Raw genomic sequence first — 55,859 nt, 5'->3', positions numbered from 1 at the left:
AGGGCAAGACGCTGCCCTTCGACAGTGGCGACGTGGAGGACCAGAACGCGCTGATCTTCACCGAGAGTTTCAAAGGGAAGAAGCGAACCGTGGTCAAGATGAAGATCCGGCCGGACACGGACCGCCGCATCGACGAGGTGCTGCGCAGGTATGTGCAGACGGCGGTCGGGGAAAAGGGACAACCGCTAGTCGAAGATAGCTTCTTTCCGACGATTCTGGACGCCGTCAAAAACGTCAATTTCCACGTGGGCGACGGCAAGTACAACCGGACCAAGATCGACAAGGCACTGCGCCTGCGCAAGAAACTGGAGACCCTGCAAAAGAACACCGACCCCAAGGTCAAGGAGATGGCGGACCATTATCTGAAATGGGTCAAGGAGATCGAAGAGTCCGTCGACTGGGACCGGGCCACCAACGGCGTATTCGAGCAGTACCTGCCCAAGCTCGACGCGCAGAAACCCAAGGAGAAACCGCCGTTCAAGGTGGAACGCGGCAAGGTGACCCACACCAAGCGCAGGATCGGTTCCGGCACCATTACCGTCGAGGCCGACGACATCGACAACCGGACGCTGTTCAATCAAAACTCCCGCATGCAGGACGGGCACCAGTACACCGTCACCTTCGAGGACGGCACCCGGGTCCGCTATCGCCCCTGGTCCGACACCAACCTCTATGCCCAGCGCGGCGAGCTGGAAATGATCATGGAAGGCGACGCCACCCCCGGACGGGTCGAGGCGATGCTGGAAAAGCTCGAACAGCTTGGGATCGACACCCGGGTGGCCACGGCGGAAAACGCCGAGCAGATGTATCTTGAAAAGCTCGCGTACATCCGCAAGAGCGACAAAAGCGCCGATTTCAAGCGGCTGCAAAAATCCCTCGATGACCGCAACGCCACCACCACCGAGCGGGTCCAGGCTCTGCGCGGCTATTGGCAAAAGGAACTGGGCGTCCAGGACATCACCCAGCTTTCCGGATACAACCCGCTGGGCGAATACCAGGCGGGCTTTCTGGACCGCGACGCCAAGGGCGGATACCGGCACCAGTTCCGGTTCGACATCACCGAGGAGGACCTGGAAAAACAGATGAAGGGCTATTCGCTGGTCCACGATCTGACCAACGGCGAGAGCATGTCCGGCTTCATCGACTTGATCATGGAGAACAACGGAGCCATGGTCAGCACGGTCGAGAAGATGCGCATGGGCGTGGCTCCGGGCGGAATGTCCCCGGTGGCTGACATGCAGACCGGCGGCGCGAGCTATTTCTTCACCCGGATCAAGAAGCAACCGGCCAGCGACGCCTCACCGGCCCTCTATTTCAAGAAACAGATGCTGCGGCGCATGGACGCTATCAGTTATGACCATGACGCCTACGGCAAGGTGATTGACGACTACGTGCAGCGCAACAGGGGGGCCAGCATCGACGACTGGAAGCGGTTCTCGCAGCGCCATGGCAACGAAACCATCTTCAAATACTCGGTGACGCTGCTGGACAACATCGAGTTCATCGTGGCCAGAAGCGACAACGAACGTCGGGAGATCATCCAGAGTTTCACCCGGCGCGGCATCAAGAAACTGCCCGACGGGCGCAAGGTGGAGGACATTGTCCATACCCCGCAAAGCTGGAGCAAACGCAAACAATGACCATAAAGGACTTTATCGAACAGGAGAAACGACGGCTGCAGGAAGCGCTGCACTGGTTCAACAACCGGGGCAGTCGCATGACGGTCAGAGAATCCGGGGATCTCTTTCTGGATACCCTGGTGGACAGCTTCACCGTCACCCGGATCGCACCCCATTTCGACACCGCTGGCAACCATCTGCGCACCGATTTCTGGCTGTTGTGGAAGGCACTCGGTTACGACGAGGGTTTTCAGCACGCCCACACCATCAAAGTGGTCGATGTCCGGGTCGAAGACACCCTGATGGCCGAACATGACGGCAAGGAGGCCGAAGGCTGGCTGATTGTCGAACTGACCGACGATCTGGGCCGGATTCACCATGTCGAAATGATGGAGCCGGTCTCGGAGCCAGAGCTCGCGGCGGACTGGCAACGCTGGACCGCCTACCGCCGGAAAAACGCCGAAAGATTCCACCGGATCGACGCCCAGCTTCTGGCCGAGCATCTCCGAATCGCGGAGGACTGGTCATGAAACTGCGCTATATGATCGACTCTATAGTCGCCGACCGGGAGGCCACCGTCCCGGAATACGTGCCCGTGGGCGTCTGGGTTCAGGGGCCGGGTCCCGGTCTGGATGTGGAGATGTACTACCTCGACCGGGGGCCGAACGGGCTTGCCGACCGCAAGGACGAGGCCGCCTGGGTGGTCAACCGTCTGGTCGAGGCCGAGGCCACCTCGCTTCCGGCGAATTTTCTCGAATATCACCGGCTGTCCCGCTCCCCCTATGACGGGGTCTTTTCCGAGATCACCGAGAGCGACGAATACCCCTCCCTCGACGCCTGCGGCAAGGCCGTTCTGGCCCGGCTGAACCCCACCCGCTGAAATTCTCCGTCACCCTCCGACACATCAACGACGCTTCCGGTAAGTAACCGCTGAACGCTCCCCGCAGGTCGCGGAGAGCACAGCAAACTGACCGGAGACGTTGATGGAACTGTTCGCCACAGACATGGAAAGGCTGGCGTTTCTACTGGAGGCCGATGCGGCGCTGACTCTCGATCCCGATGCGCTCGGGACCGAGGCCGCCGAACAGTCCGCTCCTGAAGAGCTCTCTCCCGAGAAGCGCCCCAAGTACATCACCAACTACATCGGCAGTAAGCAGAAGCTCGTCGACTGGATCTGGAAGCATACCCCGGAAGGCGTTGGCACCGTGCTCGACGCCTTTTCGGGGTCTGCGGTCGTGGCCTACATGTACAAGACCAAGGGCCTCCAGGTCATCGCCAACGACCGGCTCCGCTACTGCCACCACGCCGCCAAGGCGATCATCGAGAACAACTCGGTTCGCCTGAGCGAGGACGAGATCGAGGCGCTCCTGGCCGACAACGCCAAGGCGGGCAGCTTCGTTCAGGACAACTTCAAGGGCATTTTCTTCGCCAAGGGCGTCCATGCGCTGATCGACACCATCCGCGCCAACTGCGACAAGCTCTCCGGCTTCAAGAAAGACATCGCCCTGTTCGGCCTCGGCAAGACCTGCATGAGCGGCAAGGGCGGCTTCGGCCACTTCTCGTCGTCCACCGACTATGGCCGCCGCCAGGACACCCCAGACGAATTCAAGGATCGTCTGCGCAAGAACCTGCAGCGCATCAACGCCCTGGTCTTCGACAACGACAAGGAGAACAAGGCCCACCGGCAGGACATCAACGACCTGCTGCCGAAAGCCAAGGCGGATCTGGCCTACTTCGATCCGCCCTACGCCACCGAGTTTTCGACTACCAACTACGAGCGGGCCTACCACTTCGTGGAAGGGCTCATGACCTATTGGGAAGGGCTCGAAATCAAGGCCGACACCAAGGTCAAGTATTACGAGACCGACCACAAGACCGTCACCAAGGCCAACGCCAGCGAGTTCTTCCAGACCTTTCTCGGCAATGCCAAGCACATTCCGCACTGGCTGATTTCCTACCGCGATCACGCCTATCCCAACGAGCAGGAGATGAAGCGGATCATCGGCTCCTTCGGCAAACAGAGCCGGATGAAGTCCAAGGATCACCACTACGCCATCACCTCCAAGCACGGCGAGGCTTCCAACGCCAAAGAACGTCTGTTCGTCTGCGCTCCCGGGGCCAAGGCCAGCGCCGAGCGGGAGGAGAAACCCGTTCCGATGGCCGCCGCCGCGAACTTCCACACAAGCATTCCAGTGGACATCCGGCTGGGCGATGGTGAACGCCTCGCGACCGAGGCCATGGATGTCGGTTCGGCGGGCGACCCCCAGTTCAGCTTCGTTCTCTGCCGCACCGGGACCAACAAGAACGGCGACCACTTCACCGCCGAGGAGTTGTCCGGTCGGCACATGACGGCCGTGAACAAGAAGGTCGATCTGCAGCATTCGCAGGAGTTCAACGACATCGTCGGTGGCATCGTCGCCGCCGACTACCTGGAGGACGACAACGGCGGCCGCGTGGAATGCGTCGGCGAGCTGTACGTCCACGACACCCCGGCCGCCCGGCTGGCCTACAAGCTGATGAAGCGCGGGATCATCTCCCAGGTTTCCATGGAGTGCGACTACCAGGAAGGCGAATGCTCGGTCTGCCACAAGCGCTTCCAGAACAAGGCCGACTACTGCACCCACCTGCGCAAATTCAAGGGCCGTGATGTGGGCGGCCAACCCGTTTTCGAGATTCTGCACGGCGTCACTTTCACCGGACTGGGACTGCTCGACCGCAAGGGCGCGGACGAGAACGCCAGGATTCTGCAGGTGGCGTCCCTTCAAAGCCAGCCCGACCAATCCCAACCAGAAGGAGATTCCACGATGGAAGACAAAACCAAACCCACCGATGACCAGGCCGTCGAAGCGGCCAAGAAGAAACCGGCCCAGCAGGAAGGCGATCCTGCCCGCGTTACCGACCTGGAAAAGGAAAACCGGCAGCTCAAGGCCCAGGTCGCCGAGCTGCAGAAACGCGTCCAGGAACTGGAAGCCGAACAAAAGGCGGCCGCCTGCCGCTCCCGGGCCAAGAAGCTGCTCACCCGTCTGGAGAAGCAGGGGCTCTCCTTCGCTTCCGAGGAGGACCGGGAAGCCGAACTGAAACGCCTGGCCGAACTGTCCGACGAAGCCTTCGCCGCCACCGAGGCTGCTTACGAACGCCTGCCCAAATCGGCAAAAGCGGACAAGGAAGAGAAACCCGCCGACAGCGACCAGGGCGGCAAGCCCGCCGCCAAGGCATCGACGGAAACCCCGCTACGCAGCGACGCCGGTGTCCGGCCCCACGATGTGGACGACCGCAAGGTGTCACTCGAGGACCGCCTGCGCGACGGGTTCATGGCCGCTTACCGCAACCGTGTCGGCGAGGACTCTCCCGAACACTCGCAAATCAACGCATAAGGAGGAAACACCATGTCATTCATCAATCCGTGTCACCGGGGCCTCGCCTATGGCGATGGCCACATCCAGGGCGACGGCCAGCTCGGCCAGGTAGTCCGCGTGGTCGGCGATGACCTGTTCGCCGTCAACACAGATCCCGAACTTCGCTCGTTCGGCATTCTGATCAAGGACTACGCCGGAGGTGAAATGCCGGGCATTTACTGCGGCGGCGGGATCTACGAAACGGATGTTTTCGAGGGAACGATCAATCCCGGAGACAACCTCAAGGTCTCCGCCACCGGAAAACTCGAAGGCGGCAACATCGCCAACAGGCAGCTTGTTATCGCCCAGGCAATTTCCGTACAGAGCGGCGTCCTCAAATTCCGCCTGCTTGTCTAACCCAAGGAGCCAACGCACATGAAAACCAATCAGTTGAAGATCCACTCCCAGGAGTACATGGAAACCATGGCGCGGCTCATGAGCGAGGCTCTCGAGTCGCCCGAAGGCATGCGGGCGCTTGCCGCCGCCATCGCCGCGCCCATCGAACAAGAGATCAAGCGCAAGGAGATCTCCTCGCTGCTGCTCACCAAGCACACGCTGCCCAAGGGCGAACGTCCGGTTTACCAGAAGAAACCGACCGTCAAGGCCCACTGGATCAGCAAGGACGGCGACGCCCAGGAGCAGGAGGTGGGCAAGGACGAGGTCGAGTTCCCCACCAACCGCATCCACTCCAACCCGATGGTGGACGTTTCCGTCCTCAAAAACGGCAACATCGGCACGCTGATGGACATTCAGACCAGCGCCGCCGACGCCATCCGCAAGGAGATGGACCGCCGCACCATCTCGGTGCTCTCCTCGGCCATCCCGGCGGCCAACACCATCGAGGTCACCGGCGACCTGCTCACCGAGGATGCACTGAACGAGGCCATCTCGATCATCGAGGACCTGGAGCTGTCGGTGAAGTACATCGTCATGCGTGGCCGCCGTTTCAACGATATGCGCGGCTGGAACCTCGATCCCCAGACCAAGCTCGAGCTGCGCCAGAAGGGTGTCATCAAGAACTACGGCACCGGCGGCATTCTGCTCACCGCCTCCATGCCGCTGGACGAGATCATCATCGTCCCGGATGAAGAGGTCGGAAAGATGCCGGTGCGCGAAAACCTGAAGACGGAGTCCATCGATCAGAAGACCCGCTTCAAGACCGGCTGGCTGGTGTGGTCCGAAATCGGCCAGGGCATTACCCGCCCCGACATCATGGCCAAGGTCAAACTGGTTCCGTAATCCGGGAGGTGACGTGAGATGAATCGAATCAAGAACATCCGTCCCGGCGTTCTGGTGATCCCCGACGCCGGGCTGAAACTCAAGCCTGGCCAGGTGGTCGAGGTGGAACGCCTCACCAAGCAGATCCAGGCGGCTCTCAAAAACGGCCGCCTGGCCATGGCCGACAAACCGAAACAGGAACCGCTCGCCCCTCCAGAGCCCGACCAGGACGCGGAACCGGTGGACCTGAGCAAACTCTCCGCCACCGACGCCATCTCCAGGGTCAACGAGGAAGCCAATCCGGAAACCCTCAAAGGCTACATGGATACCGAGAAACGGCGCACGGTGATCGACGCGCTCAAGAGCCGTCTGGAGGGCCTGCAAGGTGCTGCTGAGTGACCTGATCGCCGACCTGCGGCTCGACCTGTCCGATCCGGGCGCATCTCTCTTCGAGGACCAGACTCTGGAGAGATGCGTCCGGAAGGCCGTTTTCCGGGTCGGCCGTGACCTTGACCAATCGCTGACGATCACGGCCGGAGAGATTACCCCCGATCCCACCGGCGAGGTCCGCGAGCTTCTGGTGATCATGGCGCAGATCCACGCCTGCCAGGTCATGCGTTCGGCCACCGCCAACGCCTTCTCCTTTTCCAGCGGCGACAAGCGGGTGGATAAAACCGGCCAGCCCGGCCACTGGGCCAAGCTCGAGGGCGATCTGCTCGCCGACTACCGCCAGCGGCTCACCGAGCTGCGTCCGGCCACCCAGCTCGATCAGGAAGCCTACATCCTGACCCCGAGCGGCCTTGCGCCGGTCATCTACGAACAAGGAAGCGAGCTTGAGCTGTGACCCTGCTTAGTGGTCCCGAGAAAGCTGCGGCCGCCGGGGACGTGAGAGAGCTGATCCTGGCAAGCTCACAGGAAGCCGCGTTGCTGCGTGCCGTACCGGGTGAGCGGTTGTATGGATCGGACGACGCATCCTTCGCCGAGTTGAAGACCTTTCCGCTCGAGTTCATCGAAACGCCTCCTGAGGACCTCGCCAACAAAATCGACGCTACGGCCTGCGGGCTCCCCGGTCTGGACGTGAGACCGGAAGACAGGGTGAAAAGCGGCGCGGACGTCTTCCGGGTTCAGACCGTGGTGGAGGAACGCCTTTTCGGGGTCGTGACCCACAAGGTACTGAAACTGGTTCGCCACCATGGGAGTTAAACGTTTCGAGGGACTTGCCACTATCCACGATCTACTTTTTAACAATCTGTTGTCTGCACTGGTTTGAGCAGTCATTTAGATTTCCCCGCATGCCGACCCCCATGCCAACCTTTTTCATAAACCGTGCCTGTATTAGGCTATTCAGCCCCTGAAAAGTTTTCCATTGTAGCGATTGCTACGGCACTCCCCGATTCCCTTTGTTATTTTAAATTGGAAGGTGAATTTGGTGACCTTACTGTAATTTGGAGCTGGAAGCTCTAAATGATTCTTTCGACGAAATCAATAGGATGAGAGCTGGATTAATTGCAATTTCTCCCCAAAAGCCGTCAATCAATCATGCAGTAAAACGTAAATTAGGGCTTAAGTACGAGGTGTTCAGTGATGTCGGGCTTACCCTCTCCGAATCTCTCGGTTTGGTTTTCGAGTTACCTCTTCGTCTGCAAAAAGTCTACGCCGCTTTGGGAGTGGACCTTCAACGAGCCAATGCAGACGGACTATGGCGGCTTCCCATGCCGGCACGGCTGATTGTTGATCGAAGTCGGCGTATTCTCGATGCAGAGGTGAATGTGGACTACCTGATACGGCCTGAACCGTCAGAAACCATCAAAAAGCTTGAGTTGATTATAATTCGTAATCGATAGGTTGAATCGATTATTGAACATGATTCCATTTTAATAAAGGAGTCCCGATTATGAGAACACAAATTATAGGTATATCTGGAAGCCCGATCCAAAATAGCAATACGGATCGATTGATCCAAGCGGTATTGAAGGCAACTGGCCTCAGTGCAGAATTTATAAAATTAAGTAAGACACGTATCGGCCCATGCATAGCTTGTTTGGGTTGCAAAAAGGATAATATCTGCAAAGTTGAGGACGATTTCCCGGCAATTGCAGAGAAGGTGCTCAACGCGGGAGCACTCGTAGTCGGTGGATACAGCCCCTATGGCGGCGTGGATGGTTTTACGAAAGCTTTTCTGGAACGTCTCTTCTCCCTTCGTCATCAAAATGGTCTTAACAGAGGAAAACTGGCTGTTGTTGTCGCTACGGGGATAGGACGTGGAGCGCCCGGTCTTAATGAGGCGGCCGATCAAATCTCTCATGCGCTTAAACTTGAAGGGATGGAGGTATTGGGCCAATTGAAAGCGGTTGGCAATCCCGAATGTATGGTATGCGGTTATGGTGAGACATGCCCCATGAGCGCTCTTCCTTGGATATTCGGTGAGGACACGACCGTGACATCCGAGAAATTCAGCAACGTTGAAAACCAAACAGAAACATGGCAGCAGGCACATGATCTCGGACGTGTAATCGCTGACCGTCTGCGTGGACAACTGGCAATGTAACAGTGGAGTGTGACCACACCCACGGAAAGGAGGTGAAACACGATAAAGACAAAGGACTTATTGCTGGCCGAATTATAGGCGTTTTCGTGTTTTAAAAACATATTATGACACAGGAGGTAATCATGGCGTCAAGTATTTCCAAAGAATTGCAGGAATTTGTAAAGGGCAAGCTGGGTTGGGTAGCCACCGCTAATCAGGAGGGCATGCCCAATGTCACTCCCAAAGGCACTATTCAGGTGCTGGACGAAAACACGATTATTTTTGCCGATCTCTTTTCTCTCAAAACCAGGGACAATCTCAGGAACAATCCAAAGGTCGCAGTAACCCTTGTAGACCATGAAAAATTCATTGGGTATCAATTCAAGGGAAAAGCGGAGCTTATCGACAGCGGTCCAATTTACGAGAAGGTAAGAGAGGAACTGAAGAAGGCGCCAAAACCGCTCCCCGAGCCCAAATACGTGGCAAAGATCACAGTTGAAGAGATTTATGATCAGTCTCCTGGTCCCAACGCAGGAAACAAAATAGGATAACGCTCTGATTATAGTCACTAATTGGTCATGTGGAAAGCATTATGTGACATGCTTTCCGAGTCCGGAGGGTGGCCTGGGGGCGGTATATCTCCTGTCTCCAGGTCCACCGCCATTTTCTGGAGTCTATAAACGCGGAAGGAGTCGATTCCCATGAAAAGTGACTTTCACGATTCCCTCGTGGTCGTATGGAGTTCACAAGACCCAGACGTCGCCCTGAACATGGTATTTATGTATTGTAAAAATTCTATGATCAAAGGGTGGTGGGGCACTGTCAAAATGATAGTTTGGGGACCATCTGCGAAGCTACTTTCAGAGGACCTCAAACTGCAGACCGAACTCGTCGAAATGAAGAAGGTTGGTGTTGAAACGTTGGCGTGTAAGGCCTGCGCTGACAGGTATGGAGTATCTGAAAAACTCGAAGAACTCGGGTGCCAGGTTATTTATATGGGAGAACCCTTAACACGACATCTCAAGGAAGGATTCATGGTTTTGACTTTTTAATTTGTAAAGTGCCGTGACCAATAATTGTACAGAGAAGGTAGGAGCGCAATACAAATAAGTACCAACAGTTTCAACCTAAAGGATGTGGTCTATGAAAGCGGACAAGGTTTTAATAGCATGTGGGATTTTCAAGGATGAGATCAATTTCCTATTGGAAAGAAAGCGTGGTTTGGCAGGCTTTAAAGTGATATGGCTTGACGCCGGACTTCATTCCGATCTTAAATTGCTTGAAAGTGAGCTATCATCTGCTATCGATATTGCCAAAAATATTGGAAAGGTGGATGTCAAGATATTGTACGGTAATGGGTGCCTTCCACAAATTAAGTCCATAGCCGACAGTAAGGGCGTGCATATTATACCTACAAAAAACTGTTTGTCAGCCTTCCTCGGAGAAGAGAAATCAATAGAATTGGAACAAAATAACACGATGCTTATGACACCTACATGGGTGAGAGTTTGGCCTGCAAATATGAAACGATTCTTCGGATGGAATGAGGTGGATTTTCGTATGAATCTTGGAAGATATGAACGGATTCTTGTGCTGGATTCCGGAGTTAATTCCTTGACAGAGGATGAAATACTCGAATTTTTCGACTTGGTACAGGTCCCCATTGAATTCATGAACTTGAACTTGGATCATTTTGATAATATGTTAAATAGGTTGCTGGAATGAAACTAACCTACAAATGGCAGGGTTCCTTCGGCTATCTGAAATGGACTATTTTTGCCACGACAGCCCAGGGAATTAGAAAATTGCTGGAAGGAGTCAGTTCCTATGAGTTGCCTATGTGAAAAGCTAAAACCAAAGGGTAGTGAATGGTCGCAAATATGCATCGGGCAGCTTTGGGTTTTTGATGGACTGCGCCAGGCGGAAGTGGAAGCGGTCGTTCGAGAGGCGTTGCGTCAAAAATATCAAGCAGGCCAATCAGTTTTTATGCAAGGCGATACAGCGAAACAGATTTCGTTGATCAAAGCCGGTCGCGTAAAATTGAGCAAACTCTTAGAGGATGGTACGGAATTAACTCTGGATATAAGGAAGCCTGGCGATTTTTTGGGGGAGTATATATTTAACGATGATTTCAACTATCCTGTGAGTGCGTGGAGTATGGAGGAGACATTGGTGTGCAGCTTTACAAAAGATCGTTTTGAAAAATTGGTTCTTGAATATCCCAATATCGGTCTCCAGGTCATTAAGAACTTGAGTGGTCGTATCGCTCAGTTAACTGATCGGGTCGGGGCCATGTCCCAAACTCACTTGGAAGAAAGACTTTACAGTGTCCTGCTCAATGTCGCCCGGGAGCATGGCGAGAAAAAAGAAGAGGGTTATGTTATTCAGTTTCCGTTAACGCATGAAGATTTGGGTTTTCTGATCGGAGCGCATCGCGTCAGTATTACTCGTGTAATGAAACGGCTAAAAGACTCTGGGAAGATCCTCCAAGCAGGTCGTAAGCTTGTACTGCCACTGGAAGCTGTGACATGATGTTTATGCCCGCAACCGTTTTTGCCTTGGCTGAAATCCAAAAGAAATTCTTTTGAAAATGAGAAAGATTTATGGGAGTTAAGCGCTTCGGAGATTGGGACAAAGCGAAGGCGAAGCTGGTCGCTAATCCCGGAGCCCGGGTCGCCCTGGCGATCCGTCAGGCGACCATCAAGAACGCCCTATTCCTCGTCCGCGAGATCAAACGCGGTATCCGCTCCCAGGCACCGGGCGGCAAGGCGTTCGTCAAGCTGGCCGAGAGAACCATCACGCGCAAGGGCTCCAGCAAGGTCCTGATCGACACCGGCTTTCTGGTCAATTCCATCACTCAGCGCCTCCTCACCGACCGGGCTTTCGTGGGGCTACTGCGCGGCACGGTCAACAAGGACGGCGACGACCTAGTGAACATCGGCGCGGTAATGGAATACGGAGCCACCATCCAGCACTCCAACGGCGCGGTGATCGTCATCCCGCCCCGACCCTTCCTGCACCCCACCATGGAAAAGTACCGCGAGCAGATCATCGAGAACTATCGCAAGGCGATCCGCTCAAGTATGTCACTCTGATATCTTCTTGCTTACCTTGAGCATACTGATAACAACTTCCGCAATTTCTTCGGGAAGAATAAACCAGGTAGGCAAGCCTCGGGATTGAGGATTTCCAATTCCCGGGAATCTTTGATCTTCAGAACCACCATTCCAGCGCAGCATAACGGCTTCTGCGCCACCCCATTCCATTTCAGCCAATGCCCAACTTTTTCCTCACCGTCATAAATGACCTTCAAATTTGACACCAAGCTCTTAGGGGACACGACAAGGTCTGGTTTTACGTAACACATTTTGGACTCCCTTGGTTGCTTTGTTCATACTCCCTTTATTCGTATGTATGTACGACAAGAAGAAAGTCAAAAATTCACATTTTTGGTTCTCTTTCTACCTCTCCGACACATCGTCAGCGCTTCCGGTAAGTAACCAGGCAGAAAACGGAGGCGTCCCTTGAGCACTATACAGACCGTCACAGAAACCCTGATCCGCCTGGCCAAGCAGGTCATCCACCCGGACACCGTGCTGGTGTTCCCGGATGACCTGTTCGAGGTCCAGCGCACCCCCAGCGTCATCCTCCAGGGGCCGAAGCTGACGGAAGACCGTTTCCGCCGCAGCCAGAGCCGCCTGTTCGAGAAGAACGTCTTGGAGCTGAGTTTCGAGGAGTGCCGGTTTCCCCGTCTCTATCACCTCGATTTCGACCTGGTGGTGACCGTGGACCGGGAGTCCGAACTGCTCGGTTTTCACGAATCGGTGTCGCGGTTCCTCCAGCTTTACCCGGAGATCGCCATCGCAGACCAGGGCAGCTTGAACCTCACCGAACTGGTTCCTCTGGGCGGTCTGGCCCGGGTGAACCTCTCCAATCTCCGGCAGAGCTCCGGACGCATCCGCATCGAATCCTGCCCGGTGTACGACGGCGACCTGCGCGACGGTCGGCTGATCCGGGACCGGACCTTCCAGTTTCACGGCGACGTGACAGAGCAACGAACCATTCAACCGTAAAGGAGAACAACCGTGATCGAGATCAGAAACCTGCAGTTCCAACCCCTGACGTTCAACCTCTCCGGCCAGGGAACCCTTCACCTCGGGCCGCGAGAACGCAAGAGCATCGCCCGCAAGGACCTCTCCGCCGAGATCAAGACCGCCGGAAAACGCGGCCTGGTGCGCATCACCGACCTGACCGGCGGCGTGGAACCGGAACCGGAAAAGCCCACGGCAACCGATGACGCCGCAGCCGATGAGGCCAAGACCACCAGCAAGCGGAGGAAATAACCATGCCGACCTATCTATCGCCCGGGATTTACACCCGGGAAACGGACTTCAGTTTCTATGTGAAGCAGATCTCGACCTCGTCGGCTGCCATGGTCGGAGTGGCCGAGAAAGGCCCGATCAACAAGCCCGTGCTGGTGACGAGTTGGGAGCAGTTCATCAACCGTTTCGGCTCCTATATCAACGAAAGCTATCTGGCCTACGCCGCACGGGCGTTTTTCGACAACGGCGGCTCGGTCCTCTACGTCACCCGCATCGCCCATCTCACCGACTCCACCGACCGGGACACCCTGACGGCGCTCAAATCTTCCATCGTGCTGCAGAACCGGGAGGCGACGCCTGCCGACGCCCTGCGGATCGAGGCCGTGAACGAAGGCGTCTGGGGGGACCGGCTCTCCGTCTCCATTGAGGACGGCTCCCTCGACCCGGCCAACCATTTCAACCTGGTGGTCCGGCATAAAGGCGATGTGGTCGAGGTGTTCAAGGATCTGAGCATGGACGAAACGCTGCCCAACCATGTGGAGCTGGCGATCAACGAACGTTCGGATTTCATCCTGGTCCAGGATCTGGCCGCAGCAATGGGAACGCCCGGCGACCGTCCGGCATTGGGCGTGTTCACGCTCAGCGGCGGCGACAACGGGCTGACCGATCTGGCCGATGCCGATTTCATCGGCGATCCCTCGCAGCATACCGGCTTCTATGGCTTTGACGAGATCGACGCCCTGAACCTGCTGATGGTTCCCGGCGTCACGACGGTGCCGGTCATCAACGCCGGAATCGCTTATGCCGAGGGGCGCAAGGATCTGCTGTTCATCGCCGACACACCCATGTATCTGGAGCCGCTCGAAGCGGTCGACTTCCGCAAGGGGCAAGGGATGTACAGCCACGCGGCATTCAACTCCTCCTACGCGGCGCTCTACTACCCCTGGCTGGAGATCAGCGATCCGGTCAACTCGCGCAGAAAGCTGGTGCCGCCCTGCGGCGCGGTGGCGGGCTGCATCGCCCGCAGCGACCAGAAGACCAACGTCTGGAACGCGCCCGCCGGTATCGACCGTGGCCGCATCTTCAACACGCTCTCCCTGGCCTACAAGACCAGCCGTGGCGAGCGCGATGTGCTCTATCCGGAAGGGGTCAACGTCATCGCCGTGTTCCCCGACACCGGCATCAACATCTGGGGCCAGAAAACGCTGCAGAGCCAGCCCTCGGCCGTGGACCGTATCAACGTCCGCCGTCTGATGATGTTCATGGAGGAAGCCATCTCGGAATCCTCCCGCTTCGTGGTGTTCGAGCCGAACCATCCCCAGACCTGGCGTGCCCTCGGCCGCCTGATCAACCCCTTCCTGCAGGACATCAAGGACAAGGGTGGCCTCTACGACTTCGCATTCCAGTGCGACGAGGAGACCAATACCCCGGCGGTCATCGACCGCAACGAAATGGTGGCCCGCGTGTTCGTCAAGCCGACCAAGACGGCGGAGTTCATCGAGCTGAACTTCATCCTGACCAGCACCGGCGCGGACTTCAAAGAAATCATTTAACGGGAGAACACGGCTATGAGAAGCGGAAACATGCCCAAGAGCCTTTACCAGAACTGGCAGTTCGCCATCGAGGTAAACGGCTTCGACGTGGCCCTGTTCCACAAGGGACAGGAGCCCAAAACCGAATTCGAGGAAGTGGCCTTTGCCCCGGCCGGTTCGATGTTCGACCAGAAGGTGGCGGGGCGGGTCAAGTTCGAGGACATCACCCTCGAGAAAGGCACCCTGCAGGACGGCTCCGACGAGGCGGCCCGCGAATGGATCAAGAAACAGGTGGACGTGAACGCTGTTACCGGCGGCCTTCCGGCCGACTACATGCGCGACATCGACGTTGTCCGCTACGACCGCACCGGCAACGAGACCCGCCGCTGGACCCTGCACGGGGCCTGGGTGAAGGCGCTCGAATACGACGAGCTCGAGGGCGGCAACACCGAAAACACCATCGAGAAGCTCACCATCTGCTTTCAATACTGGACCTAAACCGGAGGATCGACCATGTACAGCTTTGAACTGCCAAGCGGCACTGAACTCGAGCTTCGGGAAATGACCGGGGCCGAGGAAGAACTGCTCACCAACCAGCGCCTGATCCGTTCCGGAGAGGCGATCAACCAGGTGCTCCGCAACTGTTTCGTCCGGCTGGGCGAGAAGACCGATCCCGATCTCGCCGAGGTGATGAACCTGCTCTCGGGTGACCGGCTGTTCGCCCTGGTCCGCCTGCGCCAGATTTCCCTCGGCGACGAGGTGGAGCTGGAGCTGAGCTGCCCGAACAGCTCCTGCCGCATGACCAACTTTGTGACCATCAATCTCAAGGATCTCAAGGTCACCCCCTACGGCGAGGAGCGGGAGTTCGCCTTCAAGCTGCCCGGCTCGAAGAAAACCGTGCGCTTCGGATATCTCGATGGCCACAAGGAAAAGCGTCTGGCCAGCCTGCGTGAGCCCAACATCACCTCGGCCATGCTCATCCGCGTCCTCGACATCGACGGCAAGGCTCCCACCAAGAAGAGCCTGGCGGAAATGTCGATGCGCGACCGCAACGCGCTGCGGCAGGAGATGTCGCGGGTCGACGCGGGAATCGACACCTCGGTCGAGACCGAATGCGATGGCTGCGGCACCAAGATCCGCACCCGCCTGGAGGCCGAACCGGCTTTTTTGTTCCCCGGAGTTCGCTTGTAAGCGACGCATTCTTTCTCGCTTACGGCGGACTACATTGGGGCTGGTCGGAAACCCGCTCGCTGCCGCTCAGGGTCCGGCGTCAGTTCGTCGAGGCCCTCGAGCGGCAACTTGATTTTGAACGTGAGCAAACGGAACGGCGATAGATGAACGGCGATCTCGGACTGGGCATAGTGGTATCGATGAAGGATGCGTTCTCGCAGAACGCGCAGCGCATCCGTGGCTCCATGATGGACCTCGATTCCACCGTGGCGGATGCCAGCGAGCGGATGACCCGCAACCTGGACCGCATCCAGCAAGGGACCATGATGCTGGGGGCGGGACTGGCCCTGATGGCAGTACCCGCCGCCCTGGTCGCCTCCACCGCCGCGACCCAGAAAGCCCTGGGCGAGCTGGCGTCCCTCGGCGTGCAGGACCTCCGGGCTATCGAGGACGCCGCCGAATCCTTCACCAACCAATGGTCCGGTGCCGACAAGGCCGCCTTCATCACGGCCACCTACGATGTTAAATCGGCCCTGTCCAACCTCAGCGACGAGGCGGTGGGCGTCTTCACCACCATGGCCGCCATGACCGCCAAGGCGACCAAGGCCACCACCCAGGAGATGGTCGGCACCTTCACCACGGCCTACGGGATCTTCAAGCCCATCATGGCCGACATGAACGACATGGAATGGGCGACCGCCTTTTCCGGAGCCATGGCACAGACCGTGGCCTCGTTCAAGACCAACGGCACCCAGATGGCCGACGCCATCAAGAACATCGGCGCGGTAGCGGCCGCGAGCAACATTCCGCTGAACGAGCAGCTCGCCGTGCTCGGCCAGCTCCAGACCACCATGCCCGGGTCCGAGGCGGGCACGCTGTACAAGGCGTTCATCATGAAGGCGGCCGAGGCCGGTGACGAGCTGGGTCTGTCCTTCACCGACACCAGCGGCCGTCTCAAGGGCGTGGTTCCCATCCTGCAGGAGATCAAGCGCCAGTTCCCCGACCTCTCCAACGCCGCCGCCCAGGTGAAGCTGAAGAAGGCCTTCGGCTCCGACGAGGCGGTCAAGTTTCTGCTGCAGATGTCGGCGGGCATGGAGAGCCTCGAAGGCAATATCCAGTCGGTGGGCCGGGCCATGAAGACCGGCACGGCGGTCACCGAACAGATGGCCGACGCCATGAACCAGGACATCGGAGCCCGGTTTCTGCTCCTGCGCCAGCAGGTGGCCAACCTCAGCGAAATTCTGGGGCGCACTCTGCTGCCGGTGGTTACACCGGTGATCAACGGCGTATCCCGCTTCATTCTGTTCCTGCAACGCATGGCCAAATCGATGCCGGGCGTGACCCGGGTGGTCCTGGGACTGTCCATGGCCCTCGGCACCATTCTGGTCGTGGCCGGAGCCGTCACCGCCGCCGTGGGCATGGTGGGACTCATGCTTCCAGCCATCAAGGCCGGGTTCGTGGCCATCAGCGCCGCGCTCGCCGGGGTGGGTTCGGCGGTCGCGACCTATTTTTTGCCCGTCACCGCGATCATCGCGGGCGTGATCTTGTCGGTATATCTGCTCAAACGCGCCTGGGAAACCAACTTCGGCGGCATTCAGGAAATCATCACCAGGGCCTGGAACAAGGTCTCGCTGGTCTTCCAGGGGATCAGAGAGCTGGTGGGTTCGCTCAGCGGCGGCGTCGGGCAGATGTCGGCCGAACTGGCCCAGAAGCTCGAATCCGCCGGGCTGTTGGGCTTCGTGGTCACTGTTTTCAAGGCCTATTACCGGGTTCGTGAGGCCATGGCCGGATTGTGGGGCGCGTTCTCCCATGCCTTTGACCGCATCCGCGCCATCCTCGAACCGACCGTCCGCACCCTGATGAGTGCCTATGCGGCGCTGGCCAGCGCAGTCTTTTCGGTGGTGGAGATCTTCGGCGTGGCCGCCAGTGCCACCGATGGGTCGTCCTGGCGCACCTTCGGCACGGTTATCGGCACCGTCGCCGGTGTGCTTCTGCAGGGGCTGGCGTTCGCCCTGAAGATCGTGGCCTGGAACCTGTCGCTCATCGTGCGAGCCCTGGCGGTGGTGGTGCGCAGCGTGGTCTGGGTCGGCAAGGCCATCGTCGGGTCACTGGTCGGAGCGATCAAGTTCATCTACAAGTTCCTGTTGTCCGTGCGCATGATCGGCGAGGCCTTCGTGGCCGCCGGGAAGATCGTCTATGCGGTCTGGCAGGTGCTGACCGGCGACATCTCCCTGCTGGACGGGCTAAAGGCCATCGGCGGCGCGGTCTACGATTTTCTTGCCACCCCGTTCCGCTGGGCGCGGGATGTGGTGGTCGGTGTCTGGAATTTCATTTCCGGGATATTCACCTCCATCGGACGCCTGGTGGCCGACGCCGCCGGACAGATCGGCCAGGCGATTCTGAATCTGCCGATCATCAGCACCCTGCGTGAGCTGTTTGCCACCGTGCGCTCCTTCTTCGCCGGGGACACCACCTTCTTCGAGGCGGGCAAGAAGCTGCTCATCACCTTGGGCGAAGGGATCTGGTCGGCGGTGACCTATCCCTTCACCATGCTCAAAAACGCTCTGGGCAAGCTGCGCAATCTGCTGCCGTTCTCCGATGCCCGCGAGGGACCACTCGCCAGCCTGACCGCTTCCGGCTCCGCGCTGCTCAAGACCCTCGCCGACGGCATGAGCCTTACCCAGTCGCTGCCCGCGAAAGTGTTTGGCTTCGCCGCTCGCGGGATTCTCTCGGCCGCTGCGGGAGCCTGGCAGCAGATCAAATCGGCGGGCGGAAACCTCATGGACGTCGCCTCGGCTCCCTTCCGGATGGCTGGAAAACTCTGGGATGGGCTGGCCACCGGGGCTCAATCCGTCGCGGCCAAGGCCGGTGCCATCTTCGGCGGTCTCAAACAATCCCTGTTTGGCGACACGCCTGAGCTGGCAATCACGCCGCCCAAGGTCAATGCCTGGGATGCGCTGGCCACGGGAGCCGTCACTGTCCGCGACCGGATCGTTGCCACGCTATCGGCCGTGCCCGGCGCTGTCGGTCGAATCTTTACCAACGCCGGTGCCGAGGGGCAAACCCTCTGGCAGAGGCTTTCCAGCGGCGCGAGCGCGGGCATTCAGGCGATCAAGGATAGAAGCGCTGGGATCGCCAACGGTTTGCTCTCCTCCGCTCGCGCCATGCTGGGAGTCCAGACCCCGATTCCGCAGGTGGCCGAGCAGAAGCAACCGCTCGGAGTTGCGCAGCCCGCCGAATCGATTGGGCAACGCATCATCGAAAGCGTTCTGAGTCTCGTGCCTCGTCTGGACGAGCGCTTGGTGCCCAAGGCCCTGAGCGCCATGCTGATGCTCCAGCCGGTCATGGCTACGGCCGCGCCGCCTCCGCAACCGATGAACGGCACCGTGCAGACCGTCGCTGCCGCTGTCGAGCCGGTAAGTAAGAGCTATATCCAGCCGTTTGCAGTGGAACCGGTTCCGGAAACCGGCGATGCCTCTCTGGCTCCGGCCGGGATCGAGCGGCCCAAGACAACCGCGCCGACTCCGATAGCGAAGCCCCTGCAATCGGGACTGCTCGAGACGGTGCCTTCCGAACGGTTGATCGCTCCGGTCCGCACCGCTCCCGCGACACCCCTGCGGGGAGAGGAAGCCGGTCCGGGTCTGCGCGAACTGCTGGAATCGCTGCTCTCGCGCCTCGATGGCCTGGCCGACCGCCCGGTGGAACTGAGCGTGACCACCAACATCGATGGCCGGAAGGTGGCCGAGGCCGTCTACAAGGATCTTCGGGAGCGGAAGATCAGAAACTACGAAACCCTGTGAGAGGACCGATGAAACGCATCTTTGTCTGCAGCCCGTTCGCGGGCGACATAGCCCGAAACGTCAGGGTCGCCGAGGCGCTTTGCCGTCGAGTCATGAGAAGCGGTCACGCGCCGTTCGCGCCGCATCTGCTGTATCCGACCTTCACCGACGACAGCGTTCCCGAGCAGCGGGAGACGGGCATCGCCTGCGGCCTGGCCTACATGGAATGTTGCGACGAGGTGTGGGCGTTCACCGGCAACGGCATTTCCAGCGGCATGCGGCTGGAACTCGACCGGGCCGGACAACTGGGCAAGCCGATCCTCGAGATCGCCGAGGTGTAAGCAATGGCCTGGGATCAACAGCCCATCAAGGGATATCTGGTGGACGCCGACACGGGGGAGCGGCTCGAATTCCAGTACAACCCCAACTCCATCAGCGACGAGAAGTCGACCGACTACGCGACGATCAAGATCCCCGGTATGAGCCACCCGCGCTACCAGTACGTCGCCGGGGAACCGCGCCGGATCGCCTTCAAGGTCGAGCTGTTCAAGGGGCCGGTGAAGCAGAAGGTCGACTGGCTCCGCTCGCTGCAATATCCGGAACACGCCGGAACCATGCTCAAGAACGCGCCGCACCGCGTGCTGCTTATCTTCGGCGATCTCTACCCGGGCGTGACCTGCATCGTCCGGCAGGTGAAGGCGCGGTTCTTCGGCCTGTTCGACCGGGACAACCTGCTACCGCAACGGGCCGAGGTGGACATCGTCCTCGAAGAATACGTGGACCGTTCCATCAACTGGTCGGAGGTGCGCTCATGATCGGCCGCGATTCCCGATACGCCCGCTGCGTTCTCTACCGGGACAGCGACGGCACCTCCCTCGGCATGCGCCAGCGCATCGACACCACCCCCAGACACGACGACCGCCTGCACACCGTGGTCGAGGGCGACCGCCTGGATCTGCTCGCGCACCGTTATCTGGGTGACGCCAGGCTCTGGTGGATCATCTGCGACTACAACGACCTCTTTTTCCCGTTGGCGCTCGAGCCGGGTCTGGCGCTGCGCATTCCCTCCCGCGAACACGTCCAAATGCGCCTGCTCGACTGAAGCGTCCGACACCTCGCCATGCCTTCCGGTAAGTAAGCAGGGAACTGCGAACCGCCGGAGAGACGCATGGATCTGGATACCTTCAAACCGACATTTCTGATTCAGATCGAGGGGCAAGACCTCTCGAAGGACATCACCCAGGAGATCACCTCGTTCGTCTTCACCGACAACGAGGAGGAGTTGGATGTCCTCGAGCTGTCGGTGACCGACCGCAACCTGCAGTTCGTCGACGATCCGCTGTTCCAGGAAGGCAACGAGATCGTGGCCCGCTTCGGCTACGTGGGAAACCTCTCCCCGCGCAAGAAGGCGGTTATCAAGGACATCGATTACGATTTTCCGGAAAACGGTGATCCGACCATCCGCATCAAGGCCTACGACAAGGGCTTCAAACTGGCGGGCAAGGAGAACCAGAAGGTCTGGCAGAAACCCGCTCCCGGCATCCTCTATTCGGAAATCGCCGAACAAGTCGCCGCAGCCAACGGCCTCACGCCGGTGGTCACGGCCACCAAGGGGACCCATCTCCGCGTCACCCAGAGCAACATCTCGGACGCCCAGTTCCTCAAGGAGCTGGCGGAAAAGGCCCGCGACCGCGATGGCGAGGGCGTGAGCGGCTATGTCTTCTACATCCAGGACGACGAACTCCATTTCCATCCCCGCGAGCTCGACCAGACGCCGCTTCTGACCCTCGAATACTTCACCGACACCAAGGGCCTGCTGCGCTCGTTCCGCCCCAGCACCCAATCCCAGGGAGCCAAGGGCGCGGGTGTCGAGACCAAGACGGTCGGCATCGACCCGCGCAAGAAGGACGTGGTCGAGCACAAGGCCAACAACGCCACCACCCCCGAGCGGACGGCCCTGGGCAAGCAGACCTATCTGGTCGACGGCAACACCGGCGAAGGCAGCTTCAAGGAACAGGAGACGGGGCAGATCGTGCCCAGCTTCGACCGTTCCGAAGGCTTTCACGAAGAGCCGCGCCAGGAGCCCGCCCAGGACAGCGCCGAAGGTAAGTTCCGCGAGGCCGAGCTGCGCCAGGTCGAGGCGGACGCCGCCACCATCGGCATTCCCCAGCTACGCGCCAAGAAGAACGTCGAGATCAAGGGCGTGGGGCGGAAGTTTTCCGGCATCTACTACTGCCACTCGGTGCGCCACAGCATCAGCGGCGCAGGCTATCTCTGCGAACTCAAACTCAAGAAGAACGCCCTCGGCAAGGGCGCGGGCGACAAGTCCGCCGAGTCCCAGGGCAAACCCAACGACAAGGAGGCCCCGCCCACGCCGCAAAACGAGCCGCCAGCCATGGTGACCATCGACGCGGACTCCGGCGCGGTCACACAAGGAGGCGGCAATGGGTGATCTCAGCAAGAATTTCAACCGTTCGGAATTCGCCTGCAAGGGCAAGAACTGCTGCGGCCATTCGGCTGCGGTCCATCCCGACCTGGCCGACGCCCTGCAGGCGTTGCGTGACCGCATCGGCAAACCGCTGTCCATCACCAGCGGCTTCCGCTGCAACCGGCACAACAAGGCGGTGGGCGGCGCGGAGCAGAGTTTCCACACGCTGGGCATGGCGGCCGACGTGAGCTGTCCCGCAGGCGTTTCGCCCGAGGAACTGGCGGTCATCGCCGAGGAGATTCCACTCTTCCGCGAGGGCGGCATCGGCGTCTACGCCTCCTGGGTTCATCTCGACGTGCGCCAGTCGGGCAAGGCGAGGTGGCGGTCATGAGCGCCGAAGCCAAGACCCTGTTTTCTGGCACCGCGCTGGGTCTCTCCGGACCGCTTCGGGTGGAGATCCTGCCCAATGGAATGACCGCGAGGCTGACCCAGCCGTTCCGTGTCCGCACCGGCGCTGGCCGTATCATCGAAGTGCCCGCCGGGTTCGAGACCGACTTCGCCTCGGTGCCGCGCCTGTTCTGGCGCGTGGTGCCGCCCTGGGGCCGATATTCCCCGGCGGCCGTCGTTCACGACTACCTCTACCACACCGGCAAGGTCTCGCGGCTTGCGGCCGACCGCCTCTTTCTCGAACTGATGGCGGCCCTGGGCGTGCCTCTGTGGAAACGCCAGGTCATGTATTGGGCGGTTCGCTTTGGCGGCTGGCTGGCCTGGGACGCCAGTCGAAAGCGGGAGACGGAGCATGCTTGAAACCCGCGACCGTCAATCCGAGGAGCGCTACCGCAACCGCTGGTACGGCAAGTACCGGGCCTTCGTGCGTGACAACAACGACCCCGAACGCCTCGGCCGGGTCCGGCTGGAAATCCCCGCCGTGCTCGGTAGCGGGCGGGAGAACTGGTCCGAATGGGCCGCTCCCTGTTTCCCCTACGGAGGCAACGACGACACCGGCATGTTCCTGGTCCCCGAGGAAGGGGCCTCGGTCTGGGCCGAGTTCGAGGGCGGCGTCGTCCAGTATCCGATCTGGACCGGGGTCTGGCTGGCCAAGAGCAATCCCGGCGAACAACCCGAGGAATCCAAGCGCACCTGCGCGAATGCCTTCTGCCATGACTGTGAGGACAAGGTCGAGCATCAGGCCAACCGGCACGACGATCTCGAACACAAGAAGTACCACGGCCATCCGCCGTATTACTGCCCGCGCCTGAAGGTCCTGCTCAAGACCGAAACCGGCCATACCATCCTGGCCGATGATCGCGACGGCGACGAGCTGCTGCGCATCATCGACCGTGCCGGACAGATCCTCACCATGGAAGGGAAGGTGAAGCCGGAGATGCAGAGCGGCAACGCCCTGCGCCGAGGCACGAAGGACGCCGAGAAAGGCGACCAGCTCGACATCGCCTCGCAGATCGTCGGCTCCCGCGCCCGCATCCAGCTCACCGACCTCTGCCGCCAGCAGGTGATCCTCGAAGCCTGGCAGGACAAGGAGAAGGTCCACATCCTCTCGTGCGACAAGGGCCGCTCCCGCTGGCAGAAGATCCTCATCGATACCACCAAGGGTCGGGAGAAGGTTCACATCTGGGGACTCAACGGCACCCAGGAAATCCTCGTCGATTCCACCGCCGCCGCCGAACAGATCCGGCTGACCGACAAGGCCGGTCAGGTGGTGCGCATGAACGCCGCGCCCGGCCAGGAGAGCATCAGCGCCACCGACAAGTCCGGCAGCCTCGTGTTCATGGATGGGGTGGCCGGAAACATCATCATTCGCTCGACGAACACCGTCTTGATCAACACATGAAGGAAGCATTGCATGGGAGAAAGAACAACAACGCCCTCCGGACTTTCGGCCAGCGAGGAATTGCTGGCCCGGACCTTCGATCATTGGCGGGAGGAATTCCGCAGCATCCTCGAAAGTCACCGCCGGGAAATCCAGGACCGACTCGAGAAGATCGAGCGTGAAATCGAGAAGAAATCGGACAAGGAAAACGTCGAGGTGCTGGTCCGCTCGATCTACTCCGATCTGCACCGGCACGCCGAGGAGATCGACCGGCTGCATGCCCGGGTCGGCTCCAAGATGGGGACCGAGACCATGTGGAAGATCGTCGGCCTGGTGTTGACCATCGGCAGCACCATCGGCGGACTTATCGGCTTTCTGATCCATCTGTTGCTGAAGGTGAACCCATGAGCTCCCAGGCGCGACTCGGCGACATCAGCAGTCACGGCGGCGTCATCATCACCGGGGCAAGCCGGACGCTGGACAACGGCATGCCGGTCGCCCGCATGGGGGATCTGCACGTCTGTCCCATCCCGGGGCATGGCGTGACGCCCATCGTGACCGGCAGCTTCGACACCATCACCGAAGGATTGCCCAACGCCCGCATCGGCGACATCACCGCCTGCGGAGCCATCATCGTCACCGGCAGTCCCGACACCATCGACAACTGAGGGGGACGCGATGAACAATCTCGAACAGCCGCAGGAACCGCACCACTGGGATGTCTTTCCGAAACTGATCCGGGTCTCGCGATCCCCATTCGTCCAGCGCATTCCGCTCTCGATCCGTGGTCTACCCGAAGCGCCGGTGTTCGAATCGTCCAATCCCGACGTGGCCAGTGTCGATGAGGACGGCAATGTCGAGTGCGGCTTCGTTCCCGGGGCGGCCATGATCCTGATCTGGGATTCTGCCGAGCGGCTCAGCCTGCGTCACGTCCAGGTCGAGGTCTATGGCGGCGGCGTCTCCGCACCGGTGGAGGTCCCTTCATGACGGATACCCCACCAGCCTTCAGCCACTGGGAGGTTCAGCCTCGCTCCATCCGCCTCTCCGCTGGCGAGTTCGAGCAACGGGTTCCGCTCTCCCTGCGCGGAGACGTTGACGCCCCGGTCTTTGTATCCAGCAACCCGGAGGTCGCGGAGATCGGGCCGGACGGTGTCGTTCGCTGCGGCTGGGCCATCGGCAATGCCGTGCTCATGGTTTGGAGATCATCGGTCCGGGACAGCCTCCGTCATGTACTGGTGGAGGTTCGCGATCCGTCCTGGTTTGCCGACCACCCGGACTTTGCCAGCGGAGCATCGGTCTTCCTCAGCGGCACGGTAGTCAACGCCCTCAACACCAGCGGCGTCGGCAACGCGTTGATCGAATTCCGCCGCTCGGAAACCGGCCCGGCGGCGTTCCAGACCTTTGCCAACGCCTATGGCGGGTTCGAGCTGTCCGTGCCCGAGGGATTCTATTACGTGGAGGTCACCGCGCCGGGATACATCGCCTGGCATGGCTGGGTGAACGCGGACCCCAACACCTCCGGCGACATCCAGATCGTTCTCTCGCCCGAGCTCGACGGCCAGATCGCCCGTATCGTGTTGCAGTGGGGCCTCAACCCCCGCGATCTCGATTCCCATCTCACCGGACCGACGCCATCCGGCGGCCGCTTCCATGTGTTCTATTCCCACACCATCGAAAACGAGGCGGCGGAATTGGACGTGGACGACACCAGTTCCTACGGGCCGGAGACCATCACCATCCATCGGCTCATCCCGGGTGTCTACCGCTACGCGGTCCACGACTACACCAACCGCAACGCCAATCCGAGCTCCGGCCTGGCGCAGTCCGGAGCATCGGTGAAAGTGTTCCTGAGCGATGGCCGTGAGCAGACCTTCACCGTTCCCAACGCCCCCGGCACGGTCTGGACAGTGTTCGAAATCGATGGCGCGACCGGAACAGTGACGCCGGTCAACGCCATGAGCTATCAATCCCAACCCGCCAATGTCGGCATGTAATGGAGGTTGTCCATGATTTCCGAAGAACCCGCCGACTTGCAGGCCACCATCGAACAAACCGATTCCGGCGAACAGCAGTATGTTTTACGGGCGCTCTGCGATCACCTGTCAGGAATCCGTGAAGAACTTTCCGGAATCCGCACGCTGCTGGAGGCCGGTCACGCCGCCTCGGAGGCGATGCGCGGCCAGGCCCAGGCTTATCTGGAGGCCCAGCAGGCTAGGACCCAGGAGTACCTGGAGCAGGTTCAGATCGAGCCGGAGCCCGATTTCTATCCCTTCGTCGAACTGCCTGCGGGCACCGAACCCAGGGATCTGCCGGATGGCAACCGGCTCTTCACCTTGCCCGACGGCATGATCCTGCGGACCACTGACGATCAGCGAATCTGCGTCATCGACGCAGGGGAACAGCAGGTCGTCACTCCCGGACCCGGCACGGCAATCGAGGTCGCCCCGGGACGCCTTTACACCCTGGTCGAGTCCTATCTGAGCGCGACCCAGGAGGCGGCCGGTATCAGCGGACTGCCTTCCGGGACAGTGCCGACCGCCATGGGCGCGGAACGCTTCGCGGTGGATCTGCCCGGGGGCATCCGCCTCGACGTCGATCACCGGGAGCGGTTCATCGCCCTGATCAACCCGGCCGGACCAATCGACATCATCGGCATCGGCCGCATCGAGGGCATCGGCGAAACCATCGCCGTCCGTCTGCTCTCCGGCGGAGCCAAGGGATTCCAGTGCGGCCAGTCCGGCCACGGCGGGCTGATCGAGGCGGACGGAACCATCCACCTGGGGCTGGAAAATGGTCTGGATCTGGTGATCCGGTTCCAGGGAGAAGCTATCGACGACGGCGCACCGGAAAATGGCTGCTCGGGACAGTGCGGCATCGACTGCGAGGAGCGTACCTGATGAGCTATGACTTTCTCGGCAAGGGATTGCGCTACCCGTTCCGGTTTCAGTCGGTATCCGGCGGCACCCAGATCTCGGCCGCCACCTCGCGGGAGCACGAACACATCCGCGAAAGCATCCTGCAGATCCTCGGCACCCGGATCGGCGAACGGTTCATGAATCCGGAGTTCGGCTCCCGGCTGAAGGATCTGGTGTTCGAACAGAACGACGAGGTGCTCAAGGGCCTGCTGCGCCATTACGTGATCGACGCCATCAAGCGCTGGGAAAAGCGGGTGATCATCACGGAGGTGCGCTTCGACGACCGGCCGCTGAACATCGACGGCAACCTGCTGCTGGTACATATCGTTTACCGGGTGATCCAGAGCCAGGTGGACGGCAACCTGGTCTACCCCTTCTACAGAGAAGACCCGAACAATCCCGCGCCCAGCTATCCCCAGCCGGAACCCGAGCCGGAACCGCCGCCGGTGCGCAGCGTGCGCCTGTCGCCGGACGTGCGCTCACTGTTCAATCTGCTCTGGTTCGACGCGGCCGAGATGAGCCCCGATCCAGATGATTCCTTCATCTGGCCAGCCGGGGAATACGAAGTCGCCTACATCGAGGGAGCCTTTCAGGACCGCAACGGCAAGTGGATCGTCAGCGATCCAGGTGACAACCACGGCCATTACCTGACATTCGAGGGAGCGCCAGAAACGGAAGCGCCCCAGGCTGAGCACGCCCTCTATCTGGCCGCGAGCGGTCTGGGCTTCGACACCCAAAGCCAGGCGGAAGATAACGCCGCTGGCACCGTTCACCGGATCACCACGTTGGAGCCGGGCCGCATCGGTCTGTTCTATTTCGAGGGCAAGAAAGAATCCCACTACCTCAACAACACCTCCGGACAGCCCAATCCCGTCTGGCAACTGCGCGGCCCGCTCTGAGGCATCCCGCCTCCGACACATCCAGGTCCCTTCCGGTAAGTAACCGGCGTGGCGAGAGCATCAGGCGCTCTCGCATAACCGCCGAAAACCGGAGAGACTATGGGCCGCGCAAGCATCGGATACATCAACAAGGATTATGAATCGATCCGCCAGGAGTTGTTGGCGAAAATCCCGCAGCTCACCGACCGCTGGACCGATTTCAACCACTCCGATCTCGGCGTCGTCCTGCTCGATCTGTTCTGCGGCGTGGGCGACATGCTGGCCTACTACCTGGACGCCCAGGCGGCGGAGGCCTTTCTGCCCACGGCCCGCCAGCGCCAGAACGTCATCAACCTCTGCAAACTCATCGGCTACCGGCTGGATTCGCCGGTGTCCTCCACCACCACGCTGCGCTTCCGGCTCTCCACCCCGCTTGGCAAGGATCTGACCATTCCGGCGGGGACGGCCTGCCGCGCATTGCTGAGTGACGGCGAGGCGGATTTCGAGACGGTCGAGGACGGCTTGATCCCGCGAGGCCTACTCTCGGTGGACATCCCAGGTCGGCAAGGCGTGCGCCGCACCGAGACCTTCACTTCGACGGGGCTGCCATTCCAGCGCATCCGCCTGACCGGCGACGTCATCGCCCAGGGCACCATCACCGTTACGGAGGGGGACGACGCCTGGAGCGAGGTCGATCACTTCCAGGACAGCCTGGCCGACAGCCGCCATTTCATGGCAGATCTCGACGCCCTCGACATCTCCACCCTGATTTTCGGCGACGGGCAAAGCGGCGCTGTACCCGCTCAGGGAAGCGCCATCGCCGTCAGCTATCTGCAGACCATCGGGGACCAGGGCAATCTCGGTCCGAACCGGATCACTCAACTGCTGAGCCCGATCTACCTTGACGGAGGCCAGGTCTCTCTGACCGTCACCAACCCGGTGCCCGCCACCGGTGGCGCTTCGCGGGAAGCACTCGAACACGCCCGCCGACAGGCACCGGCGGAGCTGCGCAGTCTCTGGAAGGCCGTCACCCTGGAGGATTACCAGGCCCTCGCCGAGGGCTACCCCGGCGTCGCCAAGGCCAAGGTGCTCGACACCAATGCCTGTCAGAACATCCGCTATTACAACGTCCAACTGGCCATCGCCCCCAATGGCGGCGGCATGCCCTCGGCGCTGCTCAAGCGGGACCTCGCGGAGTTTCTCGAACGCCGCAAGGTCATCACGGTCGAGATCAACCTGTTCGACCCGATCTACCGGCCCGTTTCCATCGACGCCGAGGTCTACGTCTGGCCCGGTGAACCGCTGGAAAACGTGCGCAGCCGCATCGAAGCCTCGCTCACCGATTTCTTTTCCTTCGACCGGGTCTCCTTCGGCCAGACCATTCACTTCTCCGACCTCGTCGCCCTGATCGACGGAGTGCGCGGCGTCAGCCACATGCATCTCTACGCGCCGCAGCAGGATATCGAGCTGCGCCACGGCGAAATCCCGGTTCTCGGCACCGTCAACCTCGATCTGCGGAGGGCCGGTTGATGTCTGATTGGTTCAAGGACAATCTGCTCGGCCTGCTGCCGCCGCTTTACGAGCACAACGACGAAGCCGGTGACCTGCGCACCTTTCTGAGCCTTCCCGCCGGGACGCTGGACGAGCTCAAGCAGGCCATCGACGACTTCCCGACCATTTTCGATGTCGATCACTGCGACGAGCGCTTCCTGCCGCTGCTGGCGAGACTGGTCGGCCTCGAAGTGGACGGCACCTGTTCGCCGGACTGCCAGCGCCGCCGCGTGCGGGAGGCGGTCGAAATCTATCGCCGCAAGGGCACCATTCCGGCCATCGAACGCGACTTCGACGCGCTCGGTTGGCAGGGGGAACTCCAGGAAACCTTCCGCTCGGCGCTGCGTCTCAATGCCCGCTCCCGACTCAGCAGCGCCAAACTACCCGGGCTGGTGTTCAGCCTCGGCGTGTTTCGCGTGCTGTGTCTCAACCAGACCGAGGGGCTGCGCGACGCTCTGGTATTTCACCACCCGGCGGGCACGCGCTGTTTCTGGTTCCAGTTCCTCCTGGAATGGATCGAAGGCGGCGCAATGCTCGACTTCGGGCACGCCAACGCCGTGCGCCGGATCGTGCTGGCGTTTCTCGACGAGACCTTCGTCCTTGGCCGCTCCTCGCTCGGTTCCTGCCGTCACCTGACCAACAAGCAGAGGGCCTGGGAGCTGCTGCAGCTCACCAGTACCACGGAAATGGTCCCGGAAATCGACCGGGCCGCCGTGAAGGTCTCCCGTTTTCACGGCCGCCAGAACCGGATGCGCCTGAACCACAAGGCCCTCAACGACTGGCGGCTGCCGTACACCCGTGTCGGCGAGGATCGGGTTTCCTTCTGCACGCCCATCTACACCGGCCGCGACTTCGAAGGGGATGTGCTGGAAAGCGGCTTCGGGCTGGGCGAGAGCCATCTCAACCGCAAGCCGCTGACCCATGGCGAGACCGCGCTGCGCTACTGCTTTCGGCAGAAGGACTTCTTTTTCGACACGCAAGCGGAACCGGTCGAACGGGCGGAGGCCAAGTACGACCTGCGCCTGCCGCTGGAATCTCGTCACCGCCTCTGCTTCCAGCTTGGCCGTGCCAGGCTCAACGACGGTCTCGATCTCACCGCCAACCAGGGCGGCATCAGCAATCTGCTGCTCGCCTCCACCGCTGGCTGCGACGCGGACGTCACCCTGGCCGTCGACCGGATCGACCGATGGCGGCGGAGAGGGCCTGTGTTCCGGCTCAACGCGAACACCCTGAACACCCGGTATCTGAGCAATGCGAATCTGACCGGCGAACGGGCCTCGCTTGAAGTCTACGTGGACACGGGCTCTCTCCAGCGCCATCGGGTCGAGACCATGAAGCTGGGCGCGAGCCCGCTCAACACCACCGGCCTGCGCCTCTCCGTTGATCGGACCCGCCCGATGCGCGTCAGCCGCATGCGCCTCAACCAGGCCGGATTCCGCTGGTCGCGGCCGTCCTACCGTTGGCTGTTCCGTCAGCAGGACCTTCACGAGCCCACGCAGGCCGGGTTCGAGGCCGCCACCAATAACTATCGCGCCACCCAGTGGCCCACCTGAAGGAGAACCCATGGCGATTCACCTCTATCTTGACGAAGCGCTGACCCAGCAGATTTCCGAGGGGGATTTCAGCCGCCCCGAGGCCGAGAGCTACAACGGCACCGACGGCGACATCAAGGATCGGCAGCTCTACGTCGCCAACGAGCAGACGAGCCTCGCCTCGGCCATAGACGCGGCGCAGACCTCCATCGCCCTGGCCGAACCGCGCTTTGCCGACGGCGAACTCATCATCATCGACGGCGAGCAGATGCTCATCGAAAGCGGCGGCGGCACCGCCAATCTCACCGTGCAGCGGGGCGTGGCCAACACCGCTCCGGCCGCGCACGACGCCGGAACGACCGTCTATTCCGGCTACGACTACACCGGACTGGTGCTCGATCCCATTGATGAGACCGGCACCGACGAATCGGTCTGGTACCGCCTGGCCCTGACCCAGGCCGGACTCGACACCGCCACTCAGGGCGCACCGCTCAATCTCGGTGACAAGGCCTTCCAGCAGACGCTGTCTTTCTGGCGGCGTTGCACCGTGCTCCCGGGCACCCCAGTGCAAAACAAACTCGACATCAAGCTGCGCCTGACCGGCACGGAAAACCCGATTCTCTAAGGAGGCCGCCATGGCATACCACAGTATTCAAGGACTCGCCCACGGTCGGCTCGACCTGCTCAATCAACTGCGGACCTTCCTGGTGACCACCACCGGCTGGACCCTGCATGACGACCAGTCGGCCGACCCGCAGCCGTATTTCGTCTTCAAGTCTCAGGGGGAATCCGGGGCCGAGGACGTCTATCTGCAGTTCCGTATCAGCACCACCTCCGGGCGGATTCACGTCGCGGCATTCCAGTATTGGGACGCGGCCAACCACACCGGCGTCAACGAGGCTTCGCACACCAGCTACACCTACCTGCGGGTGGAGGACAGCGCCGACTTCATCTTCTGGCTGTTCGCCGACCTGGATCACGTCTTTGTGGTGACCAAGCTCGTCTCCACCTACTACGGCCATTACAGCGGCTTGCTGAAACGGTTCTGGTCCGGGGCCATCGCGCTCACGCAGGCGGCGGTCACCGCCGGAAGCGGCGTGGTGCTTCAGGTCAACGACGCCACCGTGGTCACGCCCGGACAGGACTATGTGATCAAGGACGACGCGGGCATCGAACGCGTGCGGGTAATCGCCATCGACACCGCCGTCACGCCGAACACCATCACCGTCGAAACCCTCGTTCGGGATTACGCCTCGGGAGCCAAAATCGGCGAGGACCCACAGCCGGTCGTCAACAGCTACTACAACGCGCCGGGCACCTTTTACGCCGTGAACAAGTTCGACGGCTGGACCTCCGCCTCCGGCCAGCAGGGCCGCTGCGGCGCGGCAAATGGCGGGCTCCAGGGCGAAACCGATCCGGAGACACGCTACGGCACCACCATCCTTTTTCCCTGGCTCGCCTCGATGTCCGGCTCCGCCGTCTACCAGGAACTGCGCGGCGAACTCATCGAGATCTTCTCCGTGGGCGGCGGCAACGTCGCCTCGGAAGACACCATTCAGATCGGAGCGGACAGCTACCGCGTGTTCAACCTGACCACCGGCGGCTGGTGCGCGGTGAAGGAGTAACGCCATGGCAACGCATAGCGGAAAGCTCAAAACCATCACCACGATCACCGGTCAGCGTCGCCCGGAAACGCTCCTGTCCATGAACCGTGGCCAGGCGCTCAAGCTCAGCGGGAGGATTCGCCGTGGCCGTGCATAAGGGACAACTGGCATCCATCACCACCCGCAGAGGCATCCGGCGGCCGGAACTGCTCGCCATCGGCGTGGCGCAACCCGGAGCGCTCTTCGAGCTGTTTTCCGGGGTACCGGCCAGGCGCACGGTGATGGTCCGGGCCGACAGCGCGGTGCGGGTCGCCCATCGGCTTGAACGTCGATCCGACCTCGCACTTCGCGTGAACAACCGCCTGAACCGGAGCGTCGACCTGTGGCTCGTCGTCCATGGCCGCCTGGGCGTCGATACCGACGCGGCGGTACGGGTGATGCGCCCCTGGCTGCGGAGCATCGACACCAGCGTCCGGACGTCCGGCGCACACGTCAGCCGATCCGACACCGTTCAGCGCATCGCGATCCCGGCCGGGCTGCTGGCCGACACGCGCCAGATCCTGTTCGCGGTGCTCATCGATCAAGACCACGAAATTCAGACCTAAAGGAGAACAGCAATGGCACTGGGACTCATCGTCAAAACCGGCCGGATACTGACGGCCAAACTCCTCCTCGGCCAGGCCGTGGACGGCATCACCCACTGCGCCATCGGCGACGGGGATGCCAGCTTTACCGACCCGCAGAATCCGCCCGCGCCGGACATCGGTCAGACCGGGCTCAGAAACGAACGCGCCCGCAAGCGCTACTACAAGCGGACTTTCCTCAAGGAGGACGCCGAAGGGGCGCTGCTGGTCAACGGCGTGCGCTACCTCGAAACCGGCGAGGAGACCAACACCATCGGCATCTTCTTCCGCTTTGACGAGGCAGAGGCCAACGGCATCACCATCCGCGAATACGGCTTCTTCGGCGGCGACGTGCAGTACGTGCAAAGCGTCACCGGGGATCTCGCCATGGGCGGCGTGTTCCATCAGGACACCAACCCGACCGGCGAGGTGCTGCGCCCGGGCTACCTGTACGAGGTGAAAAACATTCCCGACTTCAACAAGATTTCCGACACCCGCGTGGAGCTGGTCGGGATCATCAAGATCTAACTGGAGGATTCAAACATGAGCATCTCACGCGAGACATTCGACCCGACCAAGAACTACAAGCGCATCCGCTACCATCAGGATCGCGACCTGCTGGATTCCGAACTCAACGAGCAGCAGGACATCATCAACCTGGAGCGGCGCAAGATCGCCGACATCCTGTTCAAGGAAGGCTCCATCATCATGGGTCTGGAGGTCAGCGCGGCCGCCAACGTCCTGACCCTGGCCCCGGGCGTGGTCTACATCGACGGCCATCTGGAACAGGTGAGCGGCGCGACCCTGACCTATGATCCGGCCACCACCAGCGGAGCCGATTACGTTTACGTGGAGCTGCTGAAGTACAACTACGGCTACACCCAGGACCCGGCCCTGATCAATCCCGCCACCGGCGAGCCCACCGCCGAGCGGGAGAAATGGGTACTCTCCCTCAAGGCGACGGATACCAGCGGCCAGACGCTGCCCAACAACGTGGCCGAACGCCGGGTGATCCCGATCTACAAGTTCGACCGCGAGAGCGGCGATGTCACGCCCACGGTGCAGGAGAAGTCCAACCTCTACCTGCGGGATCTGCTGGGCACGCTGCCGGGCAGCCGGATCACCGTCTCCTCGATCACCGAGGACCAGCTCTCCTTCGCCGCCGCCGAGGGGCTCAATTCCCTGATTCAGAATCTGGCCGAGCGCACCTTCGACCAGGCCGGAAGCTATCTGGTGCGGGGCTTCGACACCTTCATCGGCGGTGTCGACGACGACAGCGTGGAGGCGATCACCAACGCCGGACGCGCCTACATCCAGGGTTTCCGGCATCAGCGCGATCTGCCCACCTCGACCCTGGTGCCCAAATCCATCGCCACCAAGTCGGTGCGCGGTGAGCAGAAAACCTTCGACATCAACAAGCGCCGCTATCCGGTCAACTCCACGCCGCTCAAGGAGACGACCCAGGTGGAGGCCATCGTCGAGATCACCCGCAACGTCACTCGCGGCTCGGTGGGCGGGGGCGAAGACCTGCTCGACCCCAATCCCGTGGTGGACATCCTCGAGGTCAGCCAGGGGGCGACCATCTTCCAGGAGGGCGTGGACTGGCAGCAGTCGGGCAACCATGTCGACTGGCTCGGCTCCGGCAACGAACCGGCCATCGGCACCACCTACACGGTGCGCTGGACCTACACCAAGCAGATGGTCAAGGGCACCGACTACGTGGACAGCGGCTGGTTCGGACAGGCCAACCATCCGGTGGCCGGAAACTATTTCTATCTGGTGACCGCCTACAACGCCACCGGCGAGACGGCCTTCAACGCCGCTGCGGTCATCGCCCGGGCCACCGCCGCCAGGGAGATGAACAAGCTTTCCTGGCTGCCGGTCAGCGGCGCGACCGGCTATCGCGTCTACCGGGCAGCCACCAACGGCGCACGCACCGACTACAAGCGCCTGATGGAACTGGGCAGCGAGGCGCTTTCCTATGTGGACGACGGCGTCGAGGAGATCGGAACTGCTTCGCCTCCGGCCACCAACACGGCCGGACTCACCATGTCGCCGGTGCAGCTCGAGCTGGGTAACCTCAACGTGATCAACTTCGGGCGCGGCAGCCTCGGCGACCAGCCGGTGAACGGCTCCAACTGCAGCCTGGATTACGACTATTACCTCGGCCGCCGCGACATCGTTTACGCCACCACCACCGAGATCAAGCGGCTGGAAGGGGCTCCGGCGGATTTTCCGAAGCTGCCCATCGTGCCGGAAAACGCCCTGGGGCTGTGCAGCATCGACTGCCCGCCCAATTCCACCGACATGGAGATCCGCAACTTCGGCCTGACTCGCATCACCATGGACCAGATTCACGACATCATCCAGGACGTCGAGGACCTGAAGTACAACGACGCCCAGTACCAGATGAACAACGAGCTGCAGAACCGGGACGCCCAGACCAAGAAAGGCATCTACTCGGACGACTTCTCGAACACCGCTCAGTCGGACATCTACCACGCCGAATGGGACGCCCGGGTCAACGAGATCGCCCGTTTCGTCGCGCCGGACCGCATTCCGCACTCCACGGTGCTCTCGGTCGATCAGGCGGGCAGCAATGCCAGCTTCTTCGGCAGTCTGGCGCTGCTGCCGGGCAACGAGACCGTGCTCGTTGAACAGAACGACTGGTCCGAGGAGCGCAACATTAACCCCTACGCGGTTTTCGACAAGCCCCCGGCCATGCTGCAGATCACGCCCAACCTCGGGCGGCGCGGCCAGACCGGCATCGCCGTCACCGGCATCAACTTTACGCCCAGCAAATCCGGCATCGTGCTGCGCTGCGACGGCCAGGTGATGGCCAGCAACCTGATCAGCGACGAGGCCGGTCGGGTCAGCGCCTCCTTCACCATTCCGACCAACGCCCGCAACGGCAACCGCATCGTGGAGATGGCCGACGGCGTCTACTCGGCCCGGGCCAGCCTGCAGATCAACGATCCGCTGGTCATCACCCGCATCGAGCGCATCATCGAAAACCGCATCATCCGCGTGCCCGTGGTGCAGGTGGTCTGGCGCACCCAGACCATCTTCGTGCCCCGTGACCCGCTGGCCCAGACCTTCAGCTTCACCCAAAACCAGGTGATCTCCAGCATCGGTCTGCAGTTCACCGCCCGGGACCCGAGCATTCCGGTCACGGTGCAGATTCGCGGCGTCACCACCGGTCTGCCCAACGGTGTGGTGTTCGCCGAGAAGGTGCTGGCCCCGAACGAGATCAGTCTGAGCGGCGAGACCCGTATTCGCTTCGACGACCCGTTCTACGCCGAGGCCAACACCAGCTATTCCGTGGTGCTGCTGACCAACAGCACCAATTACAAGGTGCGCACCGCCACCCTCGGCAAGATGGGCCGCTGGGGCATCATCACCCGGCAGACCTACATGGAAGGCGTGCTGCTGGAGAGCTCCAACGCCGAGACCTGGACGCCGCTCAACGGCTCCGACCTGGCGATGAAGATCTACGGTTACAACTTCCAGTCCGAGGGGATGATCCGCTTCCAGCCGATCACCGGCGTGCAGTTCTCCGACATCAACCTCGACGAATACTCGGCCATCCCCCAGGGCACCGGCCTCGACTGGGAATACTCCACCGACGGCGGCGTGACCTGGGACGCCATGGTTCCCGCCGAGGAGGAACGGCTACCCAACCTCGCCACCCGGGTTCAGATCCGCGTGCGCCTGAGCAGCTCGCTTGCCAATGACACCCCGGCCATCAACTTCCGCGACGTCAACCTGGTGGGCTACCTCAACAAGACCACCGGGGCCTACCTGACCCGCGAGAACGAGCTGACCCAGGGGGTGGAATCGACCAAGGCCTATGTGCAGATGCAAATTCCCAGCGGCACCACCCTGCAATGGTTCGCCAGCAACGACGGCGGCCTGACCTGGGAGGCGATGACCATCCAGGACACCCGGCCCATCGACGAGAACTGGACCGAGTACACCCTGGTGCGCACCTTCACCGACAACACCGGCAACAAGGTCCGTTACAAGGCCGAGATGACCGGCACGGCGCTGATCTACCCGCGCATCCATTCGCTGGGCGCGACCCTGAGCTAAGGAGGTACGGCCATGATCGTTCGACGCAAAGGCGGCCTGACCGAGTTCATCCCCACGCCACAGGAGAAGCGCGACGGACTGATCCGCGACCACGCCCTGGGCCTGCTGGAGAATCTGCACCAGCGCCTGGCGCGGCTGGAACGGGCATCAAAGCTCCCGACCGCCGAAGCGGAGGCCTTCACGGCGCTGCTGGCGCGGATGCGGGCCGACGAGTCGCGCAACATCGAGCTGCACGCCAGCCTGATCACCTCTGATACCGCCTCCGGCTGACCGGCTCACTGCCACCGCCAACCCAGAAACCCCGGGTACGGCCAGCCCGTTCCGGGGTTTCTGCCGCCTGTGCGCCGCCCAATCCGGCCAAGTTCGCAAGTCATTGAAAATAAACGTGTTAAATGTCGGCTTCGGCTGTTCTTCTACTTGATTTGTGTCCGGAAAGAAGCATTCATTCATGGTGTAAGCAGAGGCTAAAAAGCCTTGCCAGACAACGACTTATAAGCGCCACGAACGACGGAGGCACGCATGAACCTGAAAGAGATCCACTACGGGATCGAGATCGAGACCGTAAAACGCACCCGGGAACAGATCGCCTGGGCCGTCCACTCGGTGGTGGGCGGCACGGTCCGCCATGTCGGCATCCCCAGCAGCTATGACCCCTGGGAGATCGAGGACCTGCGCGGCCGCGTCTGGAAGGTGGTGGGGGACGCCTCCCTGACCAGCGTCCCGGCCCATCTGCGGGCCGAGGTGGTCAGCCCGGTGCTCGGTTACGACGACATCCCGCAACTGCAGGAGGTGGTCCGGGCAATCCGTCGCGCCGGGGGCAAGATCAACAGCCAGTGCGGCATCCACATCCATATCGACGCCGCGCCCTTCGACGGCAGGCACCTGGGTAACCTGGCCAAGATCATCTACAAGCAGGAACCGCTGATCCTCCACGCCCTCGGCATCAGCCGCGACCGGCTCAACCGCTACACCCGGCCGGTCAGCGACGAGCTGATCCAGCGCATCGAACAGCATCGCCCGCGCACCAAGGACCAGCTCAACCGCATCTGGTACGGCTACCACAACCGCCAGCCCCAGCACTACGACAACAGCCGCTACCACGGGGTCAACCTGCACAACGTCTGGTACCGGGGCACGGTGGAGTTCCGCTGGTTCGAGGCGACCCTCCACGCGGGGCGGATCAAGGCCTACCTGCAATTCTGCCTCGCCGTCGCCGCCAAGGCGCTCAACGGCCGGGCCGCCTCCAGCCGCAAGCGGGACTTCGACCCACAAAGCGCCAAGTACGACTTCCGGGTCTTCCTGCTCCACCTCGGCCTGATCGGCGATGAGTTCAAGACCGCCCGCAAGCATCTGATGGCCAACATGCCCGGTGACGCCGCCTTTAAGAACGGACGGCCCAAACCGGAGGACGTCCTTCCGATTGAGACCAAAACCACCACTCTCACCAACGAGGCCGGGCAAGTTCCCGGCCTCACTGTTTAAGGAGGTGCCCAATGAAGATTCTGATCCGCTCCACCACGCTGGACGGCGAACCGATCCCCGGCAGCGGGGAAACCATCCAGGCCGCCGACTGCCACGAAGTTGTCGAGCTGATGCGCGGCCAGACGCCGTTCACCGCCAGCCGAGCGCCCCGGGACTACATGACCGAGGTGCTCTCCGGCATTGAAGGCGGGCCGACCCGGCCATTGCCGGAGGACGCCGCCGCTGCGGCCGCCGAGTTTCTCACCCGTCTGGCGCGGCACGGCCTGATTGAGTTCCTGCCCGACGACAAGGCCAGCGATCCCTGGCCGGAACGCTTCCTCGAAGCCCTGGAGACGGTGCGGCTCTCCGGGCGCACCAACATGCTCGACCACCCGGAGGTGACCCGGCTGACCGCCGAGATGGGCTACCCGGAGGTGGCCGAGTGGCTGGCTGACCACCGGCGGGAATACGCAGCCTTCGTTCTCGAAGGGACGAGACCGCTCGGAAAGAACTTCGGCGGCAAGGAGGACCCGGCTCCATGTGCGGACAAGTAGGCATCATCTTCGGCCGCAAGCGCAGACGGCCCGACGAGCGGGATTACCTGCGCGAGGTCTTCATCCGCATGCTGCTGCACAGCGAGGAGCGCGGCCCGCACGCGTCCGGTCTGGCCTGGCTCAAGACCGACGGCAGCCACCGCATCTTCAAACGGCCGATGCGGGCGCACGAGCTGGTCTACGAGAAGCCGTTCCAGGAACTGCTCGGGCAGGTCGACAACGAGACCACCATCCTCATGGGCCACACCCGTTGGCGCACCCGAGGCAACGAGCTCAACAACCGCAACAACCATCCCATCCGGGCCGGGATTGTCATCGGCACCCACAACGGCACCATCTACAACGCCGATTATCTGTTCCGCCGTCTCGGCCTGCCGCGCTACGCCGAGGTGGATAGCGAGCTGATCTTCCGCCTGGCCGACCGCTTCGCGCCCGAAGGACCCATCGACCAGGAGGGACTGAAGAAGGCGCTTGCCCTCTGTCGTGGCCAGATGAGCGCCGTGCTGGCCTCACGGCTCGACCCCGGCACCATCACCGTGCTCAAGGGCAACAAGCCGCTTTGCCTGCGCATCCACTGCCAGCACCGGGTAGTGCTTTACGCCTCGGAGGCCGCTTTCATCGACTTTGCCGTGGACAACGAGAAGGGCTGGCGCGAGCTGGAGGTGCCGCCCATGACCATGCTCACCATCCGCCACGAGGATGTGCGGGCCATCGAAAACAGCAAATTCCGCTTCATACCCCAGGAGCGCAAAGGGACGGGTTGATTGATGATTTTGGATTGCGGACTGCGGATTATTTGCGGGAGCGGGCGGTTTTTATGGAGGCGACGACCATGGAAAGGATTTCATTTGCTTCGTTTTTCAGATCGGTCAAGCGCTTCTCGTTCATTAAACCGGCATCGGCGATCAACTCCATCCAGTAGATGGATTCATCGCATTCTTCCTCGACGATGGCCATTTTAGCGATGAAGTCGGCGGGGGACTTGGCGCGACAGGAGGCGCGATAGTTCGCGCCAACCGAAGTACCACAGCGGAGCAATTGGTTTCCGATCACTTTCGCGGTCTGGTTCTTCGGCAACGCTTCCACCAACCGGATCACCCTGATCGCGAAAGTCTTGGTTCTGTTTTTGAACTCATCAGCATCCATGGAGGTAACATATGACATTTTCAATCAATCCTCAATCCGAAATCCCCAATCAGCAATTGTTGCGGCTCTTCGTCTACGGTACCCTGAAACGGGGCTACTGGAACCATCAACGCTTCTGCGCCCAGGCCCGCAGCATCGAACCAGCCGTGGTCTGGGGCAGGCTCTATCATCTCCACGCCGGGTTCCCGGCCCTTGAGGTGCCGGAAGGGCTGATCCTGGCCCGGGGCACCGCCGACCCATTGGCCGACGCCCGCAGACAACAGAAGATCGACACGCCACGCTTCGGCCGACCGACCGGCGACTGGGATCTGATCCATGGGGAAGTGGTGACCTTCACCGACCCGCAACGCGACCTACCGCCCATCGACCGGCTGGAAGGATTTCGGCCCGGCGGACACAGCATGTACCAGCGGGTGATGGTGGCGGTGCTGTGTGGACGCAACTCGATTCCAGCCTGGACCTATTGGATACCGCGTGTTGAAAACGGCACCCGGCTTGATTCCGGCGTCTGGGATTCGAGGCTTTAAAATTAACATGATTTTTCAGAATGGTTAATGCGCCTTCACCCATTTCCAAATGAAACGATTTTGCGCTTTCCCGTTCATGCTCTCTTCATGATGGCGTTTTATAGTGGTGTCAACCGACAGGGCAAGGCGTTGGTCGTCTGGCCGATGTTACTGCCGAAACAACCTGATAATAGGAGGTATTATCATGAAGAAGAAATGGATTGCTGTTGTGGGAAGTGGGGCCTTGGTCGTCGGGCTTGCCGTTGCGGGAGCAAGTTTTGCCGATACGGACGATACCGAAGTCAAGAATGGCACCATCCGGATCGAAAAACAGACCGAAGCCGAATTCCCTTCGATGGCCAAGATTTCGATTGACCAAGCCGTTGAGCGAGCCTTGGCCTCGGTCCAGGGCCAAGTCCTGAAAACGGAGCTTGAGGACGAAAACGGTTTTCTGGTCTACGACGTCGAAGTGGTTTCGGCCAGCAAGGCCATCATGGAGGTGAAGGTGGATGCCGGCTCGGGAAAGGTGCTGGCCATGGAAAAGGATAAAGCGGACGACGAGGATTAATCTAATCAGTGCGCCCTGAACACCCGTCTGTCAAATTGGTGTTCAGGGCGCGCTGTTATCAACGGCGGCAATGCCGTGTCAAATTTTCAACGCGAGGCTTATGCCATGATTAATATCGAGAACCTTCGGTTACCTATCGAAGGAAAGGAAATCCTCAAGGGCATTGATCTTCATCTGCGTCCCGGTGACACGTATGGTCTGCTGGGGCCGAATGGTGCCGGCAAATCCACCACTATTTTTGCCCTTTTGGGCCTCCGTGCTTTCGGAAGTGGACGTATCAGCGTTCTGGGCGGTAACCCAGCGGACGACGCTGTTTTCATCCGCCGTTCGGTGGGGGTGATGCCGGAAAAAGCGGGGTTTTACGACTGGATGATCGCTCCCGATTATCTCAAATGGTACGGAGGGTTGTATGATTTTGCGCCCACAAAGCAGGATGTGGCAAAAATGCTGGAAAAAGTGGGACTTGGTGCAGAGGCGCACCGTCCTATCGGGACCTATTCCAGAGGAATGAAGCAGCGTTTGGCCGTGGCCCGGGCTTTAATATCTCGCCCCAAACTGTTGATATTGGATGAACCCACCAACGGACTCGATCCCAAGGGCAGGCGCGAGATTCACGACCTGTTGGTGGAATTCGCCTCCGACGGAAAGGCTGGAGTGCTGTTGTGTACCCACCTGTTGGACGATGTGGACCGTTTGTGCAACCGGATCGGGATCATCGACAACGGCCGCACCCGGCTCGAAGGCTCCCTTGGTGATCTGCTGGCGGAACAGGGGGGCGGTCAACGATACCGCCTGCGCCTGGAATCCGCGCCGGACACCACAAACCTTCCGGCCGGGGTCGCCATAGCGGGACGTGAAGGCGGCTGGTGGTACGTTCAAGTCCAGGCCGCGCCATCCGGAGGACCGTCCACTCTTTGGCATGAATTGTGGCGGCGCGACTGGAAAATTTTGGAAATTCGTTCCGAGGCGTCGAGTCTGGAGGAGCTTTACATGAGTCATACCGGCCAGGACAGGCCTCATGCTCAGGAGGCAGTATTATGAATACGATCTGGATCATTGCTCGCAAGGAAAGCGCGCAGATGCTGCGCAGTCAACGGGGCATGCTTTGGCTGCTGGCCTTCAGCGGCTTGCTGTCAGCGTTCAGCCTGCTCCTGGTGAGTACCACCGAACTGAGTCTGCTCGACAACGCCCAGGTGGTCTACATGATGGCCGGGACGGTCCTGGCCGCCGGAGCGCTTCTTGCCGTTATTCTGGGAAGCGACACCTATGCCGGTGAAAAAGAGCGGGCCACCCTGGTGCCCCTGCTGTGCGCGCCCGTCGCTCCTGACGCCTTGCTGGCTGGCAAGGCCGTCGGTATGCTGGCCGCCTGGGGAGTCATGTTTGCGGTGGCGACACCTTACCTGTGGGCGGTGGGCGCGAGCGGCCAAAACCTTGGCGCGGCCCTGTTCTATCTGGCCCTTTTTGGCACCCCGGTAGTGCTCGGGTTCGGGTATCTTGCAATGGCGTTGTCTGCCCGTACGGGGAGCTTTTTTGGCATCCCTGCTCAGTACGGTCACATTGCTGATGCTGGCCGCAAGTCCGCTGGTCATCGGACCCGGTCTGCGCGGCACTGCCGTCGGACGCATCTTGGACGCGATCAACCCGTTTGCCGGAGCGCTCAACACCTTCGATAGTGTCATTATCGATAGCGATCCGTTTTCGGCTCAGACGTCAAGACTGATCCTTGTGACGGTATGGCTGGTACTTTGCCTGCTTGCGGCCCGCCGCAGTGCCGCCCATCCCAATTTTCAATAAGGGGAACCATCATGAAAATATGGAAAACTCTGTTTCCGGTTATTCTCTCAGCGTTCCTGTTAGTGTCCGTTTCAGCGGCGGCTCAGGCCCCTGTGGCCCTCGACCTTCAGCCCGGTGGAAAAAATCCGACGTCGCCTGTCATGGGAGACCACCTGCAATTCTGGAGCACCATCACCAACACGGGGGGGACCCCCATTGAAGGTCTGGTGGCGTGGATCAGCCTGGTGGAAATCGATCCAGGCAATGAACAGCCGGTTGACCTGGAAGACTGGAGCGCGCACAAGGCCGTCACCGGAGCGAGCCTGAAACCCGGAGAGACCCTGCGGACCGATTGGCCCATGCGGCTGATCAAGGGCGGCGATTATCGGGTGGTGGTCAGCGTTACCGACCGTGGCGGCCGACAAGTATACACCAGCCCGACCATTCAGTTCCATGTCAGGCAAAAGCCGGTGCTTCAGGCAGGAAGGGTGTTGCCGGTGGCGGCGGCGATACCCTTGCTGTTCATCGGTCTGATGATCTTCAATAATACAAGGCGGCGTCATGGGAACGGGAGGCTTTGACATGTTTCACCAGGCTATCGTTTGGCTGGCCGATACCGTTGGCCAATGGGGATATCCGGGAATCGTGATGCTCATGGCCTTGGAGTCTTCGTTTTTTCCGTTTCCCAGCGAGGTAGTCATCCCACCGGCCGCCTACCTTGCGGCGGGTGGAGAAATGAACATTGGAATGGTCATCCTCTGCGGCACCTTGGGTAGCCTGTTAGGGGCCGTCTTCAACTATTGGATCGCCCTGAAGTTCGGAAGACCGTTTTTTATGAAATATGGTCGGTATCTGCTGGTCAGCCCCAAGTCCCTGGAAAATGCAGACCGCTTTTTTGAACGTCATGGGCATATCAGCACCTTTGTCGGCCGGTTGCTTCCGGGCATCCGCCAGTATATTTCACTTCCGGCGGGGCTGGCCCGCATGAATATGTTCATTTTTTGCGTGGCCACGGCGTTGGGCGCGGGAATATGGGTGTTGGTGCTGGCGGGCATGGGCTATTTTTTCGGACGCAATGAGCAGATGGTATTGGAAAACCTTCACTGGGTCACCCTGTTTCTGGTGATCGCATGTGGTGTCACTGTGTTTCTTTACTTGCGTAAAAGTCAGAGCCATTCAAGGCGGGAGCAGAAGCTTTCAGAGTAAAACCGCTCCTGAAGTTTACCAAAAAGTAAACTTGGGCGAATGTCCAGGTAAGCTTCGACCTTCTATATTAGCAGCGTCGTATGTTTTTTATTTGGAGATGAAATGAATTTTCAAGACATGGAGAAATAGCGCCCATGGGGAAAAGATTGCATGCAGCCGTCATCGTGGCTTTGACATTGCTGGTGTGTTCCTTTTCAGCTCTCGGCTCTGAAGGAACGCCTGGGGAAAATCCGGCGGTTGCTGTTGAACAGAAAATAATGACCACCCCCCAGGCCGTGGTTTTGGGCGTGGTCGAAGGACTCACGGAATATTTGCCGGTCAGCTCTACGGGCCATCTGCTGCTGGCGGAAAAGATCATGGGTATCGGCGAAGATCCTCGTCAATCTCCAGCGCAGCGGGAACAAACCAAGGAAGCCGTTGACGCTTACACCATCTGTATTCAGGCTGGAGCCATCCTGGCCGTGCTTTGGCTCTATTCCGGGCGGATCAAACAGATCTTGCGGGGGATGATGGGAAAGGATTCCACCGGCCGCCGACTGTTGTTCAACGTGGTGGCCGGGTTTCTGCCCGCTGCGGTTTTAGGCTTGCTGTTCAATAGGGTGATCAAATCATACCTCTTCGGACCGTGGCCTGTTGTCGCCGCATGGCTGCTCGGCGGTCTCGCCATATTGGCCGTGAGTTGGCGCAACCGAGCAAGGGATCAGGGAGCACGAACCGGCAGCTTGCTGGACGACATGACTTGGCGAATGGCATTGATCATCGGTTTTGCCCAATGCATCGCCATGTGGCCTGGTGTCAGTCGTAGCCTGGTCACCATTGTGGGCGGTTTGCTGGTGGGGCTGACAATGGAGGCGGCCGTCGAATACAGTTTTTTGTTGGGGGTCGTGACGCTTGGCGCGGCCACGGCATACGACACGCTGAAGCATGGCCAGTTGATGCTGCAGACATTCGATCATTTTTCGCTGATCGTCGGCGTGGTGGTGGCCTTCATCGCCGCAGCCATCTCCGTGAAATGGATGGTGAGTTACCTGTCCCGGCACGGATTGGAAATCTTTGGCTACTATCGTGTGGCCATTGCCGTGGCGACGACGGTGTTCCTGCTGACGACGAAGATGAAATGGATATGAAAAACACGCCATTCAAGCGTATCCCCGTCAGCATTTGGGCTCTCGGCCTGGTGAGCATGTTCATGGACATCTCGTCCGAGATGATCCACAGCCTGCTTCCCCTTTTTCTGGTCGGCACCTTGGGAGCAAGCACGTTCGCCGTCGGCCTGATCGAAGGAGTGGCCGAGTCCACAGCTCTCATCGTCAAAGTATTTTCCGGGACCCTCAGCGACTATCTGGGTAAACGCAAGGTACTGGTTGTTTTCGGCTACTCCTTGGGAGCGCTGACCAAGCCGTTGTTTGCCATCGCGCCATCCGCCGCCATCGTTTTCACCGCCCGCCTGCTGGATCGCGTGGGAAAAGGGGTGCGGGGCGCTCCCCGCGATGCGCTGGTGGCTGACCTGGCTCCACCCGAGATGCGCGGCGCGGCATTCGGCCTGCGTCAATCCCTCGATACGGTCGGGGCGCTCTTCGGCCCGCTGCTGGCGGTTGGCTTGATGCTGCTTTGGGCCAACAACTTCCGAGCCGTGTTTTGGGTCGCTGTCATCCCGGGTATGATCGCTGTCGCTCTGCTCCTGTTCGGCGTGCGCGAGCCGGAACGGCACGTTGGTGAAGAACGCACCAATCCGATTCGCCGCGACAATCTCAGGCGACTGAGCGGGGCTTACTGGTGGGTCGTCGGTATTGGCGCGGTCTTCGCCTTGGCGCGGTTCAGTGAAGCATTCCTTGTGCTCCGCGCCCAGCAAGGAGGTATTCCGGTCGCCTACGTCCCCCTGGTAATGGTCGGCATGAACCTCGTCTATTCAGGATCAGCCTATCCTTTCGGCAGGCTCTCGGATCGAACGAACCACGGCACGTTGCTGTCGCTGGGCCTGATCGTTCTGATCGCGGCCGACCTGGTATTGGCCGCAAACGACCATTGGCTTACCGTCGCCGTCGGGGTGTCTTTGTGGGGGCTTCACATGGGGATGACCCAGGGATTGCTGGCGACCATGGTTGCCGACGCAGCGCCTGTGGATCTGCGCGGAACCGCCTATGGCTTTTTCAATCTGGTCAGCGGCATCGCCATGTTGATGGCCAGCGCCGCAGCGGGGCTGTTGTGGGATCGCTTCGGCGCATCCTTTACCTTCTATGCGGGGGCGATCTTCGCCGCACTGGCGTTGATGGGTATTGTCCTCAAGGCGTGGCGGCAGCGACCATTTTGCGAGGTGCCCCGATGACAACGTATCTGAATACGTTGCTGACCTTTATCAGCCATCATCCCGAGTTGGCATATGGCCTGATATTCCTGATTTCACTATCGGAATCCCTGGCATTGGTGGGGCTTCTGGTGCCGGGTACGGTGATCATGTTTGGTGTCGGAGCGGTTGTGGCCACAGGCAGCTTGAACCTGTTTCCCGTTCTTCTGATGGCCATGATCGGAGCGATTGCCGGAGACGGTGTCAGTTATTGGTTGGGGCATCATTACAAAGAAAAGCTGGTCAATATCTGGCCGTTTTCACGCCACCCCGGAATGCTGAACAAGGGAGAAGCCTTTTTTCATCGCCACGGGGTCAAGAGCGTTCTTTTCGGTCGTTTCGTTGGGCCGGTGCGCCCGATGATACCGGTCGTGGCGGGAATGCTGGGCATGCACCCTGTGCGTTTCAGCGTTGTCAATGTTCTTTCGGCCATTGGTTGGGCCTTGGTTTATATCCTGCCGGGGGTCTTTTTCGGAGCATCTCTGGCGTTGGCGGGGACCGTCAGCACCAGATTGGCCGTGCTCGTGTTGATACTCGTGGCCGGGATATGGAGTCTCATTTGGATATCCACGAGAACCCTGTCTTTATTAGACCGCAAAGGACCAGCCGTTTTTGCCGTTTTGAAGCAATGGACAACGACGGAACTTCCACATCAAGGGACTGTGCCACGGCTTTTTAAACGAACTACTTCGATCCTGATTTTCAGCAAACAAGGAGAAGAACTGCTGTTCGCATTTTTAACGCTGCTCCTTTTTGCAGCAGGGTGGGGCTTTTTTGGTGTGTTGCAGGATGTTATGGCAAAAGACCCGCTGGTTGTCGCGGACCAAGCGGTATACCACTTTCTTCAATCTCTTCGTACCCCCTGGGTGGATAATGCCTTTGTCGGGGTAACCGAGTTAGGTGATTCGTTCGTCAATATCGCCCTGTTCTGCACGGTTCTGCTTGTTCTGCTCGTGAAACGCTGCCGCCGGGCGGCGACTTTCTGGGCACTGGCTGCGCTTGGCGGCCTGTTGGGGGTTCAGTTGCTCAAATGGGCCATTCATTTGCCGCGACCCGTGGCTATTTACCACGGTGCTTCGGCCTACGGTTTCCCCAGCGGCCACACGACCATGAGCGTGATCCTTTATGGATTTCTTGCCATCCTGCTTGCCCGGAGACTGACCGGAGCATGGCGCTTGGGGTTGTTTTCAAGCGTTGTTTTGATCTCCTTTGTTATCGGCTTTTCCCGTCTTTATCTGGGCGCACACTGGCTTTCCGATGTCCTGGGCGGCTATTTTGTCGGCACAAGCTGGACAGCGTTCATGGGAATAGCCTGGCTGAAGGGGGCTGATGACGAGATTCCTCGGCGTTTGCTGGCATCGACGGTTGTCCTCGTTATCGCCATTGCCGGGAGCTGGCATGTGGTTCAGAAGCACGAAAAGGACTTAGCGTTTTATGCCCCGCGCCATCCCATGCGGAACATTGCGCTCACATCATGGCAAGCCGATGTCTGGCGCGACCTTCCAGCTTGGCGGGTCGACATGGAGGGCGAACCAGAACAACCTCTCACCGTCCAGTGGGCCGGATCACCCGATGAGCTGTCCCGCTTTCTCATGAGTAAAGGATGGCGGCGACCGTTGCCGATGAATCCAAAAAGTTTCCTTGGGATGTTTGCCCCAGGCACGCCGATTGAACAGCTCCCGGTTTTGCCGCTACTTCACGACGGCAAGGTGGAGCGTTTGCGCCTTGTTCGAACGGGGAGAGGGGTCCAGCGTCTTGTGCTTCGCCTCTGGTCCGCCGATGTCAAAATAAACGGAAAAGATACACCTCTATTTGTCGGGACCATAGAGGAACAGCAGGGGCGCAGCCTGGCGGGCTTGATAACCATGGCAAAGGATACCGGAAACTATGAACGTCCGTTGCACCTGCTGGAGCAAACACTCGGTGGCACATTCAAAGTAAGGCTGGTTCATCGGGCGGATCGTGAAACGCGAACTGTCCATGAGCATCAAGGGACACAATGGAGCGGTGGTGTGTTGTTGGCAGACCAAGTGTTGACTGACTGATTTGATAAAAAACACCCGGAATCCTTTTTCCTCGCCGCTTCATCCTTTCTTCATTTTCGTCTGTTACATTCCCACCCAACAACGGATCGGATCAGGAGATCCCTTTCCGATCCGGCATATAAATGATTGAACCTGGATAGAGGGAAGAGATTATGCGGACAACATTTCTGCCGTTTTCCAAACCGTCCATCAGCGAACCCGAAATCGAGGCGGTGGCCGAAGTTCTACGTTCCGGATGGATCACCACCGGCCCCAAGGCCGCCGAGTTTGAAGAGGCCTTTAAAGCTTACTGCAATACTGAAGGGGCAGTGGCGCTATGTTCCGGTACGGCTGGCATGCATCTTTTGTTGGCGGCCCTGGGTATCGGCCCCGGAGATGAGGTGATCACCCCCTCCATGACCTGGGTCTCCACAGTGAATCTCATCAAACTCGCCGGAGCCACGCCGGTTTTTGCCGATATCGAGCGCGAGACGCTATTGGTTTCGGCGAAAACCATTGAACCGCTCATTACCGCACGTACCAGACTGATCATCCCTGTGCATTTCGCAGGCGCTGCGGTGGACATGGACCCGTTGCGGCAACTGTCTTCGGCAAACAACATTCCGTTGGTCGAGGACGCGGCCCATGCCGTCGGCACAGAATACCGGGGAGAACGAATCGGCCGACGGGGAACCGCCATATTTTCGTTCCACCCCATCAAAAACATGACCTGCGGCGAAGGCGGGATGTTTTGTTCCAACGACCCTGGCCTTATCGAACATATCCGGAGGCTGAAGTTTCACGGGCTTGGCGTGGACGCCTATGACCGCAACACTCAGGGGCGTTCTCCGCAGGCAGAGGTTCAGGAGCCTGGATTCAAGTACAACTTGACCGATATGGCGGCGGTCCTTGCTTTAGGACAATTACGCCGGTTGGACGAGTTCAATCAAAAACGGGCGCTTCTGGCGCATCGTTACAGGGAATTGTTAGCCAATGTTGATGAAATCGTGCCTCTCGCCGTTCCTTCCTATCCCATGCGCCACGCCTGGCACCTGTTTGTTGTCCGTCTGGACACAAAGCGGGTGGGTATGGACCGGGAAACCTTCATGGCGGAACTAAAAAAGCGGAATATCGGTACGGGTATCCATTTTAAGGCAGTGCACAGACAGAAATATTACCGCGAGACATTGCAACTGCCCGAAGGCGTACTGCCGAACACAGAGTGGAATTCGGATCGGATTTTTTCGCTTCCCCTGTTTCCGGACATGACCTTGAACGATGTGGATGAGGTTGTTGCGGCCATCAAGGAGGTGCTCGCATGAATGTCACACCGGATCTTTCAGTGGTCATCCCGGTCTATAACGAAAGGGACAATCTGCCGGAGCTTATTGACCGCTGTCTGGCCGCCTGCCAAAAAAACGGACGCGATTTCGAAATCATCCTGGTGGATGATGGCAGCAGGGACGGCTCCCGTGATCTCATTCTCCAGGCCGCTGATCAACACACTGAAGTCGTCGGCGTGATTTTGAACCGGAATTACGGCCAGCACGCGGCGGTTTTTGCCGGGCTGGAGCAGAGCAAGGGCAATATCGTCGTCACGCTGGATGCGGACCTTCAGAATCCTCCCGAAGAAATCCCCAGACTGGTCGATGAAATGGATCGCGGTGTGGATGTCGTGGGCACGGTGCGCGAAAATCGGCAGGACTCCCTATTCCGCCGCACAGCATCGGCGCTGGTCAACCGACTCGTCCGGCAGACCACCGGGGTAATGATGCATGACTACGGTTGCATGCTCAGGGCTTACCGGCGGCCGGTTGTCGAGGCCATGCTCCAGTGTCGGGAGCGCTCCACTTTTATTCCGATCCTGGCCAACAGTTTTGCCGGCAGCACCGCTGAAATACCCGTCAAACACGCCTTGCGGGAAAACGGTGAATCCAAGTACAGCCTCTTCAAACTGATTTCGCTCCAGTTCGATCTGCTCACCTCTATGTCCACTTTTCCCCTGCGCTTACTTTCATTGCTGGGGTTGCTCATCGCGGCCAGCGGCATCGGTTTCGGCGTCCTTCTGATGGTGTTGCGATTTGCCTACGGCTCCCAGTGGGCTGCCGAGGGCATATTTACGCTGTTTGCGGTGCTCTTTGTCTTTATTGGGGCACAGTTTATCGGCATGGGTCTTCTCGGTGAATACATCGGACGCATCTATCACGATGTTCGCAGCAGGCCCCGCTTTTTTATCCATGAAATCCGGGGCAACTCCCTCGATGATTGCGGCGACCAACCCGATTCTGCTCTCTATACGATGGTCGCAAGTCGAGCAAATCGACAAGTTTGAATTTATTTAGGAGAAGTTTATGAAAACAATTGTATTAGCTTATCACAATATCGGATGCGTTGGCATCAAAGCCCTTCTGGCGCATGGCTATGATATCCAGGCGGTCTTTACCCATGAGGACGATCCGAATGAAAATACCTGGTTCGAGTCAGTGGCGGAATTGGCGGCCGCCAATGATATTCCGGTCTATGCGCCGGAAGATATCAACCATCCCCTCTGGGTTGAACGGATCAGGGAATTGGCGCCGAACGTCATTTTTTCTTTTTATTACCGCAAGATGGTTGGCGAGGAGATCCTCGCCGTCCCCTTGAAGGGCTGTCTGAACCTTCACGGTTCGCTTCTGCCCCGTTACCGGGGCCGCTGTCCGGTGAACTGGGTGTTGATCCATGGAGAAAAAGAAACCGGGGTGACCCTGCATTACATGACGCCACGGCCGGATGACGGTGACATCGTCGGACAACAGCAAGTGTCCATCGAAGAAAGCGACACGGCCTTGACCCTGCATGCGAAGCTCGCCAGTGCAGCGGGAGAAATGCTCGATGTCCTGTTGCCGAAAATCCGGGGAAACGAGGTTGACCGCGTTCCACAGGACAAAGCGTTGGCAAGCTATTTTGGCGGGCGCGGACCGCAGGACGGGTTGGTCGACTGGACTCGAAATGCGGCAGTCGTTCGAAATCTGGTGCGGGCGGTGACCCGCCCCTATCCAGGTGCTTTTTCCTTTCTGGGAAACCGCAAGTGCATCTTTTGGGACGTTGAGACGACGGCAGCAGCGCCGGGGGCCTATCCAGGCGGCATACTATCGACAGATCCTCTGCGAATCGCCTGTGGCGACGGCGCGGTGGAGGTTCGCTACGGGCAGAGTGAAAACGGCGTTTACATGAGCGGCCGGCAACTCGCGCAGGAACTTAACTTGGCTGTCGGCATGCGATTCAACGGCCAAACCGAGACGGTAACAGAGGAACACCGCAAAAAGCATGTCCTGATCCTTGGCGTCAACGGCTTTATCGGCAATCACTTGAGTGAGCGGTTGTTGGAAAGCGGCCGCTATGAGGTCCACGGAATGGACCTGTGTTCGAGCGGCATCGGACATTTGTTGGGGCATCCAGATTTTCATTTCACGGAAGGCGATATTTCGATCATGCGGGAATGGATCGAGTATCATGTTCGCAAATGCGATATTGTCCTGCCGCTGGTGGCCATTGCCACCCCGATTGAGTATGTCCGCAATCCGTTGCGGGTATTCGAACTGGATTTCGAAGAAAATTTGCGTGTCGTGCGGTATTGCGTCAAGTATGGGAAACGGCTGATATTTCCTTCCACCTCGGAAGTCTATGGCATGTGCACAGATGATGAATTTGACGAGCAGCGGTCAAACTTTGTTCTTGGCCCCATCCATAAACAACGTTGGATCTATTCCTGCAGTAAGCAGATGTTGGATCGAGTGATCTGGGCATACGGCAAGAGTCAGGGGCTGCAATTCACCCTTTTCCGACCTTTCAATTGGGTAGGCCCGAAACTCGACTCCCTGGCATCCGCCCGGATCGGTAGCTCACGCGTGATCACCCAATTCATCCTGAATCTGGTGGAAGGCACCCCGATTCGCCTGGTGGACGGCGGCAAGCAGAAACGTTGTTTTACCGACTTCAGGGACGGTATCGAATGTCTCTTCAGGGTCATCGAAAACAAGAACGACCAATGCAATGGGCGCATCTTCAATATCGGAAATCCAAACAACGAATACAGTATGGCCGCTCTTGCCGATATGCTTCGGGAAAAATTTGACGGTCATCCACTTCGGTATCATTTCCCTCCGGCTGGCGGAATTCAACGAATCGAGGCCCGAGCCTATTATGGGTCGGGCTATCAGGACGTTCAGCATCGGCGGCCATCGATCCGCGAGGCTCAGAGCATTTTGGGGTGGACGCCGAACGTGCCTTTTGAGCAGTCCGTTGAAGAAACGCTGGATTATTTTCTTAAATCGGCGGTGGAATGCGCAGCGGAGGCATCATGTGCCATGTCGGCCTGCGAGTAGATGTCGATACGTTGCGGGGCACCCGTATCGGGGTTCCGAACCTGGTCGACCTTTTGGCCCGGCACCAAATCCGGGGCAGCTTCTTTTTTTCAGTGGGGCCAGACAATATGGGTCGACATCTTTGGCGTTTGATGCGGCCCACCTTTCTGCTCAAGATGCTCAGAACGCGGGCGGTCAGTCTGTATGGATGGGATATTCTTTTGCGGGGCACCCTGTGGCCCGGAGCTGTGATCGGTAAGCGCTGTCCTGGTCCGATTCGTCAGGTTGTGGAGGCGGGGCATGAGGTCGGCCTACATGCCTGGGACCATCACCGCTGGCAGATGGCGCTTGAAAAGATGGATCAGGCCGCAATAATCGCTGAAATCCGTAAAGGCTACGAATTACTGACGGATATCCTGGGACACGCCCCAGAATGTTTCGCGGCCCCTGCCTGGAGGGTGACACCTGAAGCGCTATTGGCGTTAGAGCAATTCCCTTTTCGATTTGAATCCGATTGTCGCGGTCGTTCGCTTTTTTATCCGCTGATCGACAACCGGCCGTCTCGTCATGTTCAGGTCCCGACCACGCTGCCGACTTACGATGAGCTCGTCGGCCGCCAATGCACACCAGAGACTTACAACGACCACCTTTTGAATATGATTCGTCCCGATCAGCTCAATGTGTTGACCATCCACGCCGAAGTGGAGGGGGTCGCTTGCCTGGAATTGTTCCGGGATTTTTTGTTCAAGTCACAACAGCGGGATATCGTCTTCGTGCCTCTTGGCGACATTCTTGGCGAAACCGGAAAAGCAAAAAAATCAAGGATGGTTAGAGGTACTCTCGCCGGCAGGGACGGATGGCTTGCCTGCCAGGATGACACGGATAGCATGGAAATTCACGATAAGGTCAGCAAACGATGAGCACATTGAATAAACGCTACATTCTATTAATTCTGTCATTCTTTTTACTGGCGTACATTCTTCCCCTGGGGGTGCGTGACCTGGTTGTTCCGGATGAAACGCGCTACGGAGAAATTCCCCGAGAAATGATTGCCAGCGGCGAATGGATATCGCCTCATCTTAACGGTCTGCGCTACTTTGAAAAACCGGTGCTGGGCTATTGGGTTCATGCCGGCTCACTTCTGATGTTCGGGGAAAACAACTTTGCCGTACGCCTCCCTTCCGCCCTATCCGTGGGTTTGTCAGCCTTGTTGATATATGTATTGGTATGGCGAACTTCCCGTCGTGAAAATGAAGACGGCGGTTTTCCGGCTATTCTGGCCACTCTTGTTTTTTTATCCTGTTTTGAGGTGTTCGGGGTGGGAAACACTGCCGTGTTAGACAGCTTGTTCTCATTCTTTCTTACGGCGACCATTACCGCTTTCTATTTTGCCACGGAGTCACCGCCAGGGTCGGGGCGAGAAAAAGGTTACCTGTTTCTCGCCGGTCTGAGTTGCGGCCTGTCCTTTCTGACCAAGGGGTTTCTCGGATTTACCGTGCCGGTTTTGGCGGTAGCGCCCTATCTGGTTTGGCAGCGCCGGTATGCCGATTTGTTGCGCATGAGCTGGCTGCCGATTCTAACCGCTATTTTGGTTTCGTTGCCATGGAGTATCGCAATCCACCTTCGGGAACCTGATTTCTGGCGTTTCTTTTTCTGGAACGAACATATCCGCCGGTTTATGGCCGACAATGCTCAACATAAAGAGTCGTTCTGGTTTTTCTTTCTGACGGCACCGGGCATGTTTTTTCCCTGGGTGTTTATGGTGCCCGCAGCCGTACCGGGAATAAAAACCCGATTGTTTGAACAGGGGGCGGCAGGCCGGTTGCTGAAATTTTGTCTATGTTGGCTGGTGCTGCCGTTTTTGTTCTTCTCTTTTTCAAACGGGAAGCTCTTAACCTACATACTTCCCTGTTTCCCGCCGTTTGCCATTCTCATCGCTTTTGGGTTGTTGCATGTGCTAAAGAAAGATACGCGGAGCAGGCTGTTCCAGGGGGGGATTGTTGTCAACACCATTCTCTTCAGTCTGATTTTAGTAGCTTTTTTGTATGTTCAACTTTTTGGTTTCAACGGGTTCCGACCATACAGCCAGGCATGGAAAGCCGTGATGGTCGTCAATGGCTTGGCGTATTTTGTACTATTTCTCGTTTGGGCTTTCAGAAGCCGGACAACGGTCAGCAAAACACTTTTACTCGGTCTCTCGCCGCTTCTTCTATTTTTTGTTGTTCACTTTACTATTCCGGACTTGACCAGAGAGGTAAAATCGCCTGGACCCATTTTGGAACAATACGCCCAAGGTATTGATAGCAAAGATATTGTCATTTCCGATAAAAATTCGATCAGGGCAGTGGGCTGGTATCTGAAACGAAACGATGTTTACTTACTGGGTGGAACGGGTGAGCTTGATTACGGGATGAAATATAAAGATGCGGCTGGCAGATTGCTTGATATGCAAACTGCGGTCGACTTGATTCAGAACAACCGGGGCAGGACTGTACTGATTGCCAGGGTGAAACATATCGCCCGATGGCGGGATCAGCTCCCCCAGCCTGTTTTCCAGGATCAGAGTGGTCCTGAAGGGTATGTTATCTGGAAATTTTGATATTGGCTCATAACAAAGGTTTGAAGGGCATCGGTAGCCCTATTGGTCATATGTTTTTAGCCACCTCACTGATCTTATTGAAATTATATATGAAATGCGCTATTTGTGAATGTCGTGAAGTGGTCTTGCTCGTATGGGTAAGACTGGCAATAACGGTTACAGCAAAAGGATGATCATGGCCAGATATCTTCCTCTCATTGTACTTGGAGTGCTTCTCAACGCTTCGGCTCAGTTGGCCCTTAAGCAGGGAATGCGTCAAATCGGCTATTTTGACTTCGGTTTGCAAAACTGCAGCCGCATTTTTTTTGCGGTGGCGTTAAAC

At 59.4% G+C, this 55,859-nt stretch carries 64 protein-coding genes (2 of these 64 only partly in view); 62 read left to right on the top strand and 2 right to left on the bottom strand.

Features of this window, described 5'->3' with window-relative positions:
* From ACZ500_RS21235 to ACZ500_RS21160, 16 genes are all read left to right on the top strand, one after another.
* Positions 1-1,640 carry the end of a phage head morphogenesis protein gene (locus ACZ500_RS21235; protein WP_464229439.1) on the top strand. The gene continues 2,950 nt to the left of window position 1, outside the view, so only the last 1,640 of its 4,590 coding nucleotides appear in the window; its start codon lies beyond the left edge, outside the window; it ends in the stop codon at positions 1,638-1,640.
* On the top strand, positions 1,637-2,149 hold the full coding sequence (locus tag ACZ500_RS21230; protein WP_464229438.1) for a hypothetical protein: 513 nt from the start codon (positions 1,637-1,639) through the stop codon (positions 2,147-2,149). Before ACZ500_RS21235 ends, ACZ500_RS21230 begins: the two co-directional genes overlap by 4 nt.
* Positions 2,146-2,499, top strand: coding sequence for a hypothetical protein (locus ACZ500_RS21225; RefSeq protein WP_464229437.1), 354 nt, complete (start codon positions 2,146-2,148; stop codon positions 2,497-2,499). Before ACZ500_RS21230 ends, ACZ500_RS21225 begins: the two co-directional genes overlap by 4 nt.
* A 103-nt stretch (positions 2,500-2,602) precedes the next feature.
* Positions 2,603-4,993 (top strand): DNA adenine methylase, encoded by a 2,391-nt coding sequence (locus ACZ500_RS21220; RefSeq protein ID WP_464229436.1) that lies wholly within the window; start codon positions 2,603-2,605, stop codon positions 4,991-4,993.
* A 12-nt stretch (positions 4,994-5,005) separates the two neighbouring features.
* The gene (locus ACZ500_RS21215) at positions 5,006-5,371 is read left to right on the top strand and encodes a hypothetical protein (protein ID WP_288957412.1); all 366 of its coding nucleotides are present in this window, start codon (positions 5,006-5,008) and stop codon (positions 5,369-5,371) included.
* An 18-nt stretch (positions 5,372-5,389) separates the two neighbouring features.
* Complete coding sequence (locus tag ACZ500_RS21210) at positions 5,390-6,253, top strand: HK97-fold major capsid protein (protein ID WP_022992997.1); 864 nt, start codon at positions 5,390-5,392, stop codon at positions 6,251-6,253.
* A gap of 18 nt (positions 6,254-6,271) precedes the next feature.
* Positions 6,272-6,631 (top strand): hypothetical protein, encoded by a 360-nt coding sequence (locus tag ACZ500_RS21205; protein WP_013258624.1) that lies wholly within the window; start codon positions 6,272-6,274, stop codon positions 6,629-6,631.
* Positions 6,618-7,076: a hypothetical protein gene (locus ACZ500_RS21200; RefSeq protein ID WP_415519337.1), complete on the top strand. Its 459-nt coding sequence runs from the start codon at positions 6,618-6,620 to the stop codon at positions 7,074-7,076. The genes ACZ500_RS21205 and ACZ500_RS21200 overlap by 14 nt, the downstream gene beginning before the upstream one ends.
* A complete protein-coding gene (locus tag ACZ500_RS21195; protein ID WP_028325407.1) occupies positions 7,073-7,435 on the top strand; it encodes a hypothetical protein in 363 nt (120 codons plus the stop codon). The genes ACZ500_RS21200 and ACZ500_RS21195 overlap by 4 nt, the downstream gene beginning before the upstream one ends.
* 242 nt (positions 7,436-7,677) lie before the next feature.
* Entirely contained in the window at positions 7,678-8,076 is a 399-nt protein-coding gene (locus tag ACZ500_RS21190; RefSeq protein WP_049760394.1) for a thioredoxin domain-containing protein, read from the top strand.
* A gap of 50 nt (positions 8,077-8,126) precedes the next feature.
* Positions 8,127-8,780 (top strand): flavodoxin family protein, encoded by a 654-nt coding sequence (locus tag ACZ500_RS21185; RefSeq protein ID WP_013219060.1) that lies wholly within the window; start codon positions 8,127-8,129, stop codon positions 8,778-8,780.
* 122 nt (positions 8,781-8,902) lie between these two features.
* Positions 8,903-9,310 carry a pyridoxamine 5'-phosphate oxidase family protein gene (locus ACZ500_RS21180; protein ID WP_013219059.1) on the top strand — a complete coding sequence of 136 codons (408 nt, stop codon included), beginning with the start codon at positions 8,903-8,905 and terminating at the stop codon, positions 9,308-9,310.
* Positions 9,311-9,460: 150 nt separating this feature from the next.
* Positions 9,461-9,811: a DsrE family protein gene (locus tag ACZ500_RS21175; RefSeq protein ID WP_028325405.1), complete on the top strand. Its 351-nt coding sequence runs from the start codon at positions 9,461-9,463 to the stop codon at positions 9,809-9,811.
* 91 nt (positions 9,812-9,902) lie between these two features.
* Positions 9,903-10,484, top strand: coding sequence for a DUF1638 domain-containing protein (locus ACZ500_RS21170; RefSeq protein WP_028325404.1), 582 nt, complete (start codon positions 9,903-9,905; stop codon positions 10,482-10,484).
* Positions 10,485-10,586: 102 nt separating this feature from the next.
* The gene (locus ACZ500_RS21165; protein ID WP_028325403.1) at positions 10,587-11,291 is read left to right on the top strand and encodes a Crp/Fnr family transcriptional regulator; all 705 of its coding nucleotides are present in this window, start codon (positions 10,587-10,589) and stop codon (positions 11,289-11,291) included.
* A gap of 71 nt (positions 11,292-11,362) precedes the next feature.
* Entirely contained in the window at positions 11,363-11,854 is a 492-nt protein-coding gene (locus ACZ500_RS21160) for a phage virion morphogenesis protein (RefSeq protein WP_415519334.1), read from the top strand.
* On the opposite strand, the gene ACZ500_RS21155 is transcribed toward ACZ500_RS21160, so the two are convergent.
* Entirely contained in the window at positions 11,846-12,034 is a 189-nt protein-coding gene (locus ACZ500_RS21155; RefSeq protein ID WP_415519333.1) for a hypothetical protein, read from the bottom strand. The two genes, ACZ500_RS21160 and ACZ500_RS21155, sit on opposite strands and share 9 nt — an antisense overlap.
* A 249-nt stretch (positions 12,035-12,283) precedes the next feature.
* Between ACZ500_RS21155 and ACZ500_RS21150 the strand changes: the two genes are divergently transcribed.
* The 31 genes from ACZ500_RS21150 (at position 12,284) to ACZ500_RS21000 (ending at position 39,792) form a co-directional block, all read left to right on the top strand.
* Positions 12,284-12,832, top strand: coding sequence for a hypothetical protein (locus ACZ500_RS21150; protein ID WP_415519332.1), 549 nt, complete (start codon positions 12,284-12,286; stop codon positions 12,830-12,832).
* 12 nt (positions 12,833-12,844) lie between these two features.
* Positions 12,845-13,102: a hypothetical protein gene (locus ACZ500_RS21145; RefSeq protein WP_130958195.1), complete on the top strand. Its 258-nt coding sequence runs from the start codon at positions 12,845-12,847 to the stop codon at positions 13,100-13,102.
* A gap of 2 nt (positions 13,103-13,104) precedes the next feature.
* A complete protein-coding gene (locus tag ACZ500_RS21140; protein ID WP_464229432.1) occupies positions 13,105-14,634 on the top strand; it encodes a phage tail sheath C-terminal domain-containing protein in 1,530 nt (509 codons plus the stop codon).
* Positions 14,635-14,649: 15 nt separating this feature from the next.
* Complete coding sequence (locus ACZ500_RS21135; protein ID WP_015721240.1) at positions 14,650-15,111, top strand: phage tail protein; 462 nt, start codon at positions 14,650-14,652, stop codon at positions 15,109-15,111.
* Between the two features lie 15 nt (positions 15,112-15,126).
* Positions 15,127-15,804, top strand: coding sequence for a T4 family baseplate hub assembly chaperone (locus tag ACZ500_RS21130; protein WP_464229431.1), 678 nt, complete (start codon positions 15,127-15,129; stop codon positions 15,802-15,804).
* Positions 15,805-15,947: 143 nt separating this feature from the next.
* On the top strand, positions 15,948-19,583 hold the full coding sequence (locus tag ACZ500_RS21125) for a phage tail tape measure protein (RefSeq protein ID WP_464229430.1): 3,636 nt from the start codon (positions 15,948-15,950) through the stop codon (positions 19,581-19,583).
* Between the two features lie 8 nt (positions 19,584-19,591).
* Positions 19,592-19,903, top strand: a complete 312-nt coding sequence (locus ACZ500_RS21120) for a DUF7768 domain-containing protein (RefSeq protein WP_464229429.1) — start codon at positions 19,592-19,594, stop codon at positions 19,901-19,903.
* 3 nt (positions 19,904-19,906) lie between these two features.
* The gene (locus ACZ500_RS21115) at positions 19,907-20,377 is read left to right on the top strand and encodes a CIS tube protein (RefSeq protein ID WP_011366981.1); all 471 of its coding nucleotides are present in this window, start codon (positions 19,907-19,909) and stop codon (positions 20,375-20,377) included.
* Positions 20,374-20,664, top strand: coding sequence for a LysM peptidoglycan-binding domain-containing protein (locus ACZ500_RS21110; protein ID WP_022661714.1), 291 nt, complete (start codon positions 20,374-20,376; stop codon positions 20,662-20,664). The genes ACZ500_RS21115 and ACZ500_RS21110 overlap by 4 nt, the downstream gene beginning before the upstream one ends.
* A gap of 66 nt (positions 20,665-20,730) precedes the next feature.
* Entirely contained in the window at positions 20,731-22,014 is a 1,284-nt protein-coding gene (locus tag ACZ500_RS21105) for a phage late control D family protein (protein WP_464229428.1), read from the top strand.
* Positions 22,007-22,381, top strand: a complete 375-nt coding sequence (locus ACZ500_RS21100; protein WP_464229427.1) for a D-Ala-D-Ala carboxypeptidase family metallohydrolase — start codon at positions 22,007-22,009, stop codon at positions 22,379-22,381. Before ACZ500_RS21105 ends, ACZ500_RS21100 begins: the two co-directional genes overlap by 8 nt.
* Positions 22,378-22,797 (top strand): DUF1353 domain-containing protein, encoded by a 420-nt coding sequence (locus ACZ500_RS21095; RefSeq protein ID WP_464229426.1) that lies wholly within the window; start codon positions 22,378-22,380, stop codon positions 22,795-22,797. The genes ACZ500_RS21100 and ACZ500_RS21095 overlap by 4 nt, the downstream gene beginning before the upstream one ends.
* Positions 22,790-23,839: a phage baseplate assembly protein V gene (locus ACZ500_RS21090; protein ID WP_011700611.1), complete on the top strand. Its 1,050-nt coding sequence runs from the start codon at positions 22,790-22,792 to the stop codon at positions 23,837-23,839. The genes ACZ500_RS21095 and ACZ500_RS21090 overlap by 8 nt, the downstream gene beginning before the upstream one ends.
* Positions 23,840-23,851: 12 nt before the next feature.
* A complete protein-coding gene (locus ACZ500_RS21085) occupies positions 23,852-24,226 on the top strand; it encodes a hypothetical protein (RefSeq protein WP_013514566.1) in 375 nt (124 codons plus the stop codon).
* The gene (locus ACZ500_RS21080) at positions 24,223-24,486 is read left to right on the top strand and encodes a PAAR domain-containing protein (protein ID WP_011366988.1); all 264 of its coding nucleotides are present in this window, start codon (positions 24,223-24,225) and stop codon (positions 24,484-24,486) included. The genes ACZ500_RS21085 and ACZ500_RS21080 overlap by 4 nt, the downstream gene beginning before the upstream one ends.
* A 10-nt stretch (positions 24,487-24,496) precedes the next feature.
* Positions 24,497-24,805 (top strand): hypothetical protein, encoded by a 309-nt coding sequence (locus ACZ500_RS21075; RefSeq protein WP_464229425.1) that lies wholly within the window; start codon positions 24,497-24,499, stop codon positions 24,803-24,805.
* The gene (locus tag ACZ500_RS21070) at positions 24,802-25,812 is read left to right on the top strand and encodes a YfaP family protein (RefSeq protein WP_464229424.1); all 1,011 of its coding nucleotides are present in this window, start codon (positions 24,802-24,804) and stop codon (positions 25,810-25,812) included. Before ACZ500_RS21075 ends, ACZ500_RS21070 begins: the two co-directional genes overlap by 4 nt.
* Positions 25,813-25,824: 12 nt before the next feature.
* Entirely contained in the window at positions 25,825-26,715 is an 891-nt protein-coding gene (locus ACZ500_RS21065; RefSeq protein WP_464229423.1) for a hypothetical protein, read from the top strand.
* A complete protein-coding gene (locus ACZ500_RS21060) occupies positions 26,715-27,632 on the top strand; it encodes a GPW/gp25 family protein (RefSeq protein ID WP_464229422.1) in 918 nt (305 codons plus the stop codon). The genes ACZ500_RS21065 and ACZ500_RS21060 overlap by 1 nt, the downstream gene beginning before the upstream one ends.
* 99 nt (positions 27,633-27,731) lie before the next feature.
* A complete protein-coding gene (locus tag ACZ500_RS21055) occupies positions 27,732-29,141 on the top strand; it encodes a baseplate J/gp47 family protein (RefSeq protein WP_464229421.1) in 1,410 nt (469 codons plus the stop codon).
* Entirely contained in the window at positions 29,141-30,715 is a 1,575-nt protein-coding gene (locus ACZ500_RS21050; RefSeq protein WP_464229420.1) for a phage tail protein, read from the top strand. Before ACZ500_RS21055 ends, ACZ500_RS21050 begins: the two co-directional genes overlap by 1 nt.
* A 10-nt stretch (positions 30,716-30,725) precedes the next feature.
* Positions 30,726-31,319, top strand: coding sequence for a hypothetical protein (locus tag ACZ500_RS21045; protein WP_464229419.1), 594 nt, complete (start codon positions 30,726-30,728; stop codon positions 31,317-31,319).
* Positions 31,320-31,329: 10 nt separating this feature from the next.
* On the top strand, positions 31,330-32,319 hold the full coding sequence (locus tag ACZ500_RS21040) for a hypothetical protein (RefSeq protein WP_464229418.1): 990 nt from the start codon (positions 31,330-31,332) through the stop codon (positions 32,317-32,319).
* A gap of 4 nt (positions 32,320-32,323) precedes the next feature.
* On the top strand, positions 32,324-32,455 hold the full coding sequence (locus tag ACZ500_RS21035; protein ID WP_011366997.1) for a hypothetical protein: 132 nt from the start codon (positions 32,324-32,326) through the stop codon (positions 32,453-32,455).
* Positions 32,442-32,903: a hypothetical protein gene (locus tag ACZ500_RS21030; RefSeq protein ID WP_464229417.1), complete on the top strand. Its 462-nt coding sequence runs from the start codon at positions 32,442-32,444 to the stop codon at positions 32,901-32,903. Before ACZ500_RS21035 ends, ACZ500_RS21030 begins: the two co-directional genes overlap by 14 nt.
* Positions 32,904-32,915: 12 nt before the next feature.
* A complete protein-coding gene (locus tag ACZ500_RS21025) occupies positions 32,916-33,449 on the top strand; it encodes a hypothetical protein (RefSeq protein ID WP_011700622.1) in 534 nt (177 codons plus the stop codon).
* 15 nt (positions 33,450-33,464) lie between these two features.
* Entirely contained in the window at positions 33,465-37,013 is a 3,549-nt protein-coding gene (locus tag ACZ500_RS21020; protein ID WP_464229416.1) for a DUF4815 domain-containing protein, read from the top strand.
* A gap of 12 nt (positions 37,014-37,025) precedes the next feature.
* Positions 37,026-37,283, top strand: a complete 258-nt coding sequence (locus ACZ500_RS21015) for a VrlD (protein ID WP_464229414.1) — start codon at positions 37,026-37,028, stop codon at positions 37,281-37,283.
* Between the two features lie 249 nt (positions 37,284-37,532).
* Complete coding sequence (locus tag ACZ500_RS21010; RefSeq protein WP_464229412.1) at positions 37,533-38,495, top strand: amidoligase family protein; 963 nt, start codon at positions 37,533-37,535, stop codon at positions 38,493-38,495.
* An 11-nt stretch (positions 38,496-38,506) separates the two neighbouring features.
* Entirely contained in the window at positions 38,507-39,028 is a 522-nt protein-coding gene (locus ACZ500_RS21005) for a DUF5049 domain-containing protein (RefSeq protein ID WP_464229410.1), read from the top strand.
* On the top strand, positions 39,013-39,792 hold the full coding sequence (locus ACZ500_RS21000) for a glucosamine 6-phosphate synthetase (RefSeq protein WP_464229408.1): 780 nt from the start codon (positions 39,013-39,015) through the stop codon (positions 39,790-39,792). The genes ACZ500_RS21005 and ACZ500_RS21000 overlap by 16 nt, the downstream gene beginning before the upstream one ends.
* 28 nt (positions 39,793-39,820) lie before the next feature.
* On the opposite strand, the gene ACZ500_RS20995 is transcribed toward ACZ500_RS21000, so the two are convergent.
* A complete protein-coding gene (locus tag ACZ500_RS20995) occupies positions 39,821-40,174 on the bottom strand; it encodes a four helix bundle protein (RefSeq protein ID WP_464229407.1) in 354 nt (117 codons plus the stop codon).
* Positions 40,175-40,185: 11 nt separating this feature from the next.
* Between ACZ500_RS20995 and ACZ500_RS20990 the strand changes: the two genes are divergently transcribed.
* From ACZ500_RS20990 to ACZ500_RS20920, 15 genes are all read left to right on the top strand, one after another.
* Entirely contained in the window at positions 40,186-40,701 is a 516-nt protein-coding gene (locus ACZ500_RS20990) for a gamma-glutamylcyclotransferase family protein (protein ID WP_281791798.1), read from the top strand.
* A 184-nt stretch (positions 40,702-40,885) separates the two neighbouring features.
* Positions 40,886-41,248, top strand: a complete 363-nt coding sequence (locus tag ACZ500_RS20985; RefSeq protein WP_281791799.1) for a PepSY domain-containing protein — start codon at positions 40,886-40,888, stop codon at positions 41,246-41,248.
* A 105-nt stretch (positions 41,249-41,353) separates the two neighbouring features.
* Positions 41,354-42,289, top strand: coding sequence for an ABC transporter ATP-binding protein (locus ACZ500_RS20980; protein ID WP_281791800.1), 936 nt, complete (start codon positions 41,354-41,356; stop codon positions 42,287-42,289).
* A complete protein-coding gene (locus ACZ500_RS20975) occupies positions 42,286-42,921 on the top strand; it encodes an ABC transporter permease (RefSeq protein ID WP_464229406.1) in 636 nt (211 codons plus the stop codon). Before ACZ500_RS20980 ends, ACZ500_RS20975 begins: the two co-directional genes overlap by 4 nt.
* Positions 42,922-43,053: 132 nt before the next feature.
* Entirely contained in the window at positions 43,054-43,602 is a 549-nt protein-coding gene (locus ACZ500_RS20970) for a COG1361 family protein (RefSeq protein WP_281791802.1), read from the top strand.
* Between the two features lies 1 nt (position 43,603).
* Positions 43,604-44,227 (top strand): DedA family protein, encoded by a 624-nt coding sequence (locus tag ACZ500_RS20965; protein ID WP_281791803.1) that lies wholly within the window; start codon positions 43,604-43,606, stop codon positions 44,225-44,227.
* 134 nt (positions 44,228-44,361) lie between these two features.
* Positions 44,362-45,354 (top strand): undecaprenyl-diphosphate phosphatase, encoded by a 993-nt coding sequence (locus ACZ500_RS20960; protein WP_464229405.1) that lies wholly within the window; start codon positions 44,362-44,364, stop codon positions 45,352-45,354.
* Positions 45,345-46,553, top strand: a complete 1,209-nt coding sequence (locus ACZ500_RS20955; protein WP_281791806.1) for an MFS transporter — start codon at positions 45,345-45,347, stop codon at positions 46,551-46,553. The genes ACZ500_RS20960 and ACZ500_RS20955 overlap by 10 nt, the downstream gene beginning before the upstream one ends.
* Positions 46,550-48,616: a bifunctional DedA family/phosphatase PAP2 family protein gene (locus ACZ500_RS20950; protein WP_464229404.1), complete on the top strand. Its 2,067-nt coding sequence runs from the start codon at positions 46,550-46,552 to the stop codon at positions 48,614-48,616. Before ACZ500_RS20955 ends, ACZ500_RS20950 begins: the two co-directional genes overlap by 4 nt.
* A gap of 152 nt (positions 48,617-48,768) precedes the next feature.
* Positions 48,769-49,917, top strand: coding sequence for an aminotransferase class I/II-fold pyridoxal phosphate-dependent enzyme (locus tag ACZ500_RS20945; protein WP_464229403.1), 1,149 nt, complete (start codon positions 48,769-48,771; stop codon positions 49,915-49,917).
* Positions 49,914-50,927 carry a glycosyltransferase gene (locus ACZ500_RS20940; RefSeq protein WP_281791809.1) on the top strand — a complete coding sequence of 338 codons (1,014 nt, stop codon included), beginning with the start codon at positions 49,914-49,916 and terminating at the stop codon, positions 50,925-50,927. The genes ACZ500_RS20945 and ACZ500_RS20940 overlap by 4 nt, the downstream gene beginning before the upstream one ends.
* A 19-nt stretch (positions 50,928-50,946) precedes the next feature.
* Complete coding sequence (gene arnA / locus ACZ500_RS20935) at positions 50,947-52,959, top strand: bifunctional UDP-4-amino-4-deoxy-L-arabinose formyltransferase/UDP-glucuronic acid oxidase ArnA (RefSeq protein WP_464229402.1); 2,013 nt, start codon at positions 50,947-50,949, stop codon at positions 52,957-52,959.
* Positions 52,935-53,858, top strand: a complete 924-nt coding sequence (gene arnD / locus ACZ500_RS20930; protein WP_281791811.1) for a 4-deoxy-4-formamido-L-arabinose-phosphoundecaprenol deformylase — start codon at positions 52,935-52,937, stop codon at positions 53,856-53,858. The genes arnA and arnD overlap by 25 nt, the downstream gene beginning before the upstream one ends.
* Positions 53,855-55,537, top strand: coding sequence for a phospholipid carrier-dependent glycosyltransferase (locus tag ACZ500_RS20925; RefSeq protein ID WP_464229401.1), 1,683 nt, complete (start codon positions 53,855-53,857; stop codon positions 55,535-55,537). Before arnD ends, ACZ500_RS20925 begins: the two co-directional genes overlap by 4 nt.
* Before the next feature lie 175 nt (positions 55,538-55,712).
* Positions 55,713-55,859: the start of a DMT family transporter gene (locus ACZ500_RS20920; protein ID WP_281791813.1), read on the top strand. 225 nt of this gene lie beyond the right edge of the window; only the first 147 of its 372 coding nucleotides appear in the window; its start codon is at positions 55,713-55,715; its stop codon lies off the right edge, out of view.

It is taken from the genome of Desulfatiglans parachlorophenolica (assembly GCF_055394735.1).
Note: the sequence above shows the minus strand (reverse complement) of the source record. Positions and strands in the feature narration are given on the sequence as shown.

What these genes read in the sequence shown, in the direction of transcription:
- ACZ500_RS20995 (WP_464229407.1), bottom strand. Translation starts at nt 40,174, where the DNA reads ATGGATGCTGATGAGTTCAAAAACAGAACCAAGACTTTCGCGATCAGG.
- ACZ500_RS21040 (WP_464229418.1), top strand. Translation starts at nt 31,330, where the DNA reads ATGGCATACCACAGTATTCAAGGACTCGCCCACGGTCGGCTCGACCTG.
- ACZ500_RS20980 (WP_281791800.1), top strand. Translation starts at nt 41,354, where the DNA reads ATGATTAATATCGAGAACCTTCGGTTACCTATCGAAGGAAAGGAAATC.
- ACZ500_RS21080 (WP_011366988.1), top strand. Translation starts at nt 24,223, where the DNA reads ATGAGCTCCCAGGCGCGACTCGGCGACATCAGCAGTCACGGCGGCGTC.
- ACZ500_RS21100 (WP_464229427.1), top strand. Translation starts at nt 22,007, where the DNA reads ATGGGTGATCTCAGCAAGAATTTCAACCGTTCGGAATTCGCCTGCAAG.
- ACZ500_RS21045 (WP_464229419.1), top strand. Translation starts at nt 30,726, where the DNA reads ATGGCGATTCACCTCTATCTTGACGAAGCGCTGACCCAGCAGATTTCC.
- ACZ500_RS21140 (WP_464229432.1), top strand. Translation starts at nt 13,105, where the DNA reads ATGCCGACCTATCTATCGCCCGGGATTTACACCCGGGAAACGGACTTC.
- ACZ500_RS21020 (WP_464229416.1), top strand. Translation starts at nt 33,465, where the DNA reads ATGAGCATCTCACGCGAGACATTCGACCCGACCAAGAACTACAAGCGC.
- ACZ500_RS21070 (WP_464229424.1), top strand. Translation starts at nt 24,802, where the DNA reads ATGACGGATACCCCACCAGCCTTCAGCCACTGGGAGGTTCAGCCTCGC.
- ACZ500_RS21160 (WP_415519334.1), top strand. Translation starts at nt 11,363, where the DNA reads ATGGGAGTTAAGCGCTTCGGAGATTGGGACAAAGCGAAGGCGAAGCTG.
- ACZ500_RS21095 (WP_464229426.1), top strand. Translation starts at nt 22,378, where the DNA reads ATGAGCGCCGAAGCCAAGACCCTGTTTTCTGGCACCGCGCTGGGTCTC.
- ACZ500_RS21015 (WP_464229414.1), top strand. Translation starts at nt 37,026, where the DNA reads ATGATCGTTCGACGCAAAGGCGGCCTGACCGAGTTCATCCCCACGCCA.
- ACZ500_RS21175 (WP_028325405.1), top strand. Translation starts at nt 9,461, where the DNA reads ATGAAAAGTGACTTTCACGATTCCCTCGTGGTCGTATGGAGTTCACAA.
- ACZ500_RS20955 (WP_281791806.1), top strand. Translation starts at nt 45,345, where the DNA reads ATGGATATGAAAAACACGCCATTCAAGCGTATCCCCGTCAGCATTTGG.
- ACZ500_RS21120 (WP_464229429.1), top strand. Translation starts at nt 19,592, where the DNA reads ATGAAACGCATCTTTGTCTGCAGCCCGTTCGCGGGCGACATAGCCCGA.
- ACZ500_RS21110 (WP_022661714.1), top strand. Translation starts at nt 20,374, where the DNA reads ATGATCGGCCGCGATTCCCGATACGCCCGCTGCGTTCTCTACCGGGAC.
- ACZ500_RS21105 (WP_464229428.1), top strand. Translation starts at nt 20,731, where the DNA reads ATGGATCTGGATACCTTCAAACCGACATTTCTGATTCAGATCGAGGGG.
- ACZ500_RS21065 (WP_464229423.1), top strand. Translation starts at nt 25,825, where the DNA reads ATGATTTCCGAAGAACCCGCCGACTTGCAGGCCACCATCGAACAAACC.
- ACZ500_RS21025 (WP_011700622.1), top strand. Translation starts at nt 32,916, where the DNA reads ATGGCACTGGGACTCATCGTCAAAACCGGCCGGATACTGACGGCCAAA.
- ACZ500_RS20925 (WP_464229401.1), top strand. Translation starts at nt 53,855, where the DNA reads ATGAGCACATTGAATAAACGCTACATTCTATTAATTCTGTCATTCTTT.
- ACZ500_RS21205 (WP_013258624.1), top strand. Translation starts at nt 6,272, where the DNA reads ATGAATCGAATCAAGAACATCCGTCCCGGCGTTCTGGTGATCCCCGAC.
- ACZ500_RS21215 (WP_288957412.1), top strand. Translation starts at nt 5,006, where the DNA reads ATGTCATTCATCAATCCGTGTCACCGGGGCCTCGCCTATGGCGATGGC.
- ACZ500_RS21210 (WP_022992997.1), top strand. Translation starts at nt 5,390, where the DNA reads ATGAAAACCAATCAGTTGAAGATCCACTCCCAGGAGTACATGGAAACC.
- ACZ500_RS21050 (WP_464229420.1), top strand. Translation starts at nt 29,141, where the DNA reads ATGTCTGATTGGTTCAAGGACAATCTGCTCGGCCTGCTGCCGCCGCTT.
- ACZ500_RS21230 (WP_464229438.1), top strand. Translation starts at nt 1,637, where the DNA reads ATGACCATAAAGGACTTTATCGAACAGGAGAAACGACGGCTGCAGGAA.
- ACZ500_RS20940 (WP_281791809.1), top strand. Translation starts at nt 49,914, where the DNA reads ATGAATGTCACACCGGATCTTTCAGTGGTCATCCCGGTCTATAACGAA.
- ACZ500_RS21135 (WP_015721240.1), top strand. Translation starts at nt 14,650, where the DNA reads ATGAGAAGCGGAAACATGCCCAAGAGCCTTTACCAGAACTGGCAGTTC.
- ACZ500_RS21170 (WP_028325404.1), top strand. Translation starts at nt 9,903, where the DNA reads ATGAAAGCGGACAAGGTTTTAATAGCATGTGGGATTTTCAAGGATGAG.
- ACZ500_RS21225 (WP_464229437.1), top strand. Translation starts at nt 2,146, where the DNA reads ATGAAACTGCGCTATATGATCGACTCTATAGTCGCCGACCGGGAGGCC.
- ACZ500_RS21165 (WP_028325403.1), top strand. Translation starts at nt 10,587, where the DNA reads ATGAGTTGCCTATGTGAAAAGCTAAAACCAAAGGGTAGTGAATGGTCG.
- ACZ500_RS20960 (WP_464229405.1), top strand. Translation starts at nt 44,362, where the DNA reads ATGGGGAAAAGATTGCATGCAGCCGTCATCGTGGCTTTGACATTGCTG.
- ACZ500_RS20975 (WP_464229406.1), top strand. Translation starts at nt 42,286, where the DNA reads ATGAATACGATCTGGATCATTGCTCGCAAGGAAAGCGCGCAGATGCTG.
- ACZ500_RS21010 (WP_464229412.1), top strand. Translation starts at nt 37,533, where the DNA reads ATGAACCTGAAAGAGATCCACTACGGGATCGAGATCGAGACCGTAAAA.
- ACZ500_RS21055 (WP_464229421.1), top strand. Translation starts at nt 27,732, where the DNA reads ATGGGCCGCGCAAGCATCGGATACATCAACAAGGATTATGAATCGATC.
- ACZ500_RS20945 (WP_464229403.1), top strand. Translation starts at nt 48,769, where the DNA reads ATGCGGACAACATTTCTGCCGTTTTCCAAACCGTCCATCAGCGAACCC.
- ACZ500_RS20990 (WP_281791798.1), top strand. Translation starts at nt 40,186, where the DNA reads ATGACATTTTCAATCAATCCTCAATCCGAAATCCCCAATCAGCAATTG.
- ACZ500_RS21220 (WP_464229436.1), top strand. Translation starts at nt 2,603, where the DNA reads ATGGAACTGTTCGCCACAGACATGGAAAGGCTGGCGTTTCTACTGGAG.
- ACZ500_RS21075 (WP_464229425.1), top strand. Translation starts at nt 24,497, where the DNA reads ATGAACAATCTCGAACAGCCGCAGGAACCGCACCACTGGGATGTCTTT.
- ACZ500_RS21130 (WP_464229431.1), top strand. Translation starts at nt 15,127, where the DNA reads ATGTACAGCTTTGAACTGCCAAGCGGCACTGAACTCGAGCTTCGGGAA.
- ACZ500_RS21180 (WP_013219059.1), top strand. Translation starts at nt 8,903, where the DNA reads ATGGCGTCAAGTATTTCCAAAGAATTGCAGGAATTTGTAAAGGGCAAG.
- ACZ500_RS20970 (WP_281791802.1), top strand. Translation starts at nt 43,054, where the DNA reads ATGAAAATATGGAAAACTCTGTTTCCGGTTATTCTCTCAGCGTTCCTG.
- ACZ500_RS21005 (WP_464229410.1), top strand. Translation starts at nt 38,507, where the DNA reads ATGAAGATTCTGATCCGCTCCACCACGCTGGACGGCGAACCGATCCCC.
- ACZ500_RS21000 (WP_464229408.1), top strand. Translation starts at nt 39,013, where the DNA reads ATGTGCGGACAAGTAGGCATCATCTTCGGCCGCAAGCGCAGACGGCCC.
- ACZ500_RS21060 (WP_464229422.1), top strand. Translation starts at nt 26,715, where the DNA reads ATGAGCTATGACTTTCTCGGCAAGGGATTGCGCTACCCGTTCCGGTTT.
- ACZ500_RS21090 (WP_011700611.1), top strand. Translation starts at nt 22,790, where the DNA reads ATGCTTGAAACCCGCGACCGTCAATCCGAGGAGCGCTACCGCAACCGC.
- arnA (WP_464229402.1), top strand. Translation starts at nt 50,947, where the DNA reads ATGAAAACAATTGTATTAGCTTATCACAATATCGGATGCGTTGGCATC.
- ACZ500_RS21185 (WP_013219060.1), top strand. Translation starts at nt 8,127, where the DNA reads ATGAGAACACAAATTATAGGTATATCTGGAAGCCCGATCCAAAATAGC.
- ACZ500_RS21085 (WP_013514566.1), top strand. Translation starts at nt 23,852, where the DNA reads ATGGGAGAAAGAACAACAACGCCCTCCGGACTTTCGGCCAGCGAGGAA.
- ACZ500_RS21115 (WP_011366981.1), top strand. Translation starts at nt 19,907, where the DNA reads ATGGCCTGGGATCAACAGCCCATCAAGGGATATCTGGTGGACGCCGAC.
- ACZ500_RS21125 (WP_464229430.1), top strand. Translation starts at nt 15,948, where the DNA reads ATGAACGGCGATCTCGGACTGGGCATAGTGGTATCGATGAAGGATGCG.
- ACZ500_RS20985 (WP_281791799.1), top strand. Translation starts at nt 40,886, where the DNA reads ATGAAGAAGAAATGGATTGCTGTTGTGGGAAGTGGGGCCTTGGTCGTC.
- ACZ500_RS20950 (WP_464229404.1), top strand. Translation starts at nt 46,550, where the DNA reads ATGACAACGTATCTGAATACGTTGCTGACCTTTATCAGCCATCATCCC.
- ACZ500_RS20965 (WP_281791803.1), top strand. Translation starts at nt 43,604, where the DNA reads ATGTTTCACCAGGCTATCGTTTGGCTGGCCGATACCGTTGGCCAATGG.
- ACZ500_RS21035 (WP_011366997.1), top strand. Translation starts at nt 32,324, where the DNA reads ATGGCAACGCATAGCGGAAAGCTCAAAACCATCACCACGATCACCGGT.
- arnD (WP_281791811.1), top strand. Translation starts at nt 52,935, where the DNA reads ATGTGCCATGTCGGCCTGCGAGTAGATGTCGATACGTTGCGGGGCACC.